This is a genomic window from Flavobacterium algoritolerans (genome assembly GCF_030010385.1).
Taxonomy (GTDB): Bacteria; Bacteroidota; Bacteroidia; order Flavobacteriales; family Flavobacteriaceae; genus Flavobacterium; species Flavobacterium algoritolerans.
In genome coordinates this window covers 115343-173013 of record NZ_JASCRZ010000007.1, presented here as the reverse complement: position 1 = coordinate 173013, position 57671 = coordinate 115343, and the positions used below count along the sequence as shown (strand labels likewise).

General features: G+C 32.0%; 46 protein-coding genes and 1 other RNA gene (1 of these 47 cut by a window edge). 16 read left to right on the top strand and 31 right to left on the bottom strand.

Annotation, left to right across the window (positions count from 1 at the left end; all coding sequences use genetic code 11):
• The 5 genes from QLS65_RS14370 to QLS65_RS14350 all read right to left on the bottom strand — a co-directional run bounded on the left by QLS65_RS14370 (position 1) and on the right by QLS65_RS14350 (position 3414).
• Positions 1–213 carry a YoaK family protein gene (locus QLS65_RS14370; protein ID WP_282712685.1) on the bottom strand — a complete coding sequence of 71 codons (213 nt, stop codon included), beginning with the start codon at positions 211–213 and terminating at the stop codon, positions 1–3.
• 9 nt (positions 214–222) lie between these two features.
• A complete protein-coding gene (locus QLS65_RS14365; protein ID WP_099715637.1) occupies positions 223–555 on the bottom strand; it encodes a ribonuclease Z in 333 nt (110 codons plus the stop codon).
• 70 nt (positions 556–625) lie between these two features.
• Entirely contained in the window at positions 626–1552 is a 927-nt protein-coding gene (locus QLS65_RS14360; protein WP_099715638.1) for an aspartate carbamoyltransferase catalytic subunit, read from the bottom strand.
• Between the two features lie 52 nt (positions 1553–1604).
• Complete coding sequence (gene pyrR, locus QLS65_RS14355) at positions 1605–2144, bottom strand: bifunctional pyr operon transcriptional regulator/uracil phosphoribosyltransferase PyrR (RefSeq protein WP_099715639.1); 540 nt, start codon at positions 2142–2144, stop codon at positions 1605–1607.
• Positions 2145–2229: 85 nt separating this feature from the next.
• Complete coding sequence (locus QLS65_RS14350; protein WP_282718474.1) at positions 2230–3414, bottom strand: DUF418 domain-containing protein; 1185 nt, start codon at positions 3412–3414, stop codon at positions 2230–2232.
• Positions 3415–3618: 204 nt separating this feature from the next.
• Here QLS65_RS14350 and QLS65_RS14345 point away from each other — a divergent pair, with 204 nt between their 5' ends.
• The gene (locus tag QLS65_RS14345; RefSeq protein ID WP_282712687.1) at positions 3619–3792 is read left to right on the top strand and encodes a hypothetical protein; all 174 of its coding nucleotides are present in this window, start codon (positions 3619–3621) and stop codon (positions 3790–3792) included.
• A 93-nt stretch (positions 3793–3885) separates the two neighbouring features.
• Here QLS65_RS14345 and QLS65_RS14340 read toward each other — a convergent pair whose 3' ends face one another.
• From QLS65_RS14340 to nagB, 3 genes are all read right to left on the bottom strand, one after another.
• A complete protein-coding gene (locus QLS65_RS14340) occupies positions 3886–5505 on the bottom strand; it encodes an ABC-F family ATP-binding cassette domain-containing protein (protein ID WP_282712688.1) in 1620 nt (539 codons plus the stop codon).
• Positions 5506–5726: 221 nt separating this feature from the next.
• Positions 5727–7754: a beta-N-acetylhexosaminidase gene (locus QLS65_RS14335; protein ID WP_282718473.1), complete on the bottom strand. Its 2028-nt coding sequence runs from the start codon at positions 7752–7754 to the stop codon at positions 5727–5729.
• A gap of 29 nt (positions 7755–7783) precedes the next feature.
• Complete coding sequence (gene nagB / locus QLS65_RS14330) at positions 7784–9721, bottom strand: glucosamine-6-phosphate deaminase (RefSeq protein WP_282718472.1); 1938 nt, start codon at positions 9719–9721, stop codon at positions 7784–7786.
• 974 nt (positions 9722–10695) lie between these two features.
• Between nagB and QLS65_RS14325 the strand changes: the two genes are divergently transcribed.
• Positions 10696–11397, top strand: a complete 702-nt coding sequence (locus tag QLS65_RS14325) for a LytR/AlgR family response regulator transcription factor (RefSeq protein ID WP_099715645.1) — start codon at positions 10696–10698, stop codon at positions 11395–11397.
• 193 nt (positions 11398–11590) lie between these two features.
• A complete protein-coding gene (locus QLS65_RS14320; protein ID WP_282718471.1) occupies positions 11591–13252 on the top strand; it encodes an MFS transporter in 1662 nt (553 codons plus the stop codon).
• A gap of 148 nt (positions 13253–13400) precedes the next feature.
• Here QLS65_RS14320 and fsa read toward each other — a convergent pair whose 3' ends face one another.
• The 3 genes from fsa to ffs all read right to left on the bottom strand — a co-directional run bounded on the left by fsa (position 13401) and on the right by ffs (position 15225).
• On the bottom strand, positions 13401–14057 hold the full coding sequence (gene fsa, locus QLS65_RS14315) for a fructose-6-phosphate aldolase (RefSeq protein WP_282718470.1): 657 nt from the start codon (positions 14055–14057) through the stop codon (positions 13401–13403).
• Positions 14058–14181: 124 nt separating this feature from the next.
• Complete coding sequence (locus tag QLS65_RS14310; protein WP_282718469.1) at positions 14182–14985, bottom strand: SDR family oxidoreductase; 804 nt, start codon at positions 14983–14985, stop codon at positions 14182–14184.
• Positions 14986–15127: 142 nt separating this feature from the next.
• An RNA gene (gene ffs, locus QLS65_RS14305) (signal recognition particle sRNA small type) lies at positions 15128–15225 on the bottom strand.
• 88 nt (positions 15226–15313) lie between these two features.
• Between ffs and QLS65_RS14300 the strand changes: the two genes are divergently transcribed.
• Together QLS65_RS14300 and hutI are read left to right on the top strand one after the other, a co-directional pair.
• On the top strand, positions 15314–16387 hold the full coding sequence (locus QLS65_RS14300) for a glutaminyl-peptide cyclotransferase (protein ID WP_282718468.1): 1074 nt from the start codon (positions 15314–15316) through the stop codon (positions 16385–16387).
• Between the two features lie 12 nt (positions 16388–16399).
• Positions 16400–17638: an imidazolonepropionase gene (gene hutI, locus QLS65_RS14295; protein ID WP_282718467.1), complete on the top strand. Its 1239-nt coding sequence runs from the start codon at positions 16400–16402 to the stop codon at positions 17636–17638.
• 49 nt (positions 17639–17687) lie between these two features.
• Here the strand turns inward: hutI and QLS65_RS14290 are convergent, their stop codons facing one another.
• Positions 17688–18572 carry a hypothetical protein gene (locus tag QLS65_RS14290; protein ID WP_099715651.1) on the bottom strand — a complete coding sequence of 295 codons (885 nt, stop codon included), beginning with the start codon at positions 18570–18572 and terminating at the stop codon, positions 17688–17690.
• 105 nt (positions 18573–18677) lie between these two features.
• Between QLS65_RS14290 and QLS65_RS14285 the strand changes: the two genes are divergently transcribed.
• From QLS65_RS14285 to QLS65_RS14275, 3 genes are all read left to right on the top strand, one after another.
• Complete coding sequence (locus tag QLS65_RS14285; RefSeq protein WP_282712696.1) at positions 18678–19709, top strand: formimidoylglutamase; 1032 nt, start codon at positions 18678–18680, stop codon at positions 19707–19709.
• Between the two features lie 139 nt (positions 19710–19848).
• Positions 19849–21102 carry a DEAD/DEAH box helicase gene (locus QLS65_RS14280; RefSeq protein ID WP_121341963.1) on the top strand — a complete coding sequence of 418 codons (1254 nt, stop codon included), beginning with the start codon at positions 19849–19851 and terminating at the stop codon, positions 21100–21102.
• 174 nt (positions 21103–21276) lie between these two features.
• On the top strand, positions 21277–21729 hold the full coding sequence (locus QLS65_RS14275) for an Hsp20/alpha crystallin family protein (RefSeq protein WP_099715654.1): 453 nt from the start codon (positions 21277–21279) through the stop codon (positions 21727–21729).
• A gap of 158 nt (positions 21730–21887) precedes the next feature.
• Here the strand turns inward: QLS65_RS14275 and QLS65_RS14270 are convergent, their stop codons facing one another.
• From QLS65_RS14270 to aroC, 3 genes are all read right to left on the bottom strand, one after another.
• Positions 21888–24095 (bottom strand): response regulator, encoded by a 2208-nt coding sequence (locus tag QLS65_RS14270; protein WP_282718466.1) that lies wholly within the window; start codon positions 24093–24095, stop codon positions 21888–21890.
• 223 nt (positions 24096–24318) lie between these two features.
• On the bottom strand, positions 24319–25599 hold the full coding sequence (locus tag QLS65_RS14265) for a dicarboxylate/amino acid:cation symporter (protein ID WP_099715656.1): 1281 nt from the start codon (positions 25597–25599) through the stop codon (positions 24319–24321).
• Between the two features lie 151 nt (positions 25600–25750).
• Complete coding sequence (gene aroC, locus QLS65_RS14260; protein ID WP_099715657.1) at positions 25751–26809, bottom strand: chorismate synthase; 1059 nt, start codon at positions 26807–26809, stop codon at positions 25751–25753.
• Between the two features lie 183 nt (positions 26810–26992).
• Here aroC and QLS65_RS14255 point away from each other — a divergent pair, with 183 nt between their 5' ends.
• Both QLS65_RS14255 and QLS65_RS14250 read left to right on the top strand, forming a co-directional pair.
• A complete protein-coding gene (locus QLS65_RS14255; RefSeq protein ID WP_099715658.1) occupies positions 26993–27832 on the top strand; it encodes a UDP-2,3-diacylglucosamine diphosphatase in 840 nt (279 codons plus the stop codon).
• A gap of 118 nt (positions 27833–27950) precedes the next feature.
• The gene (locus QLS65_RS14250) at positions 27951–28454 is read left to right on the top strand and encodes a hypothetical protein (protein ID WP_099715659.1); all 504 of its coding nucleotides are present in this window, start codon (positions 27951–27953) and stop codon (positions 28452–28454) included.
• Between the two features lie 50 nt (positions 28455–28504).
• Here QLS65_RS14250 and QLS65_RS14245 read toward each other — a convergent pair whose 3' ends face one another.
• The 12 genes from QLS65_RS14245 to QLS65_RS14190 form a co-directional block, all read right to left on the bottom strand.
• On the bottom strand, positions 28505–28933 hold the full coding sequence (locus tag QLS65_RS14245) for a protease complex subunit PrcB family protein (protein WP_282718465.1): 429 nt from the start codon (positions 28931–28933) through the stop codon (positions 28505–28507).
• A 72-nt stretch (positions 28934–29005) separates the two neighbouring features.
• Positions 29006–30139, bottom strand: a complete 1134-nt coding sequence (gene bshA / locus QLS65_RS14240) for an N-acetyl-alpha-D-glucosaminyl L-malate synthase BshA (protein WP_099715661.1) — start codon at positions 30137–30139, stop codon at positions 29006–29008.
• 75 nt (positions 30140–30214) lie between these two features.
• Positions 30215–32227: a heavy metal translocating P-type ATPase gene (locus QLS65_RS14235; protein ID WP_282718464.1), complete on the bottom strand. Its 2013-nt coding sequence runs from the start codon at positions 32225–32227 to the stop codon at positions 30215–30217.
• A 208-nt stretch (positions 32228–32435) separates the two neighbouring features.
• On the bottom strand, positions 32436–33056 hold the full coding sequence (locus QLS65_RS14230; RefSeq protein WP_282712700.1) for a phosphatase PAP2 family protein: 621 nt from the start codon (positions 33054–33056) through the stop codon (positions 32436–32438).
• Between the two features lie 146 nt (positions 33057–33202).
• On the bottom strand, positions 33203–36199 hold the full coding sequence (locus tag QLS65_RS14225; protein ID WP_282718463.1) for a serine hydrolase domain-containing protein: 2997 nt from the start codon (positions 36197–36199) through the stop codon (positions 33203–33205).
• 13 nt (positions 36200–36212) lie between these two features.
• A complete protein-coding gene (locus tag QLS65_RS14220; RefSeq protein WP_099715664.1) occupies positions 36213–36695 on the bottom strand; it encodes an ABC transporter ATPase in 483 nt (160 codons plus the stop codon).
• Positions 36696–36733: 38 nt separating this feature from the next.
• Positions 36734–37342 carry a hypothetical protein gene (locus tag QLS65_RS14215; RefSeq protein ID WP_099715665.1) on the bottom strand — a complete coding sequence of 203 codons (609 nt, stop codon included), beginning with the start codon at positions 37340–37342 and terminating at the stop codon, positions 36734–36736.
• A gap of 2 nt (positions 37343–37344) precedes the next feature.
• Positions 37345–38136, bottom strand: a complete 792-nt coding sequence (locus QLS65_RS14210; protein ID WP_099715666.1) for a (Fe-S)-binding protein — start codon at positions 38134–38136, stop codon at positions 37345–37347.
• A gap of 103 nt (positions 38137–38239) precedes the next feature.
• Complete coding sequence (locus QLS65_RS14205) at positions 38240–39571, bottom strand: 4Fe-4S dicluster domain-containing protein (RefSeq protein ID WP_282712703.1); 1332 nt, start codon at positions 39569–39571, stop codon at positions 38240–38242.
• Between the two features lie 5 nt (positions 39572–39576).
• On the bottom strand, positions 39577–40542 hold the full coding sequence (locus QLS65_RS14200; protein WP_282718462.1) for an MlaD family protein: 966 nt from the start codon (positions 40540–40542) through the stop codon (positions 39577–39579).
• A 50-nt stretch (positions 40543–40592) separates the two neighbouring features.
• Positions 40593–41762, bottom strand: a complete 1170-nt coding sequence (locus QLS65_RS14195) for an N-acetylmuramoyl-L-alanine amidase family protein (protein ID WP_282718461.1) — start codon at positions 41760–41762, stop codon at positions 40593–40595.
• A 49-nt stretch (positions 41763–41811) separates the two neighbouring features.
• Complete coding sequence (locus tag QLS65_RS14190; RefSeq protein WP_282712706.1) at positions 41812–42981, bottom strand: N-acetylmuramoyl-L-alanine amidase family protein; 1170 nt, start codon at positions 42979–42981, stop codon at positions 41812–41814.
• A gap of 83 nt (positions 42982–43064) precedes the next feature.
• Between QLS65_RS14190 and QLS65_RS14185 the strand changes: the two genes are divergently transcribed.
• Both QLS65_RS14185 and QLS65_RS14180 read left to right on the top strand, forming a co-directional pair.
• The gene (locus QLS65_RS14185) at positions 43065–45812 is read left to right on the top strand and encodes a putative LPS assembly protein LptD (RefSeq protein WP_282712707.1); all 2748 of its coding nucleotides are present in this window, start codon (positions 43065–43067) and stop codon (positions 45810–45812) included.
• 41 nt (positions 45813–45853) lie between these two features.
• Positions 45854–46234, top strand: coding sequence for a Rid family detoxifying hydrolase (locus tag QLS65_RS14180; protein WP_099715670.1), 381 nt, complete (start codon positions 45854–45856; stop codon positions 46232–46234).
• Positions 46235–46259: 25 nt separating this feature from the next.
• Here the strand turns inward: QLS65_RS14180 and QLS65_RS14175 are convergent, their stop codons facing one another.
• The 4 genes from QLS65_RS14175 to QLS65_RS14160 form a co-directional block, all read right to left on the bottom strand.
• Positions 46260–47111, bottom strand: a complete 852-nt coding sequence (locus QLS65_RS14175; protein ID WP_099715671.1) for an N-acetylglucosamine kinase — start codon at positions 47109–47111, stop codon at positions 46260–46262.
• Positions 47112–47248: 137 nt separating this feature from the next.
• On the bottom strand, positions 47249–48253 hold the full coding sequence (gap, locus tag QLS65_RS14170) for a type I glyceraldehyde-3-phosphate dehydrogenase (protein ID WP_099715672.1): 1005 nt from the start codon (positions 48251–48253) through the stop codon (positions 47249–47251).
• Positions 48254–48327: 74 nt separating this feature from the next.
• The gene (pfkA, locus tag QLS65_RS14165; protein WP_099715673.1) at positions 48328–49314 is read right to left on the bottom strand and encodes a 6-phosphofructokinase; all 987 of its coding nucleotides are present in this window, start codon (positions 49312–49314) and stop codon (positions 48328–48330) included.
• A gap of 383 nt (positions 49315–49697) precedes the next feature.
• Complete coding sequence (locus tag QLS65_RS14160) at positions 49698–54104, bottom strand: translocation/assembly module TamB domain-containing protein (protein WP_282718460.1); 4407 nt, start codon at positions 54102–54104, stop codon at positions 49698–49700.
• A gap of 225 nt (positions 54105–54329) precedes the next feature.
• On the opposite strand from QLS65_RS14160, the gene tsaD reads away from it, so the two are divergent.
• The 4 genes from tsaD to QLS65_RS14140 all read left to right on the top strand — a co-directional run.
• Positions 54330–55352, top strand: coding sequence for a tRNA (adenosine(37)-N6)-threonylcarbamoyltransferase complex transferase subunit TsaD (gene tsaD / locus QLS65_RS14155; protein WP_121343302.1), 1023 nt, complete (start codon positions 54330–54332; stop codon positions 55350–55352).
• 3 nt (positions 55353–55355) lie between these two features.
• Positions 55356–56066, top strand: coding sequence for a 16S rRNA (uracil(1498)-N(3))-methyltransferase (locus tag QLS65_RS14150; protein WP_282718459.1), 711 nt, complete (start codon positions 55356–55358; stop codon positions 56064–56066).
• Between the two features lie 19 nt (positions 56067–56085).
• Positions 56086–56724, top strand: coding sequence for a DUF4159 domain-containing protein (locus QLS65_RS14145; protein WP_121341938.1), 639 nt, complete (start codon positions 56086–56088; stop codon positions 56722–56724).
• Positions 56725–57169: 445 nt separating this feature from the next.
• On the top strand, positions 57170–57671 hold the 5' portion of the coding sequence (locus tag QLS65_RS14140) for a zinc metalloprotease (RefSeq protein ID WP_282712712.1). The gene runs 446 nt beyond the window's last position; the window shows 502 of its 948 coding nt (coding positions 1–502); the start codon lies at positions 57170–57172; its stop codon lies beyond the right edge, outside the window.

Below are 57671 nucleotides of genomic sequence, written 5' to 3'. Positions count from 1 at the left end.
TTATAAACTATCAATATTCTTTTCCTTATTGTATTTTCTAATTTGCAGCGCCATAGAAATCGCTAATAATAAATTGGCTACTATTCCCCAATAGCTAACTGAATACGTATTGATGAATACATTATATAGATTAACAAACAGTAAAATTACAAAGCATACTAATAAAATAATTCTAAAAATATGTACTCTTTTTTTGTTGTTATAAAAATCCATTTACTATTTTTAAAAGCCTAAATCTCTTTCAATCTCTTCCATTTCAATAATATCATGTGCTTCTAATAAAGAAGGAACAACGGTTAATTTTTCAGGAACCGCGTTATAATCAAAATCAGAAGTAACTATAACAAATGATTTTTTAGCTTTTTTATGAACTTTTGATAAAGGCATAAATAATTTCATATTACCCGCCGGTAAATCTTTGTACAGCAAAAGATCTATGATTAGATTATGCTTTTCAAATGTCTTATATTGATGAGTAACCTTCATTAAAAAAGAGGTAAAATCACCTTGCGTATCTCTAATGCTAATTGTGTGTCCTTTTTGATCTACTTTCATCTTTTTAATTTCTAAGTCTACTCAAGGTAGAGAATTTATAAATAGCTAATTTACAAAGTTTTATATTAAATTACTGAATTTTTGATGCCAAAAGATAAATTACGGCCATTCTAATTGCAACACCATTTTCGACTTGGTTTAAAATTACCGATTGTTGTGAATCAGCCACCTCACTGGTAATTTCTACACCACGATTGATTGGTCCCGGATGCATAATTATGATTTCTTTATTTAGGGAGTCCAAAATCGTTTTATCAACTCCATATTGTTGAGCATACTCTCGTGTAGATGGAAAATAATTTACATCCATTCTTTCGTTTTGCACGCGTAACATATTTGCCACATCGCACCATTCAAGCGCTTTTATCAAATTAGGCTCTACTGTAACACCAAGCGATTCAATGTATCTTGGAATCAACGTTTTTGGTCCGCAAACTTTTACTTCAGCTCCTTGCATTTGCAGCGCATATATATTTGACAAGGCCACTCTGGAGTGCAAAACATCACCTACAATAACTACTTTTTTTCCGGCTACTTCGCCTAGTTTTTCTCTAATCGAATAACTGTCTAATAAAGCTTGTGTAGGATGCTCATGTGCGCCATCTCCTGCGTTTACAATACTAGCTTTTACGTTTTTGGAAAGAAAATAAGCAGCACCTGGATTAGCATGTCGCATTACCACCATGTCTACTTTCATCGAAAGTATATTATTCACGGTATCTATTAATGTTTCCCCTTTCTTGACTGAAGATTGTGCCGCCGAAAAGCTAATAACATCCGCAGATAAACGTTTTTGTGCTAATTCAAAAGAGAGTTTTGTTCTAGTGCTATTTTCGAAAAAAATATTGGCAATTGTAATATCTCGTAAGGAAGGTACTTTCTTAATTGGTCGATTGATAACTTCTTTAAAATGATCGGCTGTTTCAAAAATTAGGTCAATATCATTCTTGTTGATGTATTTTATTCCTAATAAATGATTTACGCTTAATTCTTTCATTTCTTTTTACGATTATTAGTTTTTAATGTTAGCCTTTTAAACAAATCAGTATCTAACTTGTAATTAAATATACACCATCTTCACCTTCATTTTCTGCCCAGCTCACTTTTACTTTTTCGTTATTTATGGCATCTACTTGTCTCCCTCTATAATCCGGTTGAATCGGTAAATTGCGGCTAAAACGTCTGTCAATCAAAACTAGAAGTTCAATTTCTGATGGTCTTCCAAAAGATTGAATGGCTGTCAAAGCGGAACGAATACTTCGTCCTGTAAATAAAACATCATCAATGAAAATAACTTTTTTGTTTTCAACGATAAAATTAATCTTGGTTTTATTTGCTTCTAATGGCTTATCTGTTCTTCGAAAATCATCTCTGAAAAAGGTAATATCCAAATAACCCAATTGAATTTCAGGTGTTTGGTATTCTTTTTCTAATATTTCTTTCAAACGTTCTGCTAAAAAAACGCCTCTTGGTTGAATACCTACTAAAATAGTGTCTGAAAAATCTAAGTGTTTTTCAATTAATTGACAGGCCAAACGATGTAATATGATAGTAACTTCTTTTGCAGTAAGTAATACTTTTTGACTCATTGTAAAGTGTGTTGTTTGGTTTTGCAAATATACGAATTCCGATTTATGATTTTATAATTATAAAGAGAGAAAATAGAGTCATTTTTTATTTACCCCATGATATCCAGGTAGCTTTGTGCCAAATAGTTTCTAAAGGTCCTTGTTTATGGGTTTTAAGCCACCAGGTGCAAAATAACAATTGGATAATAAATAATACAATACCTATCAATAAACAATATGTTGCTCCCGTATATTCAAAAAGTCCTAATCCGTATCGGTAATAAATAAAGGAACCAATCATAGATTGCATGATGTAATTAGTCAAACTCATTTTTCCAAAAGGAATAAGCTTAGACAATACTTTATTAACAGAATCCTTTTGATACAATAAAACAAATCCTGAAACGAGAACTAACATAAATGCTACGTTTGACCAAGAAGCAAATATAATTGTGAGTTTATTAGATAACATTACTCTGGCTATAACATCTAACGTATGCGTCTTTAATACAAATAATGGTATAAATAAAATACTTGAGTATAATAATACTTTTTTCCAAAACTGCTGGTTTGCATCGGTTGCATTAAAAAGTTGTTTTCGACCCAGTAACATTCCAAACATAAATAGAGCTGGAGCCTGAAAAAACCTTCCATTTTCCCAAGACCATAATAGAGAAGCGATTTTTCCTAATGTCAAGTTTCCAACTACATAATCTACGAAAGAACCATTTTTCATATAAAGTGCAATACTTTCATAATATCCCGTTGATACGTTAGGCGGCGCTATATAATCCGGATTCAGTATATAATAAATACACCTTCCCCATTCTAAAGGTTGCAACATCAAGATAACAGCCGTAATAAAGATAGCTTTGTTACTCCAGTTAACAACCGGTATCAATAAAAGCCCTAGAAAAGCATATAAAGTCAGAATGTCTCCTTGATAAAATGCTGTATTTATAAGTCCAAAAACTAATAATAGCATCATGCGCCAAAAAAATCGACCACGGAAATAATTCCCTTTTTTAGCTTGATTATCATTTTGAATGTAAAAACTAAATCCAAAAAGAAGCGCAAAAATGGCATAAGACTTTCCTCCAAAAAGAAAAAATAAAGTATCCCAAATTATTTTATCCAAAGCTACAAGCCAAGCTGGAAAATTTTCGGGCAAATGAAAGTATTCAAAATGTTCAACATTATGAAGTAACATAATAGACATAATGGCAAAACCACGTAAGGCATCTACCACTTCTATTCTGGGAGATTTTAAATTTAAAGTAATGCTGGTCATATCAATAGCTTGGTTTAAATAGTTATAGTAAAATTCAAAAATATATTTTTTTACATAAATAGTCGTTTAAAAAATATTTTTAAAGGTGCATTTTGTGATTTTTTTTAAAACTATTAAAAAATTTTACAATAAACAGTAGAAATTATATAACAAATTAGCCTCTTGAATTAGTATTTTTATATCTCTAATTAAAGAAAAAAAATCATGCAAAAGAAACTAACCAGAATATTAATGCTTTTAGTAGTATTAGTGTCATTTACAAGTTGTTCAATAATAGAAGGTATATTTAAAGCGGGAGTTGGCGTAGGTGTTTTTATTGTCGTTGCAGTGCTAGCTATTATCGCATTTATTGTGAGTAAAATTTTCAATAGAAAATAGACAGAAATAATTTAATTATTTTAGTGAATATCCATTTAACAAAAAAATCTCCCAAATTGAGGGAGATTTTTTGTAATAAAAACTGTATTACTTTTATATTGTATACATCTTAGCTCTCAATTCCTGAACTTTTTCATCATCAAGATAATCATCAAACGTCATGTAACGGTCAATAGCTCCGTTTGGAGTCAATTCGATAACTCTATTAGCTACAGTTTGAGAAAATTCATGATCATGAGTAGTAAAAATTACTGATCCTTTGAAGTTTTTCAAGGAATTATTAAAAGCTGTAATCGACTCTAAATCCAAGTGATTCGTAGGCTCATCAAGCATTAAAACATTCGCTCTTTCCATCATCATTCGAGACAACATACAACGTACTTTTTCTCCTCCTGATAATACTCTACAGGTTTTTAAAGCTTCCTCTCCTGAAAAAATCATTTTTCCAAGGAAACTACGAATATTAACCTCATCACGCTCTTCTTCGGTTTTTACCCATTGACGCAACCAATCCACAAGAGAATAGTCACTCTCAAAAAACGAATGATTTTCTACTGGTAGATACGCTTGGTTTGTAGTAACTCCCCAATCGTAGGTTCCTGAGTCGGCTTTTTGATTTCCATTTAAAATTTCATAGAAAGCAGTAGTTGCACGAGAATCTTTTGAGAAAAGAACGATTTTATCGCCTTTGGCCATATTTAAATCAACCCCTTTAAACAAAACATCTCCATCTATTGAAGCACTTAGATTTTGTACATTCAAAATTTGATCTCCAGCTTCACGTTCCTGGTCAAAAATAATCGCTGGGTAACGACGACTTGATGGTTTTATCTCCGAAATATTCAACTTACTGATCATTTTTTTACGAGAAGTAGCTTGTTTTGATTTGGCCACATTCGCACTAAAACGACGAATAAATTCTTCTAATTCCTGTTTCTTTTCTTCGGCTTTCTTATTCTGTTGTGCACGTTGTTTTGCTGCTAATTGACTTGATTCATACCAGAAAGTATAATTTCCTGAATAATGATTTATTTTATTGAAATCAATATCTGAAATATGCGTACATACAGAGTCTAAAAAGTGTCTGTCGTGAGAAACTACAATTACTGTATTTTCATAATTTGCCAAGAAATTCTCTAACCAAGCAATAGTCTCAAAATCCAAATCATTGGTAGGCTCATCCATAATAAGCAAATCAGGGTTTCCAAAAAGTGCTTGTGCCAAAAGCACTCGAACTTTTATTTTCCCTTCCAAATCTCCCATTAAAGTATAATGATGATCTTCGCTAATGCCAAGATTTGATAACATTGATGCGGCATCAGAATCAGCATTCCAACCATTCATTTCTTCAAATTGCACTTGCAACTCGCCTATTCTGTCTGCATTTGAATCATTGTAATCTAAATACAAAGCATCCATTTCTTTTTTGATGGCATATAGTGTTTTATTACCCATCATTACGGTCTCAAGAACGGTACTCTCATCAAACATATTATGGTTTTGGTTTAAAACCGACATACGTTTTCCTGGTTCCAAATGAATATGTCCTGATGTAGGATCCATTTCACCGGCAATTATTTTAAGAAAAGTAGATTTTCCAGCGCCGTTGGCTCCAATAACTCCGTATATATTACCGTGTGTGAAGGTAGTATTTACTTCGTCAAACAAAATTCGTTTGCCAAACTGAACTGATAAATTATTTACTGTTAACATGAATATTATTTTTATAAAATTTTTGCAAAAATACGAAAAAAATACTGATTTTTTTTTATTCGGAAAATACATTTTTATGAATTGTAATTTGCTTAACATTAAAGTGCTAATCAAAAAAAATCCTGACAGAATCAGACCTGTCAGGATTGCAATATTAATTTTCTTAAAACAAACCATTAACCAAATAGAAAAGAAACTAATATTTTATATCGATTTAAAACTTAAAGTAACTTTTTTAAACTATTGTAAACTGCTAATTCTACATCAGCATTCTTTTTAGAATTACATTGTTCTAATAAATCATTCAAAATAGTTGGGTTTACCGTTTGTTTATTCTCTATTATGAGTAACAATTGTTGTGATAAATCATTTAAACTTTTTGACAATGGTAAAAGCGGTTGCACCAGCGGAGCATTAGCACTTAAACTAATTAAGTCAGCATTCATAGCAATCCATTTTCTAAAAAAATTGGTCACCAAAATTTGATTTTCTTGACTTTTATTTTCTAAATAGTTTTTCACTGCAGTATCAAAATCAAAAACATCTAATGCATCTGCAGTACATGCATCTGCAAATAAAGTCAACGGAGAATGCATTCGATATTTTTTTCCTCCACCATTACGGGTATAATTTTTCAACGGTTCACAAACATTCGAAAAATCATTCAGTGCCTCAATTTTTTGATTATTACTAATATTTCTCAAAATCACTTCTTTATTTCTTAAATGTGTAATTCCAAGTTCTTCTAATCTAAATGAAATTGTTTTCAATCTTTTGCGTAAGCTAATCATGTCGGTAACATTTTCATTAGACCACAATCGTTCCGCAATAGCGGCTGTTCGAGGCCAAATCCTTGAATCTATGTTTGACGGTGTTGCGAGCTCACTCCACATGGCTGCTTCTCCTCCTAAAATTCTGGCTTTTTCATCCGGAGTCAAAATACTGTTTTTTGGTATTGGGTCATTCAAATAATGTTTCTCTACACCAAGCATTAAATCAATATAATAGCCGTTAGATAAAACGGTATTAAAGCCACTTTTTGCTGCTTTTATTAATGAGCCTCCAGAAGCAAGACCTTCATTCGTTCCTCTCCAGGCATGAATTATGGCATCTTTAGACATATTTTCGGTCATTATTTCTTCCCAGCCCATCATTTTTTTATTGTGCTTTTTCAACATTGGAATCAACTGCATGTTAAAATAGGTTTGCAAATCATGATTATTAGCCAAGTTGTATTTCTTCTTGAATTCCTGTATTTTAGGGTTTGCATTCCACTCTTTACCATTATTTTCATCACCGCCAATATGAAAATATTCTCCCGGAAATAACGGACAAACCTCATCAAAAATTTCGCTTAGCAATTGATAGGTTTTTGGGTTTGAAGGATCCAATGTTGCATTAAAAATTCCTGAATTTCTTTGTACTTCATAAGTAACTTTTCCATCACTCACTTTACTTCCTACTTCTGGATAAGCGGTAAGCAATGCCGAAGCGTGACCTGGTATATCTATTTCAGGAATAACTAAAATCCCTCTTTCATCAGCATATTTTACAATATTTTTAATTTCTTCCTGAGTATAGTAACTCCCATCTGAAGCCAATTCAGTCAATTTCGAATGTTTTTTCATTTCAATTCTCCAACCTTGATCATCTACTAAATGCCAATGAAAAACATTCATTTTCATCGAAGCCATTGCATCAAGATTTCTTTTGATTACATCCACCGGTTGAAAATGTCTTGCTCCATCAATCATCAATCCTCTCCAGGTAAATCTTGGTGAATCTGTAATCTCAACTGCCGGAAAATAATACGAGCTACTGTTATTTTGCAGTAATTGTAATAAAGTCTCCAAACCATGCAAAGCACCTAAATCAGAGGTAGCATTGATTGTTATTTTATCGGAAGCAATAATTAGTTTATAACTTTCATCTTCATTTATTGCTATTTTTCCGTTGCGAACACAATTAATTTGCAATTCTGCTTCTGGACTTTCATTGACTTTTGTCAAAAAACTTTGCTCCAAAAACAATCCTGTTCTGCCATCCAATCTTCGTAAAAAGCGGGTTGCTCCAATAAAAATTCTAGGATTTGGATTACCGGTAATATTCACTTTAAAATTTTTGCTTAAAGCAAAAGTACCAGCAGTCAAATTTATATTTTGAGGCCACGGCATAAGATTCAATTGTTCTTTTTGTATCTGGGCATTTGACACAAAAGCAGCAAATAGTAATATTAGGATGTATTTCATATTTTTTTGTCCGGTTTTAAAGATAATTTTTAATAACTAAAACGCTTAAAAGCTTCAATAGCTTCATATTCGGCAAGACCTAAATTATCATACAATTTTGCAGTATTTTTATTACGATCTTCAGCTCTTACCCAAAATTCTCTGGAGTCGTTTCCTTGAAACATCACCCTGTCTTTTTGAGATTGATGGTATAAAATAGCATGTCTTTTTAATAAAACTTCGTCAGGACTTAAAGGAACTGCCATATCTATTTCGTGAATATCCCATTCATGCCAAGCACCTCTGTACAGCCACAGCCAACAATCATCCATGTATTTCTCTGTCTTCAATTGCTTCATAGCCACAAAAATAGCATTCAGACAAACTTCGTGGGTACCATGTGGATCTGCCAAATCTCCTGCTGCAAAAACTTGATGTGGTTTTATTTTGGCAATAATAGCCGCCACTAAAGCTACATCTTTTTCGCCTATTGGATTTTTCTTTATTTGTCCGGTTTCATAAAAAGGCATATCCAAAAAATGAATATTTTCATCTTTCAATCCTATGTATCTTGTGGCTGCGTAGGATTCACGGCGTCTAATAAGTCCTTTTAATTTTCTAACTTCAAGAGAGTCAATTTGGTTTTCTTTTTTATTATTTAAAAAATCGATAACTTCCTTAAAATTAATTTTAGTTTCATCTGTACCAATAAAATCGTTACAAACTTCGGCAAATTTTAAAGCTTCGTCATCAGTAACAGCTATGTTCCCAGAAGTTTGATATACTACATGAACATCATGTCCTTGTTTGATCAATTTTGAAAAAGTTCCTCCCATAGAAATTACATCATCATCTGGATGCGGACTAAAAAGGATTACTCTTTTCTTAGCAGGATTAGCGCGTTCCGGTCTGTATGTATCATCCGTATTGGGTTTTCCACCTGGCCATCCAGTTATCGTATGTTGCAATACATTAAACATATTGATATTTAAATCGTAAGCGGAGCCTTCTAAAGCCAAAAGATCAGACATACCATTATTATTGTAATCCCTGTCGGTTAGTTTTAAAATTGATTGATCTGTTTTTTGGCACAGCCAAACAATCGCTTTACTTTTTAACTCTTGTGTCCAAATGCATTCTCCAACTAACCATGGCGTTTTGAATCGCGTTAATTCAGAAGCTGCCGATTGGTCTAAAACAAAAGTTGTATTGGTATGATTTTGCAAAAAAGTAGCCGGAATTTCAGAACTGATGTCTCCTTGAACTGTTCTTTTTATAATATCGGCTTTATTTTGGCCCCAAGCCATTAACACAATCCTTTTAGATCTTAGAATAGTTGAAACTCCCATGGTAATAGCTCTTTTAGGAACATTGTCAATCCCATTAAAATCTGATGAAGCATCTACTTTGGTGATATGATCCAAAGTAATTATTCGAGTTCCTGAATTGATGTGAGACCCCGGTTCATTGAAGCCTACGTGACCTGTACGACCAATTCCTAATAGCTGAAAATCGAGTCCTCCAGAATCTTTAATATTCATTTCATAATCAATGCAATATTGATTCAGCTCTTCAATGGCTACTGTTCCGTCTGGAATATGAATATTTTCAGGCTTAATATCTATATGATTAAAAAGATGCTGATACATGAAATAATGATAGCTCTGATTATTCTCTTTTGTCATTGGATAATATTCATCTAAATTAAAAGTGATTACATTACTAAAACTAAGTCCTTCTTCGTTATACATTCTAACTAGTTCTTCGTACACTTTTATAGGTGAGGATCCAGTAGCTAAACCCAGAACACAAGGTTTATTTTCTTCTTGTTTGGATCTAATTAGCCGTGCAATTTCCTGAGCGACAATTATAGATGCTTCTACTGAGTTTTTAAAAATTTCATTGTGGATTTTTTCAAATCTCGTTTCTTCATATTTACCGGCACTTTTATAGCTAATGTCAGGTTTAATTTCTAAAGCATTTTTCATTTTATTTTTATTTATTCGATTTAATTACTTCGTTGATATTAATTGTTATAATCTAAGTATAAAATTAAATAAAACGTTTTTCCTGAGAAAATAATTTATACCAACGGTAGCTTATTTTAAACCAACGACACAATTTTATCAACAACGCGTTTTTCAACTGCAAAAATTTTGAGTTTTTCTTACCAATTTGCATATTTTTGATATTTTTATTTAAAAAGATTTTTAGTGTCTAATGATTTAAGTTCCATAAAAATCACTTTCTTTAAAAATGGTTACTCCAAAAGATGATTCCAACAAAAAATGAAGCATCCCAACGAGGAAAAACTCGATAGCAAACTTTAAAATCATTTTTGGTTTTGGGGATTGTTTTTTTTTAATGAACTTTATTCGATGAGGAGCGTATTTCAATTTATTTTTCTAATTCCACGCTATATAGTAACATCAAAATATTAGAAGTATATTTTTGCTTCACTTTTAAGTTTAATGGTTGTTTATTAAAAACAGGATTAACCTATTATACTATTTCAGAAGATATTTGACTCGAAGCAGATAGAGAATACAAAATATTTTAAATTAATCATATTGTTGTCGTATTCATTTGTGAATTGATATATTGTTGCAATCTCTACAGCTTTTTACCTTACCCAAATCCGACTCAAAGAAAGAGAACGAATCAGAGCCATCATTGAAAACCTCTCTAAGATGAAATTGAAGTATATTAAAGTCCCAAATTAAACCTCATTTTCTTTTACACCCTGAACAACCAGTAATCATAATCACTGGAATCTTCGAATAAAGTTCCCGATATAATTATTGAGTTACTAAAATTGATGGAATATGTATTATATGATCTAGAAGATACTAAATTTGTATTATTAACAAAAGAAATAGATTATATTTAAATTATATTGAAATTAAAAACTCCGTTTTGAAGACGTAGAGGAAGTATAAACATATAATAATACCGCTATCTAATGAAGATTAAATGTGTTTTGATTGACGACGAACCATTAGCCATGAAAGTATTGCAGAATTATTTTAATAATTTTGCCGACTTTGAAATTACTGGTACATTCAATAATGCACTGGAGGCTCTAGAATTTATAAACAGCAACTCTGTCGATGCTGTTTTTTTAGATATTAATATGCCTATGATGACCGGTTTTGAATTGATTCGATTGATAGAATACAAGACCAAAATTATTATCACGACCGCCTTTAGAGAATTTGCTGCCGAAAGTTACGATTTAGATGTTTTAGACTATTTAGTAAAACCAATACCCTTACCAAGATTTATAAAATGCATTCATAAAATTGAAGCCGATTTCAATTTAAAAAACAATATTAAAATTGAACCGCATAAAATTGAGCCACATATTTTTATCAAAGTAGATAAGAAAATGGTCAAAATAACCATCGATGAAATCCTGTTTATTGAAGGAATGAAGGAATACATAAAAGTAGTTACAACGGATAAAACTTATATTACCCACAAATCATTGACCTCTTTATCCGAAGAATTACCTGCTGATAGGTTCATGCGCATCCATAAATCGTACACTATAGCCATTGATAAAGTAAAATCAATCGAAGGCAACAGGATACAAATCCTTTCTTACACGCTACCAATTGGTAGAAATTACACCAAAGATGTAAAAAGTAAAATTTTAGAGTAAATTCCGTTTCAATATTTTTATTTGAAAAAGCAAAAACTTCGAAAAAAAAGCATCGTTTTTTAACAAAAAGTGATTATTCTATAATTCTAACAATATTTATTCTAAATAATTTTTTTTTAATTTACTTAACAAATATATTTACGGTCTTGCAGCTATAAAAGTAATTAACTTAATCATTAACCAATTTAAAATTATGAATTCAGAACAAACAAAGTCTAACAATTCCGCACTTTATACGCTCATTACCGTATTTTTCTTTTGGGGATTTATTGGAGCATCAAACGGTATTTTTATCCCTTTTTGTAAAGCCAAGTTTGGCTTAGATCAATTTCAAAGTCAACTTATAGATTTTGCTTTTTACGGAGCATATTATATTGGAGCATTACTCTTATTTATTTTTAGCAGCATCGCAAAAAAGGACATTTTAAATGCTTGGGGATTCAAGAAAGGAATTATTTACGGACTATTGATTAGTACATTTGGAGCTGTATTAATGATCTTAGCTGTAACACAGGGAAGTTATTTATTTATTTTAGGAGCTTTATTTATAGTTGCATTAGGCTTTTCACTACAACAAACTTCTGCACAACCATTTGCTGCTTCTTTAGGAGAAGCACATACTGCTTCAAGCAGATTGAATCTTGCTGGAGGAATCAATTCATTAGGAACTACAATAGGACCAATAGTTGTTTCTATTGCCTTGTTTGGTGTTGTTGCCGGAGTAAATATTGAAGAATTTGCTCAAAAAGAAAACTCATTGGATTCAATGAGAATATTATATGTATTTGTTGGAGGTTTATTTTTATTAGCTGCAGCATTATTCCATTTTTCTAAAAAATTGCCAGCGGGTAAAAGTGACTCTACTTTTGAAACAGCCAGCAAAGCAATGAAAACGCTTATTGCTATCACAGTAATTCTAGTAGCTATTTTTGCTTATATATTTTCTCGTTATGAAGATTCTGAATTTATCACTCGTTTCATCGAGAATAAAGAAAAGGATTATTTAGGTTTAGCCTTAACTGTGTCTACATTGCTAGTTGTAGTTATCGGTTTGTTTTTTGCCAATACTACGGCACAAAAAAATCCTGAAGGTTGGGGTGCTATGAAATATCCACAATTAGTTTTGGGAATGTTAGCGCTTTTCGCTTACGTTGGTGTCGAAGTAACTATTGGAAGTAATCTTGGAGAATTATTGGTAACTGCTGATTTTGGTTCTATTTCTGGACCAGCATTAGCACCTTATATGTCTATGTATTGGGGAAGTTTAATGATTGGTCGTTGGGCTGGAGCTATCACCGTTTTTAATCCATCATCTCAATTAAGAAAAATTTTACTTATCGTTGTTCCTTATGTAGCATTTGGAGTGGTATTGACTGCTAATGCAATTTCTGGACAAGATGTTACACCTTTATATGCTTACGCATTTGTAATTTTATTCCAAATTGCAGGTTTCTTTTTAGGGAAAGATCAACCATCAAGAACCTTAATGATTTTTGGTTTAATGGGTATGGCTGCCATGATTATTGGTTTATTCACTACTGGTACAATTGCTATTTTTGCTTTTATGAGTGGTGGTTTATTTTTAAGTATCATGTGGCCTTGTATTTTCTCATTGGCAATTGCCGGATTAGGAAAATATACATCACAAGGATCTGCATTCTTGGTAATGATGATTTTAGGTGGTGGAATTATCCCACCGTTACAAGGAAAACTTGCTGATATCATTGGAATTCATCCTTCTTATTTCATTCCAGTTTTGTGTTTTGCATTCATAGCATTCTATGGTTGGAAAGTAATTGGAATTTTAGAAAAACAAGGAATAGGAAAAGAAATAGAAGTTGGTGGAGGACACTAATTTCAACACAAACTAACCAAAACCAAACCAATAAAAAAACTCCCATTTTGCTAAGCATAATGGGAGTTTTTATTTACCGAAATCTCAAATCAAAAATCGTTACCCGAGCCTGAAAGGCGAACAGGCGAAGCAATCTGCAATCTCAAATCTATTTATTTCCTTTCTCGAAATCAGCAACAAACTGTGCCAATCCAATATCAGTCAAAGGGTGTTTCAATAAACCGTAAATGGCAGATAATGGTCCAGTCATAACATCAGCACCAATTTTTGCACAGTTTACAATATGCATCGTGTGACGAACTGAAGCAGCAAGAATTTGAGTTTCATAACCGTAGTTATCATAAATTAATCTAATTTCTTCAATCAAAGCCAAACCGTCTGTAGATACATCATCTAAACGACCAATAAACGGAGAAACATAAGTAGCTCCAGCTTTTGCAGCCAATAAAGCTTGACCAGCAGAGAATACTAAAGTTACATTCGTTTTAACTCCTTTATCCGAAAAGTATTTAGCAGCCATAACTCCTTCTTTAGTCATAGGTAATTTTACCACGATTTGCTCATGTAAATCAGCTAATTCCTCTCCTTCTTTAACCATTCCTTCAAAATCCAAAGCATTTACTTCGGCACTAACATCTCCATCAACTAGGTTACAAATGTCAACGTAATGTTTCAAAATGCTGTTTTTCCCTGTTATTCCTTCTTTTGCCATCAATGATGGATTAGTTGTAACACCATCCAAAACGCCTAATGCTTGTGCTTCCTTAATTTGAGCTAAATTAGCCGTGTCAATAAAAAACTTCATAATATATCTATTTAATTGTGTGTTTTATAATTTGGGCGTGACCAAAAGGGTCAGGCTTTTCGCTATATCCTCGCAAAAAAGCGAGGGATGCCGCTAATATCCTTCACGCGAATTCTGTGCAAAATTACAACTTATAATGATTCATAAGCATTTTTTCATATACTTTATCGGGTAAAACTCTCTTCAAGACAATCGAGAACTTTTGCATAAAAACACCTACTTTATAATGAATTTTAGGATTTGGAGTTTGAATAATTTTATACACCGCTTCTGCCATTTCATTAGGATTATTGCCACTATCGACATGTTCATCCATAGTTTTTAGTGAATCCCCATATGGAATTTCGTAAGCAGAACCTTTTATAACCTGAGCATGATAACGTCCCGAAGCAATATTTGTAGCAAAATCACCCGGAGCCACATTCGTAATATGAACACCAAAGGATTTTACTTCCATACGTAACGCTTCAGTGATGAGTTCAAGGGCACCTTTGGAAGCTGAATAAACACTTCGGTATGGCAAACCCATATACGCGGCAATTGAAGTAATATTGATAATCAATCCTGATTTTTGCGAACGCATTTGTGGTAAAACGGCTTTCATCACTTCAATTGGACCAAAAAAATTAGTCTCAAAATTGTTCTTGATTTCATGCATTGGAATTTCTTCCAATGGTCCTGTAATTCCCACACCGGCATTGTTAATTACAACATCCAGTCTTCCTGAAATAGCAATTACTTTGGCTACAGCCGTATGAATAGAATCTGCATCCCGAACATCTAAAGCTACCAATGGAAAAACAGAATTTAAAACTTGTTCCGGATTTCTGCTGGTTCCATAAACAACAAAACCTTTTTGATGTAAAAACTCGCCAATAGATTTCCCTATTCCCGAAGAACCTCCTGTAATTAGAACTACTTTATTCATTTATTTTGTTTAAGGTTTAAAGTCTAAAGTCTAAAGTTTTTGACATCTTGTACAACTACAAAAAGCTAATCCCAACTTCAGTTAGAATAGTCCAAAAATAAAAAAATCCTCCCGAAGGAAGACTACTTTTGTAAGAAATAAAAAATGGCAAGCGACCTACATCGCACCGCTCAACCACGTACCCTTGCTATGTTCCCATCCTGGGGGAGTCTGCAGGAGCTGGTCGTGTAGGACTTGCCGGTGCAAATATACAACCTTTTTATATTTTTGCAAGTGCTTTGCACCTATTAAAATAACGTTGTATATTGGGGTATTCAAATTTTACATTATGAAAAATTATAACATACTATCTATCATTTTATTAGGAACCTTATTCGTTAGCTGTGGTGATACAAAAAAAGGTGAAAATTCTTTATTTACCTTTGATAATTTAAAATTTAAGGAACAATACCAACCTCAAGAAGCACTTTCTTTGGAAATTTTGAACTCTAATTCAAAAACTATTGACAGTATTATTTACTATGTGAATGAAAAAAAAATTGGTTCAAAAAAAGGAGTTGACAAATTAACTTTTGAATTAAAAGATCAAAAACTAGGCTATCAAAACCTAAAGGCTTTAGTTTATTATGAGGGACAAAATTCAGAAGCGACCGCAAGAGTGGAATTAGTGTCTAATATTGCGCCAAAATTATTGAAGTATACCATCGTAAATACGTATCCGCACGATATTCAAGCGTACACTCAAGGATTAGAATTTTACCGTGATACGCTTTATGAAGGTACAGGAAACGGATCAGGTCCATCTGGAAAAAGAGGAATTTCCAGCTTAAGAAAAACAAATTATAAAACTGGGGAAGTTTACAAGAAAGTAGAACTAGATGCTCAATATTTTGGCGAAGGAATTACAATTCTAAACAACAAAGTTTACCAATTGACATGGAAAAATAATGAAGCGTATGTTTATAATGCAGATACTTTCAAAAAAGAAAAAACAGTTCCGTATTACAAAAATATGGAGGGCTGGGGTTTAGTGAGTAATGGTACAAACTTATATATGACTGATAGTTCTGAAACGATACATGTATTAAATCCTGAAACTTTTAATGCGATTGACCATATCAATGTTTACTCTTTAAAATCTAAAGTAAAGGGAGTGAACGAACTGGAATGGATTAACGGAAAAATATATGGGAATGTGTACCAAAAAGATGCAATTGCTGTCATTAATCCTAAAAATGGAGCGGTCGAGGGAATAATCAATCTTGCAGATTTGACTACAAAAATTGCTAAATTAGAAGATACTGACGTTTTAAACGGAATCGCTTACAACCCAAAAACAAAAACCATTTTTGTTACCGGTAAAAACTGGAATAAAATGTTTGAAATCAAAATTTCAGAGTAATTATCATATAAAATGACAACTTTAATTATCAATATAAAAGAGTTACTGCAGGTTCGGGAAACGGCTATAGCTAAAGTTTCCGGTGCTGAAATGGCAATTCTTCCAACTATCAAAAATGCCTTTTTAGTAATTAAAGACCATTTAATTGCTGATTTTGGCTCTATGGATAATCTACCTCAAATACCTGCTGACAAAACAATTGATGCCAGCGGAAAAATGGTTTTGCCTTCTTGGTGCGACAGTCATACCCATATTGTTTATGCCGGCAATAGAGAACAAGAATTTGTCGATCGAATCAATGGTATGACCTATGAAGAAATTGCCAATCGTGGCGGTGGAATTTTAAATTCAGCTAAAAAATTGAATGAAACGACCGAAGAAGAAATCTATAATCAATCCAAAGCACGGCTTGAAGAAGTCATGCGTTTAGGAACTGGCGCTGTAGAGATCAAATCAGGATACGGATTGACGGTTAATGGAGAATTAAAAATGCTTCGCGTGATTAAACGTTTAGCGCAAAACTACCCAATAACAATTAAAGCAACTTTTTTGGGCGCTCATGCTTTCCCATTAGAATTTAAAGGAAATCATCAAGGATATATAAATTTAATCATTAACGAAATACTGCCTGAAATTGCCAAAAATAAACTGGCAGAATTCATAGATGTATTTTGTGAAACTGGTTATTTTACTGTTGATGAAACCCAACAAATAATGGAAGCAGGAATTAAATTTGGCTTAAAGCCAAAAATACATGTCAATCAATTCAATTCTATTGGCGGAATTCAGGCTGGAATTAAATACAATGCACTTTCGGTTGACCATCTAGAAGTTATGACAACAGAAGATATTGAAGCTTTAAAAAATACAAAAACAATGCCTGTAGCGTTACCATCCTGTTCTTATTTTTTGAGTATTCCATATACGCCGGCACGAGAAATGATAACTGCCGGACTTCCTCTAGCTCTTGCAACCGATTATAATCCAGGTTCTACTCCATCAGGAAATATGAACTTAGTTGTTGCTACTGCGTGTATCAAAATGAAAATGACTCCCGAAGAAGCCATAAATGCGGCTACAATAAACGGAGCTTATGCCATGGGAATTTCAGCAACCCACGGAAGCATAACCATTGGTAAAAAAGCAAATCTTATAATTACAAAACCTATTCCCTCCTATTATCAATTGCCGTACGCTTTTGGCAGTAATCTAATTGATACTGTATTGATAGAAGGTGAAATTTTCGCATAAAAAAAGAGGAACATAACGTTCCTCTTTTTTATTATGTAAACTATTGTTGTTATCTTAAAACAAAACTTGTTTTAGAAACTAATATATCTCTATCGAAAATATTGATGTAGTAAGTCCCTTTAGCAAAATCTTTACCTCTTAAATCTTCAGTAACATTGATTGTTTTGTTTTCATATTTTACATTAGTTAAAAAACTATATGTTAAAGTATTGTCTCCAAAAGTCTCTGTTTTTTTATCGCCTAAAACATTGTTTTTACTGTCAATTACTTGAACATAATATGTTTTATCACCAGATTTAGCAATTTGGTTTTCAGCTATTGTAAAATTAACTCTAAGAACATCAGCTCTGCTTGCTTTATCAGTTTCAATTTGTTTTCCTGAACTTCTTAATTTAAAAGCAGAACCTCTAGTGTTTAAAACTGTCAATTTTGAACCGATTTCAACTGCTTTAGCCAATTCTTCATTTTGACCTGTCAATGCTTCAACATTCTTTTTAGTTTCTCCTAATACTACAACTGTACTATCACGTTGTGTAGTAAGTGTTGTATTTGCCTTTTTTAAGTTGTCATTTTCAGCAATTAAAACTTTCATATTTCCTTGCAAAGCATTGAATTGAGTTCTGTATTTCGATAATGAAGCTACATCCCCTTTCGATTTACTTAAATCAGACATTAAGTTTACCACTTTATCTCTTTCTTGAATTAACTCTTCAGACATAGATGTGTTTTCTGCAATTGCAGCATCATAGGTTGATTTTAATTCTTGTAAATCTTTCATAACTGATTCTTTCTCAGTCAATGTCGTTTTCAATTCTGTTTTAACGATTTCGGTATCTGAAGTCATTTTAAAAATATAAACTAAACTTCCCACTAATAAAATAGCTAATACTGCTATAACCGCTTTAAGACTTGAACTGCTTTTTTGATTTTCCATCTTTTAATTTAATTTAATTTATTTTACAAATTTAACAATATATAACCACGTAATAACGTAAGTTAACGTAATTATATTATTTTTGGAAAAAAAATATTTTTTTTAATGGAAAAAATTATCCCGTTTACTATCAAAGATCTTGCTAAAATTACGAACCATAGAAGTGGTGAAATAAAATTTGGAGAGAAAATGATAACTGTTCCAAAAGAGACCAATGCTCTTGAGTTCTTAAAGACTTGTGAAGCAAAATATGTATTGTTTGGAATTCCGGAAGATATAGGTATAAGAGCTAATTATGGCAGGCCTGGTGCAGCATCAGCATGGGATAGCGCCATTAAAAGTATCGCTAATATTCAGCACAATCGATTTTGTAAAGGAAGTCAACTTTTTGTATTAGGCCAATTGAATGTTAGTGCAGAAATGAAAGAAGTAGAGCATTTGGATTTTAATGATATTGATGATCGATCTAAATTAAGCCAACTAGTAGAAAAAATTGATAAAGATGTTTCTCATATAATTTTCAATATTATAAAACTGGGCAAAATTCCTATAATTATAGGTGGCGGACATAATAATTCATATGGAAATATAAAAGGAACTGCACTCGCTAAAGGAAAACCTATCAATGCTATAAACTTTGACGCTCATTCTGATTTTAGAATTTTAGAAGGACGTCACAGCGGTAATGGTTTTTCATATGCTTTTGAAGAAGGGTTTTTAAAGAAATATTTTATTTTTGGTTTACACGAAAATTACACTTCCAAAAGTGTATTGGACATCATTAAAAAAATAGAAGACCGCGTACGCTACAATACTTATGATAGCGTAAACATTAGAAAAGAAAAAGATTTTAATCAAGAAATGGCTCTAGCCTTAGAGTTTATAAATGACGACTTTTTTGGAATTGAGATCGATTTAGATTCGATTCCTAATATTGCATGTAGCGCAATGACTTTGAGTGGTTTCTCAGTGGAGCAACTGCGTCAATTTATTTCCTTTTTTGCAAAAAATAAAAATGCAACCTATTTACACATTTGCGAAGGCGCACCAGATTTAGGCGAAGAAAAAAACAATCATTTAATAGGTAAACTTATAGGATATTTAGTAACAGATTTTATTAAATCTAATACTATTTAGTCTGTTTTATTGATGAATTTCTGGATTTAAATTCCAGAAGTTGTAACCCTAAATACCTTGTAATCCACCATCAAAAATAATAATACTATCTTTGTCGCACTATCTATGTACATAATACAGGATATTAAATACCAAAAATATGTTATTCGAAGATTTATCACTTTCAAAAAGTATACAAAAAGCCGTATTTGAACAAGGCTACCTTAACCCAACACCTATTCAAGAACAATCTATCCCAATTGTATTATCAGGAAGAGATTTAATAGGTTGCGCACAAACTGGAACTGGAAAAACAGCCGCATTTGCTATTCCGATAATACATCAATTGCATCGAATTGTAGGTTCTTCAAAAAAAGCCAAACAAATTCGTGCTTTAGTAGTTACTCCAACCCGTGAATTAGCTGTTCAAATAGGACAAAGCTTTGATACTTACGGAAAATATACAAACCTGACACAGCTTACCATTTTTGGTGGAGTTTCACAAAATCCACAAGTAGACACTTTAAAGAATGGTGTCGATATTTTGATTGCAACACCAGGAAGACTGCTAGATCTTCACAAACAGGGTTTTATTGATTTAGACCATTTACACACTTTAGTTCTTGACGAAGCGGATCAAATGCTGGATATGGGCTTTGTGAATGATGTGAAAAAAATTGTAAAGCTTACGCCAAAAAACAGACAAACATTGTTTTTCTCTGCTACAATGCCAATTGCAATACGAGAATTAGCTGAAATGTTTTTGACTGATCCTGCAACAGTAACCGTTTCTCCTGTATCTTCAACTGCTGAAAATGTAGAACAACGTGTTTATTTTGTTGACAAAACAGAAAAAAGGAACTTACTATATCATTTAATTAAAAATGAAAATCTATCCGATGTTTTGGTTTTTTCAAGAACTAAGCATGGTGCTGATAATGTTGTAAAAGCATTACGAAAAAACAATATTGCCGCAGAAGCCATTCACGGCGACAAATCACAAAATGCTAGACAACGCGTTTTGGATGCTTTCAAAAATAAGGAAGTTGGCGTTTTGGTCGCTACTGATATTGCAGCCAGAGGAATTGATATTGACCAATTGCCTTTTGTAATCAATTTTGACTTACCAAACATTCCAGAAACGTATGTTCACCGCATTGGTAGAACAGGTCGTGCCGGAAATGGCGGTATTGCAATCTCTTTTTGTAGTAAGGACGAGCATACTTATTGGAAAGACATCCAAAAACTAATAAAAGTGGATGTAAAAACCGTAAATGATCATCCTTATCCTTGGCATTCAGGAAGTCCTGAAACTGCTCCTGGATCCCAACAAAAAAATTCAAACCGTAGCGGTGGAGCTCACAAATCGAGAAAATCAGAAGTTTCTAAGCAAAACAAAAAACGCTGGTATTAAAAATATTTAATACTTGTTTTCATCCGTAAGAAATACCTTTTTAAGTTTAAATTAAAAAGGTATTTTATCGTTAATTATCTTGTTTTCAACGTTTTATAAGTTAAATAATATTTGTAAATAAATAATATCATTAAATTTGATTCAACTTATTTCAAACAATTAAAACATAAAACTATGGAAACTTTAGTAAAAAGAAACGGTTTATTTCCCACTGTGAATACATTTTTCGATGATTTTATTTCAAGAGATCTTTTTGATTGGAATGATAAAAATTTTACTGCTATTGGCAGTAATTTACCTTCAGTGAATTTAAAAGAAACTGATGATAAATTGCAAGTGGAATTAGCTGCTCCGGGAATGAAAAAAGAAGATTTCAAAGTTGAAATTGACAACAATATGCTTATGATTTCATCCGAAAAAAAGGAAGAGAAAGAAGAAACAAGAAAAAAAGATAATTACGTCCGAAAAGAATTTAATTATCAATCATTCTGCAGAACTTTTACTTTACCTGAATATATTGATGAAAGTAAAGTTGAAGCCAGTTATAAAGATGGAATTTTGCATGTGGACATTGCCAAAAAAGAAATTGGCAAGAAAAAAGCAAATAAAACTATAGCTATCAAATAAATAGTATTCAATAGTAGTTATTAGATAATGCCTTAAAAATCGTTAAATCCTTGGAATCAGTAATTGGTTTTGAAGATTTAACGATTTTAATTTTTATACAAAATCTATTAAAATTCCTCATCAAACAATTTTTAAAAACAGGATTATATAAAAATAAATTAAGCGATACTTTTAGGTTTTGATATTAGAATACTGATGATTTCAAATAATTTAATCGAATCAAAAGGTTTTATGATGATATCATTGATTCCTGCTGAAAGAGCTTCTTCCGTTATTTCTGTTTTATCAAATGCCGTCAATGCTACAATGGGTATGCCAATACCTTTAAGACGGATCTTTCTTGTGGTTTCAAAACCATTTATTAAAGGCATATTAATATCCATTAATATCACATCAAAATTCTCTTTTTCTAATATTTCTAATGCGGCATAACCATTGTCAACAACACTACATTTATAGTTGTTCTTCTCAATCGTTTTTCTGGTAATAACTTGATTTATTCGGTTATCCTCTACAACCAATACATTAACGGTTTGGGTTGAACTCATATCGACTTGAATATTATTGATAATTTCAGTTGTTCGCTCTGGATTAAATTCAAATGCAATAATAAATTTAAATGAAGTACCCTTTCCTATGGCACTTTCGAGTGAAATATCGCTATCAAACAATCCTAACATTTGCTTTACGATAGAAAGACCTAAACCAGTTCCTTGGTAATCAGTTTCTTTCCTGCTAACCTGAACAAATTTATCAAAAATCTTTTCCTGATCTGTAGCATGAATTCCAATTCCGTTATCTTGAATTTTAAATTCTAAAAAATGGGTTTTACCTTCTACTTTAACCAAGTTAACATTTATGCTTACTTCTCCTTTTTTTGTAAACTTCAATGCGTTACTGACTAAATTCATAATGATTTGAGAAAGTCTTAACTTATCGCCAATTAAAAATTCCGGAATACTAGGATCAACATTCACGTGGAGTACATTATCATTAGTTTTAGCTATAAATGATAAAGAACTTTTGATCATATCAATTTCATCAGAAATATTAAAAGTTAAATTCTCAAGAACAATTCTGTTATCTTCAATTTTATTAATTTGAAGAATATCATTCACTAATGATAATAAATATCGGGCTGAAAATTTAAGAGAACTCAGATGTGGACTATGAGCTAACTCTTTATGCTCATCAAGCAGCATGTTTGTAATTCCTACTACACCGTATAGAGGAGTCCTTAATTCATGACTGATTGTAGAGACAAATTGTGATTTTAAAATAGACGCTTCTTCTGCTTTCTCTTTGGCAGCCAGCAATTCTATATTTGTTTGAGAAAGCTTCTCATTGGCTTTTTTCTTAAAATTATTATTCTTGAATAAAGTATAGAGTAATAATAACAGAAAGCAAAAAACTACTCCAAATAGCAATACAATGATTTTTGATTTTCTTAAACTTTGGAGCTGAGCCACTTTCTCTGTTTCAATTTTATCTATCTCTCTTTTATATTCATCCAATTCTAAATTTATTCCGGCTAAATTAGCTTTCTTAATTTTTTCCTCGTTATATAGTTCGTCAGTAATTATATTGTACTGTGTGAGATTTTCATAAGCGTTTTTGTAATCACCATTCTTCAATAAATATTTTGAATATTCAAGATATGAAAAGGACAAATCTGATTTTTCATTTCCTTCATTTCCAAATTTTATAGCATTGATAAAAGATGATGTTGCTTTATCAGGGACTCCTTTGTAACCATAATACATCCCGTTTAGCATGTTTACAGCTACAGCGTTTGTTACATCACCATATTTTTTATTGTATTTGTTGATGAATTCTAAACTTGGGAAACCTTTTTCAAACAGACCAATATCAAAATAAGCCCAGGCAATATTAAGTTTAGTCATAAAAACCTGGTTGGTATCTGCTAATTTCTGACTGTATTTAAGAGAGTTTTCATAAAAATTTATCCCCTTTTCATATTGCTTTTTCTCAAAACAATAGATATTGCCTAAATTATTATTTATCCTTTTTCTTAATGTGTCATTACTCGTCTTATCAGCATAGGATAAACTCTTGTTATAGAAGAATATTGCTTTATCAAATTCAGCCATCTCAGCATAATTTGCCGCAATTGTAATATAGGAAATAGCTGTTGAATATAAATCATTAGCATTAATGGAGGAACGAAGTGCCAATTTAGAAATATCCAGAGATTTCTCAAAATTAGACTCCTTTAAGTATCGGGAAGCTTCGTCAGTAAGGTTAGTGATTTCTTGCTTAGAATATGTTTTTGTTTGGGCAATTGAATTATCACTAAAACAATTTAATACAAACAATAGCGATAAAACAATACGTAAATGATACATAAACAATTAGAGTTTATCAAATATACATTTTATTAATAAAAAAAAGAGGAATAAGTGCATATTATCTATTAAAATAAAATTGAATAAGCACATTTTTTAAAAACAGCAATATTATCTTTAAAATAAGAAACAATTAAAATTCTGAGTTTTAAATCCAAAAAAAAACCTGCTCAACTAATTGAGCAGGTTAAAGATGTTATTTATTGGAAAATGTACTTAATAACTATTCTGAAGCTACAGTTTCATTTTCATCATTCCCTTCCCATTGTCCTACAACTGATGTAGCAAGGGCATTTCCTAAAACATTTGTTGCACTACGAAACATATCACAAAAATGATCTATGGGTAAAATTAATGCGATTCCTTCAATTGGAATATCAAACATACCGCAAGTAGCTGCAACTACAACTAAACTTGCTCTTGGAACACCTGCAATTCCTTTGCTGGTAAGCATCAAAACTAAAAGCATGGTCATTTGTGTTCCTAGATCTAAATCAATACCATAAGCTTGAGCAATAAAAATACTGGCAAAAGTCATGTACATCATACTCCCATCTAGATTAAATGAATAACCTAATGGCAACATGAAAGATACAATTCTATCTTTTACTCCAAAACGCTCTAATTCCTCTGTCAATTTTGGAAAAACCGCTTCACTGCTGGTTGTCCCAAAAGCAATAATCAAAGGACTTACAATTCTTTTAAGTAAAACAGTCATTCTGCTTTTTAGAAAAATATAACCAACCACTATTAATACCAACCAAAGTGATGAAATTCCAACTAAGAATGAACCAAAAAATTTGAAATAGGTAATCGCTAATTCTTGAAAATCTCTTACTGCGAAAACTCCTGCAATGGCTCCAAAAACTCCTATTGGAGCAAATTTCATTACATAATTCACCATTTTAAGAACAATGTGAGATGTTTTATCTAAAGCATTTGTAACTGGCTTAACATAATCTCCCAATGATGCTGCGGCTAAACCAAAGAAAATAGAAAAAATCACAATTTGTAAAATTTCATTGGTTGCCATTGCTTCAAAAATACTTTTAGGCACAATATGCTCAATAAAATTTTCAAAAGATATATTTTGAGTTTTTGCAGTAACTTCAGAAACAGAAGCCAAATCAACATTTGATAAATTAAGACCAACTCCCGGTTCAAGTATGTTTACAAAAAACATTCCCAATAATAAAGAGATGAATGAAGCTGTAAAAAACCAACCCATTGCTTTTCCTCCAATTCTTCCAACAGCTTTAATATCTCCCAGTTTTGCAATTCCAACAACAAGTGTTGTAAAAACTAAAGGCGAAATAATCATCTGAACTAATCGAATGAAAATTGTTGCCAAGATTTTAATTTTTGCACTGAAGCCTTGAGCTGCTTCTGGCGAAATGGAATTATGAATTACAATGCCTAAAATAGCACCTAAAACCATCGCAATTAATATTTGTCCCGTTAATCCTGAAAAAAAAGATGGTTTTTTAGTTGTTTTGGTGTTCATTAAATTGATTGTTAGGTTTTAGTCTTAACCTGTTACTTCACTCAACTTTATAGGTCTTCAGTGAATTTTCTTTACAATACTATCTTTTTCTTGTTTGCTGCCAAGCAAGGAAAAATAAAGTGTAAAGCAGGAAAAGCTTCAAAAATTAATATTAATAAGTTTTGTTTATCAAATAAAAATCAGCTAATACAATGGCTGCCATTGCTTCAACTATGGGCACTGCACGCGGCACAACACAAGGATCATGTCGTCCTTTTCCAGTCATTTCAGTAATATTCCCTTTGTTATCCAATGATTCTTGTTTTTGCATAATGGTTGCCACTGGTTTGAAAGCCACACGGAAATAAATATCCATTCCGTTACTGATTCCACCTTGAATCCCACCTGAAAGGTTGGTTTTAGTAGTGCCGTCAGTATTGTACAAATCATTATGTTCACTTCCTTTCATTCTAGCTCCATCAAAACCGCTTCCAAACTCAAATCCTTTTACGGCATTGATTGAAAGCATGGCTTTTCCCAATTCAGCATGAAGCTTATCAAATACAGGTTCTCCTAAACCAATAGGCACATTTTGAATCACACAAGTTACAGTTCCACCCACAGTATCACCTTGTTTGCGTATATCACGGATATATTCCTCCATAATTACTGCTGAAGCTTCATCAGGGCAACGCACAGGATTGTTTTCAGTTTTTGAAAAATCTAATTCTTGGTATGGTTTTTCTAAAAAAATTGGACCTACAGAAGAAACGTAAGCATTGATTTTTATTTCTGACAGCATTTGTTTTGCTACCGCTCCAGCCACTACTCTACTGGCAGTTTCACGGGCAGAACTTCGTCCGCCACCGCGGTAATCACGAACACCATATTTTTTTTCATACACATAATCAGCATGGCTGGGTCTGTAATTATCTTTTATATGAGAGTAATCGTCTGATTTTTGATTGGTATTAGGAATAATAAAACCTATTGGTGTTCCAGTGGTTTTACCTTCAAATATTCCGGATAAAAATTGTACATCATCCGGCTCTTTACGTTGGGTAACTATAGCCGATTGTCCCGGCTTTCTTCTTGACATTTCAAATTGAATTGCATCTAAATCTATAGTTATTCCAGGAGGGCAACCATCTATTATACCACCTAATGCTTCACCATGTGATTCTCCAAAAGTTGTTATTCTAAATAGTGTTCCGTAGCTATTTCCTGCCATTATAATTAGTTTTGAACAAAAGTACCATTTTAGTTGAAAGTTCAAAAGTTTAAAGTTTAAAGTTTTAAGAAACATTTGACATTTATTGATATTAATTTAATCTTGTCTTAGATTTCTTAACCTTTAATTCCATTTCTATTGCTAATAATTCTATTAATTTGGTAAACTTCAAATTCAAATACATTGAAAAAAAGAAAAGTCGAGTTAGTGGTGATTTCTGATGTACACCTTGGAACTTTTGGTAGTCATGCTAAAGAACTTTATAATTATTTATCTTCTATAAAACCTAAAACGCTAGTATTAAATGGTGATATTATAGATGTATGGCAGTTTCGAAAATCCTATTTTCCAAAAGCACATTTAAAAGTCATACAAAAAATTATAAGTTTTGCATCCAAAGGGACAAAGGTTTACTACATCACAGGAAATCATGACGAAATGCTCCGAAAATTTAGCGATATGAATATGGGTAATTTCGCACTAGTGGACAAGTTAGTTTTAAATCTCGATGACAAAAAGGCCTGGATATTTCACGGTGATGTTTTTGATGCCTCAGTGCAACATTCAAAATGGATTGCCAAACTTGGTGGTTTAGGTTATGATTATTTAATACTTTCAAACCGATTTGTCAATTGGTGTTTATCAAAAATAGGAAGAGAGCCGTATTCTTTTTCTAAAAAAATAAAGGCAAGTGTAAAAAAAGCGGTAAAACACATTTCTGATTTTGAGAAAACGGCAACTGAATTAGCCATCGAAAAAAAATACGATTATGTTATATGCGGACATATTCATGAACCAAAAATGATTCATCAAGAAACTAAAAACGGGTCAACTTTATATTTGAATTCTGGAGATTGGGTTGAAAACTTAACAGCATTGGAATACAACAAAAAACGTTGGAAATTATATAATTATTCCGAAGCAAATTATATTGAAGAAGAGAACCTTTTTGAGATGGAAGATATTTTAAGCAATCAAATCGTGGCTTCAGCACTTTTCTCCAAACAAAACATCCTAATGTAGTACCAACATAAAAAAACATCAAAATCCTGAAAAACGTAAATTATATAACTTTTCTATAAAATTTTATAAACTTCATACCCTACTTAATTATACATTTGTATCTATAAAAAACTTACTTATGAAAAAAATTATTTTATCGGCAATAATGTTAATCGGATTAGCATTTACCGCACAAGCACAAGACATTTCGAAAAACGCATTGGGATTACGTTTAGGTGGTAATAATGGTTTTGGTGGAGAACTTTCTTACCAAAGAGCATTAGGAAGCAACAACAGACTTGAACTTGATTTAGGTTGGAGAAACAGAAGTAACTATAACAACAATGGTTATGATGACAATGCAGTAAAATTAGCAGCTTTGTACCAATGGGTATGGAACATTGATGGTGGTTTCAACTGGTATGCAGGTGTTGGTGGTGGTGTAGGAAGCTACAGTTATGATAATAATAACGAATCATTTAATGATACGTTTGTATTTGCTGCTGGAGATATCGGTATTGAATACAACTTTGATATTCCATTGTTAATCTCTTTAGATTTCAGACCTGAGTTTGGAGGAAATGGATATTACGAAAACAATTATGGTTCTGATATTGCATTAGGTCTTAGATACCAATTCTAATATTTTAGAAAACATATTAAAAAACGCCACTAGCAATAGTGGCGTTTTTTTTATTTAAAAATAATCTCTTTCTTGGAATTTATCTTGACTACACAAAAAGGATTTGTAAAAGCTTGTGTAACCATACTCCCCGGTTTAGGATTAGTTTCTTTTATGGTGATAACAATATTTTTATCGGTTTCGATAACACTATCAATCCCTATACTATACCCTCCAGATGTTTTTTCTCCCATATTCAAAACTATAAAATTCGCAGTCTGAACATCATTTGAACTGATTTTATTTTTTAAATTTTCATCGTTCTGCAACATTGCAATTTCATTTGGCTCCGAAAGAATCTCAAAAAAACGAATACTTGCACCACCGTTTGTCTGTTGCGTCAAGACTTCATATAAAGAACTTTTATCGGAACTTTTTGTAACTGTTGTACCGCAGGAAACTAAAGCGACAGCCACTAGTGATACTATTATTTTTTTCATTGCAACATTTTATTGGTTAATGGATTAATTTCAAAAAGTTTTACTACTTTTTATTTTAGAAGAATGTAAAATCTATGCGTATTTTTTTATCGCTTTTTTATATAAAGCTTCATAAAGCGGCAAGATGTTTTTGATGTCAAATTGTTTTGCAACTGACAGCGCATTTTCTTTAAATTTATGAAGAGTAGCGTCATCTTTTAAAATTTTCAAAGCGTTTTGTGCCATTTCATCTGTATTCCCAACATTGCTTAAATATCCGGAAATACCGTCAAAATTCACTTCTGGCAAACCTCCGGAATTACTTGAAATTACGGGAACACTCCAAGCCATAGCTTCGAGAGCGGCAAGACCAAAACTTTCTGTTTCAGATGGCAACAAAAATAAATCAGTATAACTCAAAATTTTATCAATCTCATTACTGTTTCCAAAAAAGATGACTTTATCCTGAATTCCTAATTCCTGACATAAATATTCTGCTTTTTCTTTTTCAGGACCATCCCCTACCATCATCAATTTAGCGGGAATTTCTTTTTGAATATTATAGAAAATTTTAATTATATCCGGAATTCTTTTTACTTTTCTGAAATTACTGATATGCGTAATGATTCTCTCATTTTTATTAGCCATTACAGAACGATGACAAGCTGTACTTGGATCATTATGGTTTTTATCTAATTCTATAAAATTAGGAATTACCTCAATTTCATTTTTTATATTAAATAATTTATGGGTATCATCTTTCAAACTTTGGGAAACCGAAGTAACAAAATCAGATTTGTTAATGCTAAAAGTTACGGCTGGTTTATAAAATGGATGGTTCCCAACTAATGTAATATCAGTTCCGTGAAGTGTAGTCACCATTGGAATATTAATTCCCTCATCTTTCAGCATTTGTTTAGCCATATAACCTGCATAAGCATGAGGAATTGCATAATGCACATGCAACAACTCGATTTTATAGAGCTTTACCATATCTACTAATTTGCTTGACAAAGCCAATTCGTATGGTTGATAATGAAATAACGGATATTCAGGAACATTCACTTCGTGGTAATGCACATTTGGATTTAAAAGTGCCAAACGTACAGGTTGACTATACGTTATAAAATGGATTTCGTGACCACGTCTTGCCAATTCAAGACCTAATTCTGTAGCGACAACACCACTTCCTCCAAAGGTAGGATAACAAACTATTGCAATTTTCATCTATGTATTTTAATGAAACGAAATTAATAAAAATAGGAATGTGTTTTATGGAAATTTAAGTTAAATCTTTAAAGTCTAAAACTTAATACGTTGGATTCTTACCGCATTTAAAATCGCTAATAAAGCGACGCCAACATCAGCAAAAACAGCTTCCCACATCGTAGCTAATCCTCCTGCTCCCATTACCAAAACTATCAACTTAACGGTAAAAGCTAAAAAAATGTTTTGCCAAACAATTTGTTTTGTCTTTTTTCCAATATTAATTGCAGTATAAATCTTAGTGGGTTGATCATTTTGAATAACAACATCAGCAGTTTCAATAGTGGCGTCACTTCCTAAACCACCCATCGCGATTCCTACATTTGCCAAAGCAATTACCGGAGCATCATTTACCCCATCACCAACAAATGCAACGCTTAAATTTTGCTTCAATAAATCCTCTAGTTTTTCAACTTTGTTTTCAGGCAATAAATTTCCAAAAGCCTGCTCCATATTCAACTCTTTGGCAACAACAGAAACTATTGATTGATTATCGCCAGAAAGCATAATGGTTTCGACATTTAATTTGTGTAAGCTCCTAATTGCCTCTTTTGCATCTTCTTTAACTTCATCAGCAATAATAAAATAACCAGCATATTTTTGGTTGACAGCAACAAGTATAATTGTAAATGGAATCGTATCAATTTCAGCATCATAAGTGATATTGTAATTTTTCATCAACTTAGCATTTCCAACTAAAATCTCTTTTCCATCCACAAAACCTTTTAATCCCAATCCTGGAATTTCCTTTACTTCAGTTACACTAGTAGCTTTTGTATGGTCTTTGGCAAACTCTATAATTGCAGAACCCACGGGATGTGTGGATTTAGTTTCAATTGCGGCTGTATATCGTATCAAATCGGCTTCTGTAATTCCTACAGCTACTACTTTTTGAACTTTGAAAACCCCTTTAGTCAATGTTCCTGTTTTATCAAAAACGACTACTTTGACTGATGCTATTATATCCAGAAACGTAGATCCTTTGAATAAAATTCCGTTTTTACTTGCTGCGCCAATTCCCCCAAAATACCCTAACGGAATAGAAATCACCAATGCGCAAGGACAAGAAATCACTAAGAAAACCAATGCTCTGTACAACCAATCCTTAAAAATATAATTGTCTATAAATACCATTGGAAGTACACAAATTGCTATTGCCAGATAGACCACAATTGGTGTGTAAATTTTAGCAAATTTTCGAATAAACAATTCGGTAGGTGCTTTTTTTACAGTAGCTTCCTGAACCATTTCCAGAATTTTCGATAATTTACTATCGGAGAAAGCTGTAGTTACTTCTACTTGAGAAACCGTATTGAGATTAATCATTCCTGCCAGGATTGTTTCTCCTTTAGATTTGGTATCAGGTTTACTTTCTCCTGTTAATGCTGCAGTATTGAAAGTGGCATGATCAGAAAGTAATTTTCCGTCTAAAGCTAATTTTTCGCCTGGTTTCAATTCTATGATTTCTCCAATGGTTACTTCCGAAGCTTTTTTGGAAACAATATTCACTCCGTCAATTACATTTGCAACATCAGGTCTTTGGTCTAATAATGATTTTATATTCGATTTTGCTCTTCTTACGGCTAACATCTGGAATAATTCACCAATGGTATAGAATAACATTACAGCCACACCTTCGGCATATTGACCAATTCCAAATGCGCCTAACGTAGCAATTCCCATCAAGAAAAATTCAGAAAAAACAGCTCCGTTACGGATGCTTTCATACGCTTCTTTCAAAACTGGAAAACCTACCGGAATATAAGCTATAACATACCAAACGATTCGAATCCAACCATTAAACCAAGATTGTGGAACGTAATTATCAAACAATAATGCAATCAGCAATCCTATAAAACTAATTATGGAAGGTAAAAACATTCTGAAAGTGCTTTCGCTTCCATTAAAATGATCGTGATCTTCCTCATCATGATGTTCAGACTCACTGTGAGAAGAACAACATCCTGCATCTTGCTCTGCTTTATTGACTTTTTTTTCTTCTAAAGCACAGCAAACTTGTTTATCATCCATATCCTGTTTGTGTGTCATTTTAGCTAATTTATTTTTAGTAAAAGAAAAATGCTAATACTAACCAAAGTGCTACTATTACTGTAAAGTTAGTTGAATTTAATGTTTTATCTTTTGATACAGCACATAAAATTAATGCTAATAATTACCCAACAATTATTTATTTACAATAAAATGTTTCAGACTTGAATTCTTTTCGCTTTCAAACAATAATCATAGTGTTTCAAGTCTATTTGTCCTTTTTAGCACTTTTTTTATTAATCCATTTATTAACTTTATAACTAAGATAAGCCGAGCCAGTGCCGATAATTGCTCCTGCAAATACATCACTTGGATAATGAACCCCTAAATGCATTCGAGAATATCCCACTGCCCCTGCCCAAACAAATGATGGGGCAATAACATACCATTTAGGATAAGCCAAACTCAGTGATGTTGCTGTTGCAAAAACTAAAGAAGTATGCCCCGAAGGAAAAGAATTACCAACAGATGATGTTGCTTGATCGATATCCGGATAGGTTTCAAATGGTCTCTCTCTTTTTATAGTATGTTTCAATGCAGTGGTAATAAATGCATTTACTAAGAATGCTTCACCTATAAAAATCGCCTGTTTCTTGATGGTACTGTCTTTCTTAATTAAAGCAACCGAATATAGAATAATGGGAGTTGCTACACTGATTGGAACCGCACTATTTGTTACTAATTTAAAAGTAGGATCTAAATTCTTATTTCTATGAACATTGATATCCCGTAAAATATTTATATCACTATTTTGAGCATTTACAAAAGTCATGCAAAAAAGCAATACAATTAGATAGACTTTTGTAAAAACGGTATTCCTATTTTTCATCAAACAGTTTTTATCTCAAATATACTATAATACAGGCAAAATTTGTAATGAAATACTGCTAATAAAATCATTTTAACAAAAAAATAGTCCAAATGAAATTGTCTATAATTTCATTTGAACTATTTTATTATTCCGTCAAAGTAAGCTTAATTTATAATCGCTTCATAAATCACCTTTTGGATATCTTCCCGAATGTTTTCTTTGGATAATCTATTTTCACCTGCTATTGGAAAAGTTCTATTCGATAAAAACACATAAACAATTTGCGTTTCGGGATCAGCCCAAGCCATTGTTCCTGTGTAACCGGTATGACCAAAACTAGTCATCGAAGCGCAACCGCACGTAGGGCCTTCAGCACCTAATTGTGGTTTATCAAAACCTACACCTCTCCTATTTCCTGCCGCACAAAAATAACACGTATTGAAATCTTCAAATGTCTTTTCAGAAAAATACTGCTGATTTCCATAATTTCCTTTTTGCAAGTAAAGCTCCATTATTTTAGCCACATCCATAGCGTTCGAAAAAACACCGGCATGCCCGGAAACTCCGCCTTCTAAAGCCGCAGATAAATCGTTGACATATCCTTGTAAAAGCTGATGACGGAAATACGTATCTGTTTCTGTTGGTGGAATTCTGTTTTTATCAAATTTCCCTAACGGATTGAAACTGGAATTATTCATTCCGAGTGAGCGATAGAAATTCTCCTGAATCAAAATATCTAATGTTTTACCCGTTGTTTTTTCTAAATAATCTTTCAAAATCATAAAAGTAAGATCGCTGTACTTGTATTCTTTTTTCAAGGAAAGCTTGCTCTTAACAATCATTTTCATAATGGTGTCGCTAAAATCATTTCTTATAAAAAGACTGTCTGTCATTCGTTTAGAAAACTGCTCTTCGGATGTTTTTCTAAAATAAACTTCCGAAGGAAATTTAGATTTATCCATTGTCGCTTTATAAAATGGAATTCCAGCGGCAAGTCCGGCGTAATGAGACAATAAATCTTTAAAATTAATATTGGCTTTATTGGAATCTTTAAAAATAGGAGACATGGTTCCTAATGTAGTTTCCAGATTTATTTTTTGCTGATCGTATTGCAACATAACATTCGGCAACGTAGCCAGAATTTTTGTCAATGAAGCAACATCATAAATATCTGAATCTTGAACTTTAATCGTTTTATCATAAGTATGGTGCCCGAATGATTTTTGATAAATAACTTTACCTTTTCTAGCTACCAAAACTTGAATTCCAGGCGTCATTTTGCCATTAATCGCTTTATTGGCAATGGCATCAATTTTGGATAAAATTTCAGCATTCATTGCCACATTTTCAGGAGTTGTGAATCCTAAACGATTTAATTTTTCAGTTGCTAAGCCATCATTTACTTTGAAGCTTGTATTGATAGAAACCGGTAATTTTCCTTTGGCTTCAATCGCTCCAAAAATTAGTTCTGCAGAAACTATTTGTGCAATCGTACTGTTTTGATAGGAAACAACCAATCCTTCGAAATCATCAAAATTTGTAATGGATAATAACGAATACGGTTTTGCAAAAACATCCAGAATTACATTATTGTTTTTAGCTAAAAAATTGATTTTAAACAATTCATTAGATTTTAAATCATCGTTTCTAAAAGCAACATCTGATTTATGATATCCAATGATTACAGTTGTAAACCCTTGCAATTTTACTTGCAAACTATCTAAATTAGTATCTGCAACTACAGTTACGTCAGCGTATTTTTTTAAAGTCGAAACAAAAGCATCATTACTGTCATCTCCTATTTTTACATAGGCTATTTTTTGTTTGTCCAAATTTTTTATTGGTAAAACAGCAGCCGTATTTTTTAGAACAGTAACTGCGTTTTCATACAACTCATATTGTAAAGCATCATTTTCAGATGAGTTTAAATCGTTATATAAATTTTCTGTTGCAATAGGTTTATAAGAGTTTAAACCTGCTTTGTATTTAAATTTCAAAATTTTCTTTACCGAAAAAGCCAATCTTTCTTCAGAAAATAAATTAGCTGAATACGCCAGCTTAAATTTTTCAATTGCTGAAGGAACATCTTCAGGAAATAACAACACATCATTTCCAGCCATAAAAGCTTCAAAATTAATTTCGCTTGGTAATTTAAAGTTACTTACACTTTTCATATTCAAAGCATCGGTAAAAATAAGTCCTTTGAATCCTAATTCTTTTTGAAGAATATCAGTAACCACATTATAGGAAATCGATGAAGGATAATTAGGTCTTGACTCTAAACTGGGAACGTTTAAATGCGCCACCATAACAGACGAAAGTCCTTCATGAAACATTTTTTTATACGGATAAAACTCTACATCCATTAATCTTTCTTTCGAAAAATTAATTGTTGGTAATCCTTTATGTGAATCCGTTTCAGTATCTCCATGACCAGGAAAATGCTTTCCTGTAGAAAAGATTCCTTGACTCTGAACCCCTTTCATTAAAGCAATGGCGCGTTCTGTAACTTTGAATTTATCTTCGCCAAAAGAGCGAAAACCTATTATAGGATTTCTGGGATTTGTATTGATATCCAGAACTGGAGCAAAGTTAAATTGCAAACCCAATCGCTTGCTTTGTTTTCCCATCTGAAGGCCAACTTTCTCCAACAATTTCATGTCCTGGATGGCTCCGAGTGTCATATTCCAAGGATAACGATAGGTAGAATCCAATCGCATGCTCAATCCCCACTCAGCATCACAACCAATAAACAAAGGGATTTTTGACTTCGATTGAAAACGATTGGATAATTTAACTTGACGAACAGGACCACCTTGAAAGAAAATCAATCCTCCAATTTTGCTTTCCTGAATCAGTTTATCAATGCCCTTGAAGTGTACAGTATCTTTATTAGAATAAGCGGCAACCATAAATAATTGCCCAAATTTCTCCTCTAAAGTCATAGCATTGTAAACACTATCAACCCATTTATTTCCTTCAGGAGATAATTCAAAAAGTGTGGGTGTATTACTCGATTTGATACTGTCCAAATTTTCAATTTTGGACGGAATGTTGGCTACAATTACTTTATTCTTATTAATTTTTGTCCCAACACAACTTGAAGCAACAAAGAAAATTAAGACATAAAATAAAACAATTTTGATGCCTATTTTTCTCATTGAACTGTTTTGTTTAAAAAAAGCGACTATGCCAGCTATCGATGGCAGGAACTTCCCAAGATTCATTGTATTCTTCTATATTATTAACTAAATTATTGAAAACTATAGTGTTTTCAGTAACCGCTTTATCTTTTACCATTTTCTTGAAATCAATCAAAGGCTTGTGGGCTATATGCTCTCCAAGTTTGAAAGTAACATTCATTTTATCCAATAAATCAACCGTGTATTTTTGTTCTAAACTTTGAATAAATTCCACAGATGAATCTATAGAACAACCTGTAGCTGCTTGTACATCCTGATTTACGGCAATAATGATAAATCGGTTGTATTTTAATTGATACGATGATTCTAAACTGGTACCGTGTGCAGCCCAACCTTCAAGAAAGGATTGCAAAGCAGTTTCTATTTCAGAAAACTCGGCATCCGAAAATTTTCTGTTTGATTGATAAATCCAGATTCTGGATTCTTCGGGTAAATTTTCAAATGGAACGTACATAATATTATTTTTTTCTAGATTTTCAGAAAATTAAAAATTTACTTTTTTGCTAAATCAGTTATAACTTTAAAATATCTAAATTCTTTATTTTTTGGATCAAAGAGTTCAATTTCAGTATAACTCACTTTTATACTATCTTTTTTATTAATCTCATTATTAGTTAATAAAGAGGCTGTTTCAAAGTAATCTAATAACAGAAAACTAAAATTTCTTCCATTTTTATCTTTTACCTGAAGTGTGATAAATTGTTCGGTTTTTATTTCGGTTACTTCACCTTCAATAAAAGCAATCTCTTTTACTTCCTCTATAGAATCATCTTCATCAATAGATCTTTTGCCCATTTCCATAATAATTTCGGGACAACTAACCATCATTTTCATTGCTACTTTTTCTCCTAAGTTTTGCATTCCTTTTTCATCATCAAAACTTATTTTATCTTCCGGTTTAAATTCTGAAAGATGAGAAGAATAACTTTGTATCATACACACTCCAACTTGGGTCTGCATCTCCTTTTTATTCATCTTAAAATAATCTATCTTTTTTGCATTTAAACATTCACAAGTTTCTTTTCCAATAACATCAAAAATATCCTGAGAATATGACACTGAATTGCAAAGTACAATTAGAATAAAAAATATTTTTTTCATAATTACAAATCTTGTGCATTAGCAATTAATTCAGCAATATCCATAACTTTTACTTCGCCTTCCTTTTCTTTGTTTTTAATACCGTCAGTCATCATGGTATTACAAAAAGGACAACCCGCAGCAATAATTTCTGGTTTTGTTTCTAATGCATCTTCGGTTCTTTCAATGTTGACTTCCTTGTTTCCAGGTTCAGCATCTTTAAACATTTGGGCACCACCGGCACCACAACATAAACCGTTAGCTTTAGAACGCTTCATTTCTACTAATTCAGCATCCAATTTAAGAATCAAATCTCTTGGTGCTTCATACACATTATTGGCTCTTCCTAAATAGCAAGGGTCATGAAAAGTAATTCGTTTTCCTTTAAATTGTCCTCCTTCAATGGTTAATCTTCCGTCGTCTAACAACGATTTTAAAAACTCAGTATGATGAACAACTTCATATTTTCCGCCTAATTCTGGGTATTCATTTTTTAAAGTATTGAAACAATGCGGACAAGCAGTAACAATTTTTTTTGCTTCGTATGCATTCAAAACCTCGATATTCATCATGGCTTGCATTTGAAACAAAAACTCATTTCCAGCTCTTTTTGCAGGATCACCGGTACAACTTTCTTCAGTACCCAAAACGGCAAAAGGAACATTGGCACGATTTAAAATTCGAACAAATGCCTTCGTTATTTTCTTTGCTCTATCGTCAAAACTTCCAGCACAACCTACCCAAAATAAAACTTCTGGTTGTTTCCCTTGAGCTAACATTTCGGCCATAGTTGGCACTATTAAATTCTCTGACATACTATTTTGTTGATTCGGTTATTTGCTTATTTGATTAATCACAAATTCTTAATTTATAAATCGGTTATTCGTTAAACAAATAACCAATTAAACGGTTTAACGACTATTCGTTTTTCCAATTCAATCGATCTTGCTGATTGTATTGCCATGGCGCACCATTATTCTCTATATTAGTCATCATCGCATTAATTGGCATTGGTGCAGCACTCTGCTCCATTACTAAATAGCGTCTCATATCCATGATAATTGAAAGCGGACTAATATTTACAGGACATTCCTCTACACACGCATTACATGATGTACATGCCCAAAGTTCTTCAGGAGTGATATAATCGTTCAATAATGTTTTATTATCCGGAATAAAAATACCTTTATTAGCATCAATATTTCTTCCTACTTCTTCCAATCGATCTCTTGTATCCATCATGATTTTACGTGGAGACAATTTTTTCCCGGTTATATTCGCAGGACAAGATGAAGTACAACGACCACATTCGGTACAGGTATAAGCATTCAATAACTGAACCCAATTTAAATCCTGAACGTCACTGGCTCCAAATTTACTTGGAACTGCATTTTCATCTACTGGTGCTGCTGCAAAAGGATCAGCATTTGGATCCATCATTAGTTTTACTTCCTTGGTAACGGATTCTAAATTGTCAAATTGTCCTTGAGGATTTAGATTCGCAAAATACGTATTTGGAAACGCTAACAGTATATGTAAATGTTTAGAAAAATAAAGATAGTTCATGAAAATCAAAATCCCGGTAATATGCAACCACCAAAATATTTCAGAAAGAAGCATTACTAATTCATTTGACATTCCATTAAATAATGGTTCAATAAATTGGCTTATTGGAAATGAACCTGCTTTTATAAAATGAGAGAATCCTCCAGGGACATTCTGCAAATGCAAATCAGAAGCATTCATCAATAAAAATAATGTCATTAAAACTACCTCAAAATACAAAATATAGTTTGCATCATTTTTAGGCCAGTCTTTTAAATCAGAGCTTACAAATCTTTTCAATTTGATAGCATTTCTTCTAATCCAAAAAATGGAAACGGCAACTAAAACTAAAAGAGCCAAAATTTCGAAAGAAGCAATCAGTACATCATACGTAGTTCCTAAAAAAGCAAAAACACGATGCGTCCCAAAAAGTCCGTCAATAATAATTTCTAATAATTCGATGTTTATAATTATAAAACCAACATAAACAACGATATGCAATATTCCTGCAATAGGTCTTTTCACCATTTTAGATTGACCAAGAGCAATCATGGCCATATTAGTCCATCGTGCTTTGGGATTATCTGAACGATTTACATCGGTTCCAAGATTGATATTCCTTCTAATTTTTTTAACACTGTTGAAAAAATATCCAAAACCAATTACCAATAGAATGGCAAATAAAATATTGTCTAAATAGCTCATAATTGCTAATTTTTTACATTAGGTATAGAATCGTTTACAGGAGCAACATAAGGCTTGTTTTTCTTTCCAAACAAAGAAATATTTACATATCTAGTTGGGTAAAGTCGAACATCTTGCAATAATAATTCTAATTCTTTTGTGGAACTTTTAATATTTTGGTAGAAAGCTTCATCGTTCAATAATTTCCCCATAGAACCTTTACCAGATTCTAAACCAGTCATAATACCATCGACTCTGGCTAAAGTTGCATTTAGATTTTTAACCGTTTTACCCAAATCAGCTTTATTCAGCGAATCAGATATTTTAGAAAAATTTCCGGATATTTTATTAAAATTAGTAACAACTCCATTGATTTGAGTTTTGTTAGCATCTAATAATGTATTAACGCTTAAAGAAGCTTTATGAAATTGCTCAATAGTCTTGCTCAATTCCGCTAAAGTAAGTTTTAAATCCTGCTGACCTTTTTCGTCTAAAACATTATTCAATCCTGAAATTAATTTTTCAGTACTTCCCAATAACTTTTCTAATTTTTCTTGAAGTGGTGCTAATTGATCTCCAACTTTATCTGTTAGTCCTAATTTTACTCCGCCTTGTAATTTTTGACCATCAACAGCTAATGTTTTATCATCAAAATTAGGAATAATTGCAATTTGTTTTCCTCCAATAAATCCTGGCTCATAAATAGAAGCTGTACTCGATTTAGAAATTGGAAAATCAGTTTTTAATTGTAATTCAACTAATAATACACCTGTGTTTTCATCAATTGTGATACTGCTAACTTTACCAATAACTAATCCGTTTAGTGTAACCGGCGCAGATGTGGCTAAACCTTCTACACTTTTATATTCGACATAAAATGTTTTGTAATTGGTAAAAAGGTCTCTTCCTTTCAAAAAACTGTAGCCCCAGATAAATAATAAAATAGATGCAATTACTAAAATAGCAGTTTTAATTTCTCGTGTTATTTTCAAAATTTAAGTATTTTTTACAAATTTAATATAAAATATTTGACTTGTTGTAATTATTTAAGTGCTTCTTGAATACTAATATTCTTTCCATCTTTAATTGCAATTATATACGCTGAAGTATATCCTTTGGATTTCACAACTTTCAAATCCTCTTTTGCAGTGTTATAGTCTGATGTTAAGCCATATGCATACTTATACAAAGATCCATTGCTTGTTGTCATCGAAACATTTTTTAATCCTTTAAAATTTGAAGGATTTAATTTAATATTTTTATTTCCGGCGGCAAATTGAACTTTAAAAACTACATCAGAATTTTGTGTTTTCGACTCTTGCTTTTGCGAAACTTGTTTTTCTATAATTCGTTTTGATTTAGTACTCTTTGAAGTATCTTTTATCTCATCTTCGGCTACTTTTTTAGATGGCAGCTCTTCATAATCATCATTGGATGGCGTTCCAAAATATTCTTTCTTGTAAGCAATAATCGCTGATGCAATAGCTTCTGCCATATTATTTTGTCCTTCCTCTGAATTTAAATAAAGACCTTCTTCGCTATTGGATAAAAAACCCAATTCAATCAATACACTTGGCATATAAGCCGCATCCAAAACCCATAGCGGAGTCTGTTTTATACCTCTTGATTTTCGATGTAATTTATTTTTAAAATTACTCTCAATTTTTGAAGCCAGATTTATGCTTCGATCTAAATAATCTTCTTGCAGAATTTTTAATCCAATCAAGGTTTCAGGATTCTTAGGATCAAAACCTTTGTAGGTTTGCTTGTAATCTTTCTCCAGTAATATCACCGAATTTTCTTGTTTAGCAATTTCTAAATTACCTTTACTTCTTGCCAAACCCATTACAAAAGTCTCTGTCCCAAAGGGAATTGGGTTATCAACAGAATTACAATGGATAGAAACAAATAAATTAGCATCGATACTATTTGCTTTTTTTGGTCTATCCTTTAATTCTATAAAAACATCTGATTTTCTGGTATAAACAACTTGAATATTATTATCTTTTTTGAGGTATTTTTCTAATTTCAAAGTCGTTTTAAGAGCAATTTCTTTTTCAACAAAGCCATGATAAGAATTCCCCGGATCTTTACCTCCGTGACCCGCATCTAAAATAACCGTAAACTTTTGATTGGATTGAGAAAAAGTATTTGAGCAGAAAAATAGAAATAGCGCTAAAATTGTGGTTTTGAATCCTCTGTTTATTTTCAAAATATAAGTATTTTTTTTACAAATTTAATATAAAAAAGATAAGCTATTACTATTTAATTACGTCTTGGATATTAACTTTCTCTCCATTTTTAAATGCAATCAAAAACGCAGAATTATATCCTTTTTCTTTCGCCTCGCTTAGTTGCTTTTTTGCTTCATCATAATCTGAGGTTTCACCATACATATATTTGTAAACCCTGTTTTCATAGGCTACAGAAATATTTTTAAGTCCATTAAAATTTCTTGGAACTAAATCTAATCTTTTACTACTGGCTGAAAGTTGCACTTTGAATAAAGGCTTAGCATTATCAACCGTTTTTTTTACTTGTGATGATTCTGCTGCGGCTTGTGGAATCATTTTAGGTTTAGCAGGAGAAACTGTATCTCTTATAGGTTTTTCGTTGATTTTTTGCGAAGGCAACTCTTCAAAAATTTCAGTTTCACCATTGCCAAAATATTCTTTTTTATAACTGATAATTGCATCAGCGATAGCTTTGGCAATTTCATTTTGACCGTCTTCAGAATTTAATATATTTCCTTCAATAGAATTCGAGATAAATCCCATTTCGATTAATACTCTAGGCATGTAAGCCTTATGAAGTACCATAAAAGGTGCTTGTTTAACGCCTCCTCCTCTTATTTTTTTTCCTAAATCTGCAAAAGAGTCCTCTACTTTACTTGCCAATGAAATACTATTATCTAAATATTCTTCCTGCATCAAAGTCATTCCTATCATAGTCTCCGGAGAGTTTGGATCAAATCCTTCGTATTTTTGTTTGTAATCTTTCTCTAATGTGATTACAGAGTTCTCTTTTTTAGCAGCCTCAAGATTTGATGCAACTTTACTCAAACCCATTACATAAGTCTCAGTACCATCAGCAGCGGTATTTCTATTGGCATTACAATGAATCGAAACAAAGATATTAGCGTTAAATCTATTGGCAATATTGGCTCTTTCAATCAAATCAATAAACACATCTGTTTTTCGGGTGTAATTGACATCCATTTGTTTTGTAGACTCTAATATTTTTCCAACTTTCAAAACTACTGCCAAGGCAATATTTTTTTCCACACGTCCTTCATAAACGGCCCCAAAATCGTGTGCTCCATGACCCGCATCTAATGTCACCTTGAAAATATTGGATTGACTAAAACTCGATAAAGAAATTATCGTCAAAATAAAAGTTAATATTATTTTTATTTTATATGTAATACGCATAAATCCAAAAGTTAATTTAATTAAAACACCACCCTCATAAAATTTTTTATTTGGCTATTTTTGACAAAAAATTATATGTAAGTTTGACATGTCAAAAAACAGGCCATAATTTTACAAAAATAGCATTTAAACCTTTGCATACAAACTTATTTAATATCGTTTTATTATCATTTTTCCTATCGTTAGGATGTGGTAAATTATATTCTCAAGATATAACAAAAAAAAAGACGGCTATATCCGCAATAAAACAAGCAGACACCACCAATTTAGATACTAGTAAAAAAAATACTGCTTCCTTAACTGTTAAAAAAGAAACTGACTCCATAAAAAAAGACAGTGTAAAGCCTCAAAAAGCGTTTCTTGATGGAAAGGTTAAATACAAAGCAGATCAATATGCTAAAATTGACCAAAAGAAAAAGCTCATCACATTGTATGATAAAGCAGAACTGTATTATCAAGATGTCGAATTGAAATCTGGTATAATCGTAATGGATTATGAGAAAAACGAAGTCTATGCGGGCCGTATTAAAGACTCCACTGGTGCTTATACTCAATACCCAAATTTCAAGCAAGGCGCAAATGTAGTAGAACCAGATTCTATTCGTTTTAATTTTAAAACAAAAAAAGCTTTAATATGGAATTCAAGATCAGATCAAGGAGAATTTAAAATTAAAGCTTCTATAACAAAAAAAGAAAATGACTCTGTTTATTTTTTAAAAGGAGCTCGTTTTACCACTTCAAAAGATGTTGACAACCCTGAATATTATTTCCAAACCAACAAAGTAAAATTTATTCCGGGCAAAAAAGTAGTTACCGGATTGACTAATATGGTCATTGCAAATGTTCCTACTCCTATAGCTTTACCGTTTGCTTTTTTTCCAATGAGTAAAGAAACCAGCATTTCAGGATTGATTTTACCCAGCTATAACGACTCCAACAACCGTGGATTTTCTCTTCAAAATTTAGGATATTATTTTGCGTTGAGCGACAATTATGATTTAACCGTTTTGGGAGATTATTATACTAATGGAAGTTATGGTTTGCGTTTTGAATCCAGTTATGCCAAAAGATATAATTATAGAGGAAACTTAAACATTCGATTCGAAAATTTAATCACCAGTGAAAGAGGATATCCTGATTATTTGAAACAAAATATTTATAACATTCAATGGTCTCATTCCAAAGATTCTAAATCAAATCCTAATTCCAGTTTTTCAGCTTCTGTGAATCTTGGAAGCAGTAAATACTTCAAGCAATCCATCAATCAGGTTAATATTGGTTCGAATCTTAATAATACATTAAGTTCCTCTATATCGTATTCAAAAACATTTACTTCGGTTCCACAAGTCAGAATGTCTTTGACCGCAACACACTCTCAAAATACACAAACAGAAGAAATCAATATGACTTTGCCAACACTACAATTGAGTGTTGACAGGATTTATCCTTTTGTAAGTAAAGATGGAGTGAAGAAAGGTTTTTTCAAAAACATCAATTTACAATACAATTTAAACGGTAGAAATAGTATCGTAACTACTGACTCCTTATTCTTTAAACCACAAATGTTTAGAGATGCAAAAGTTGGTTTTCAACACAGCATTCCATTAAGCACCAATTTTAAATTATTTAAATATTTCAGTGCCTCTACTTCCATGAACTACGAGGAAATTTGGTATACCAAAACAATTGAAAGAAGTTATGATGTTGACCAAAGTAAAGTTGTTGATAAAACCATAAATGGATTTGACGCTTTTAGAACGTACTCCTTTTCATCCAGTGTAGGAACAACTATATATGGAACTTTTAATTTTGGTAATGACAAAAAAATCAAATCGATAAGACACGTCATGAGACCATCTGTATCGTATGGTTATACACCTAGTTTTGAAAAATACTACGACACCTATGCTTCAGACGCTAGCGGAACAATGAAACAATATTCCAGATTTGAAAGTGGAATTTTTGGTGCTCCGGGATTAAATAATTCCAATACGTTAGGTTTTGATTTGAGTAATACTTTTGAAGCAAAAGTTACAGACAAAGACAGCACCAAAGTGGAACCTAAAAAAATAATGCTGCTTAATAACTTGAACCTTTCCACTAGTTATAATCTTGATGCAGATGGCGTAACTACACTTGCTTTTGCTCCAATAAGAGTTAGCGGTGGTACAACATTATTAGACAATAAAATGAATGTCAATTTTGGAGCTACATTAGACCCTTATGCTATTGACAATTCAGGAAACCGAATAAATGTATTCAACATTGATAATGGCGGAAGTCTTTTTAGAATGACAAGCTCAAATATGACTTTAAATTACTCTATTTCGAGCCAGGGCAAAGACAAAACCGATAAGGACAAGAATACCCAAAGTCAACGAAATGGTGGTCGTGAAGATGATTTATTTGGGACAAATACTGATTTAGGTGACAGCCGAAGAAGTCAATTTGATGAAGAGGATGAAGACGAAGGCGAAGATAAAATCTCAGAATTTTTCAATTCAAAGTTGCCTTGGGACATGACATTTGCTTATTCCCTGACATACGGAAATAACAATCGAGAAAATAAAATTATTGGTAATTCCATAATGATTTCAGCAAATGCTGATATAACTCCAAAATGGAAAGCCGGTGTATCTACAGGTTATGATTTTGTACAAAAAGGAGTTACTTTCACACAGCTTCGTTTTGAGAGGGATTTATTGAGTTGGAGAATGGATTTCAACTGGTCTCCATTTGGAACAAATGCAAATTGGGGTTTCTTTATCGGAATAAAATCTGGTGTTCTTAGTGATATCAAATGGGATAAGCGAAGTACCATAAACCGATAATTGATTCTTAAACTTTTTACTATATAAAAAACAATTGTTTTATGAAAAAGATAATTTTTACAGAAAATGCTCCGGCACCAATCGGGCCATATAACCAAGCTGTTCTTAAAGGAAATACGCTATATACCTCTGGTCAGATTGCAATTAATCCTGCAACTGGAGAATTGACTACGGAAACTATTGAAGCGGAAACCGAGCAAGTAATGCAAAACATGAAAGCCGTACTTGAAGCAGCAGGAATGTCATTTGAAAATGTTGTAAAAACAACCATATTCATCATGGATATGAATGATTTTGGAAAAATAAATACCGTTTATGGTTCTTATTTTAACGAAAAAACCGCTCCAGCTCGTGAAACGGTTCAAGTGGCTTGTTTGCCAAAAAATGTAAATGTTGAAATTTCAATGATTGCAATACTTTAGTTAAGTATTGCAATCATTGAAATTTTTATTTGTTTGCAATATGATACGCAATAAGTCCATCAATTGGTCTTCTAAGTACATTACCTAATTGTAATTCATATTTATCGAAAGTCTCTTGCAATTCATCTTTCAAATAAAACGCAATAGATCCCACAAAGTGAACAGGTACTTCCTTGCAATTATCAAATTGTTTAATATAATTTTTTACAAAAGATTTCATTCCTTTTAAAATTATTTTTCTACAGAACTCAGTGTCTTTATGTTGAATTAAGAACTTTGCAAATGTTGCTAAGTAAGCATTAGGATTTGCTTCTTTGTATAATTTACTTTTAATAGCATCAGGATCTAAATCGTATTCTTTCTCAAATTCTACTGCCAATTCTTTTGGCATTTTATTGAAATAATACTTTCTGATTAATTCTTTTCCAAAAACATTACCGCTACAATCATCCATAACGATATATCCTAATGATTGTACTTTTTGGTGCAATTCTTTTCCATCAAAATAACTACAGTTAGATCCGGTTCCTAATATGCTGACAATAGCTTTTTCGCCTTTAGGTGTAGTAGCGTAAACTGCAGCATAAGTATCCTCTTCAACTACAATAATTGCGTTAGGAAAATAGTTTTGAAAAATTTGTGAAAGTGAAATTTTCATTCTATCAGTTCCACAGCCTGCGCCATAGAAAAATAAATGAGTGGCCTCTTTTTTATTTTGCAATATATCAAAACGATCATTTAGACGTTCAATAATTTCATCTCCATCTAGAATTTCTGGATTTAATCCTAATGTTTGTGTGGTGAACAATACTTTTCCGGCATCATCTATCGCAATCCAATCGGCTTTAGTAGAACCACTATCAACTAATAATCTCATTTTTTTTGGTTTTTTTGGTTTTTGTGTTTCGTTTTTCTAGTTTAAAATGTGTGCAGTATAAAATTTACATTCAAAAAAGTAAACAAAAAATAAAATCCCGTTAAATATAATATAACGGGATTTGTAAATATAAAGAATTATTTTAAACCTGCAATATGTACAGATAAATCAATTAATTTGCTAGAATAACCATATTCATTATCATACCAAGAGATGATTTTGAAAAAAGTAGAGTTCAATCCAATTCCTGCATTAGCATCAATGATAGATGTTCTTGAATCAGAAACGAAATCTTGAGAAACAACTAAATCTTCAGTATATCCTAAAATACCTTTCATTGTAGTTTCAGAAGCATTTTTCAATACAGCCATAATTTCTTCGTAAGTAGTTTCTTTTTCAACTTTAACAGTTAAATCAACTACAGAAACATCAGTTGTAGGAACACGCATTGACATACCTGTTAATTTCCCGTTCAATGAAGGAATAACTTTTCCTACTGCTTTAGCAGCACCTGTAGAAGATGGGATGATGTTGCATGAAGCAGCACGTCCACCTCTCCAGTCTTTTCTAGAAGGACCATCAGTAGTCATTTGAGTTGAAGTTGTTGCGTGAACAGTAGTCATCAACGCTTCAACAATTCCAAAATTATCATTGATAACTTTAGCTAATGGAGCTAAACAGTTAGTAGTACAAGATGCATTAGAAACAACCATATCAGTTGCTAAAGCTTCTTCATGGTTTACTCCCATTACAAACATTGGAGCATCAGCAGAAGGAGCTGAAATAATTACTTTTTTTGCACCACCTTTGATGTGCTCGTTTGCAGTTTCAATAGTTGTAAAGAAACCAGTACATTCAGCAACTACATCAACATCAACTTCATTCCATTTTAAATCTGCAGGATTTCTTTCAGCAGTAATACGAATGTTTTTTCCGTTTACAAAAAGTTTTCCATCAGTAACTTCAACAGTTCCATTGAAACGACCGTGAACTGAATCATATTTTAATAAGTAAGCTAAGTGATCTACATCTAATAAATCATTGATTGCTACAACTTCTACATTATCTCTGTTGAAAGATTCTCTGAAAACAATTCTTCCAATTCTTCCAAATCCGTTTATTCCTAATTTTACTTTTGACATTTTACTTTAATTTTTTTGTTTATTTTTATTAACTCAACCTAAAGTCTAATTTCCTCACAATAAACTTTAACCACTTATGTAGACATAATGTCTGAAACTCTCAATAATTCTCTATCAATCATTGTTTTTCCTTTAATTGCTTGTTCTAAAGGCGTTAACGCTACTTTATCATTTTGCAATCCAACCATATAATTTGACTTGCCTTCCAATAAAGATTCAACGGCTTTTACACCTAATCTACTGGCTAAGACTCTGTCAAAACAAGATGGGGAGCCACCTCGCTGCATGTGACCTAAAACTGAAACTCTAACATCATATTCAGGCAAATTGGCTTCAACATAATCTTTTAATTCGAATACATTTTTCCCAATTTTATCTCCTTCAGCAATAACAACTATACTAGAGGATTTTCCTGAAGCTTTACTTTTTTGCAGTGACTCTAATAATCGGTCTAAACCTAAATCTTCTTCAGGAATTAAAATTTCTTCGGCTCCTGCACCAATACCTGCATTCAAAGCGATATGCCCAGCGTCTCTTCCCATTACTTCTACAAAGAATAATCGGTTGTGAGAACTTGCAGTATCTCTAATTTTATCAATTACATCAACTACAGTATTTAAAGCAGTATCGTACCCTAAAGTATGACTCGTCCCAAAAATATCATTATCAATAGTTCCTGGGATTCCCATTACTGGAAAATTAAATTCGGTATTGAATAATAAACCTCCGGTAAAAGTTCCGTCACCTCCTATTACCACTAAAGCATCAATTCCTGCTTTAGTAAGATTTTCGTGTGCTTTTTTTCTTCCTTCTGGAGTTTTAAATTCTAAAGATCGAGCCGATTTAAGAATCGTCCCTCCTTTATTTACAATGTTGTTTACACTTCGAGGTCCCATTTCTTTGAAGTCTCCTTCAATCATTCCTTGATATCCTCTATAAATCCCTATGCATTCTATATTATGATAAGCACATGTTCGAACAACTGATCGAATAGCTGCATTCATTCCTGGTGAGTCTCCTCCCGAAGTTAGAACGCCAACTTTTTTTATTGTTTTTGGCATTATTTAAGTATTAAAGTGTAAAATTAGCAAACATTCAGCACTTTTAAAGCTGTGTTTTTAATAAATTAGTAAACCATTCCAAATTCAAACGTTTTCGTTGATAAGTTTTTGGAAAAACAAAATAAAAAGGATTTTATTTAACAAAATTGAAAAATAATCGATTTTTATTTGATAATTAACAATTCGCTTGTTTTTTGATTAAAAATCAAGACAATACATTAACTATTTGTTACTAAGATACAAAAAGAGAGTTTTCTTCTGTAAACTTTAAAAAATAATTATGATTTTATGCAGCGATGACTGTTCGAAATATTAATCGCCAGCATCATTAAAATGCATTTTTATTCAGAATTCGTAGTTTTTGTATTCAAAAAGACCAACTATTAGTTTTCCTCAGGAAGCAAGCCTTCTTGATTTTTCTTGATCTTTTTGGGAACGGATTTTTTTGATTTAGAAAAATTAATATAATCCGGAGACATATCAGAATCTTGATCTTCGGCAACAGGAACAGTAGCTCGGTCTATTTTTAGATTTTTAAAAATTTTATTGACTAGCTCTTTAAAAGTATCAAAATCGACCTCATAAGAAACCCCTAAACCTTGTGTATATCCAATTCCTTGACCTATATAATTAATATCATTCTCTTTATTAAAAAGACGTAAATTAAGTGTTCCGTCTTCATTTACTCTATACAAAACTTCAACATCACCTACGATTGCTGATTCATTAATCCCTCCAAAAGGAACTCCTAGTTTTCCATTGATAGTAATTCTTTCATTAATTTTTGATGAAATTGTAGCTACAAATCGTCCGTCAGTCTCTTTTCCTATTCTTCTGTCGGCGCCAATAAAATTAAGACCTACTTTAAATTTCTCATCATCCGATTGTATGATTCCACCAAGTATACTAGAAGCTGTCTCGAATAAACTTCCTGAAAAATCAGATTGACTTACTCCTTCCGGACTTAAAAAACCACCAGATGATAATAAATACAAAGCTTGAGTTTGTCTTACATCCTTATCGTTTAATTTATATTGAATTTCTGATTTCAAAACATTACTTACTGTTGGGAATTCAATATTAAAATCAGGTTCTGGACTCGTCAAATCGCCTCGAATACCAATCACTACTTCAACAGGAACTTTAGTGTTAAACGATGAATTATCTAGCAATACAGCAGGATTTGCTGTAGTTTTATATACCGCTTCAAGGTTTAATTGTGCTCTCATCGGATTTCCTTCCCAAGAAATAGAACCACCTTTTCTAACAGCAAATTTCTTATCAATAAGTCCTCCATATTTAAAATTATAGGTTCCCTCATACGCTTGGAAATCCCCCCACATATTGAATTTTCCTAAAGTATTTATTTTAAACAATAAAGATCCAAAACCTTTCCCTTTCATTCCATGACCAGTATTTCGATCCAAAATTACTTCTACTTCAGCATCTGGTGTAATATCTAAATCAAACTCTAATTCCAGTCCGTTGTAGTTTCTGGAATTATCCGTAATTCCATTTTCTAGATTGTATTTTTCTTGAGCGGTCACAAAATGTAGAAAAACATTATCACTTACGCTTTCGGCATTATTAATAGGGATTTTTACAGCTGTTCCTTTTTCAGATTTTGCATCAACTTTTATAAACAAAGAATTTGTTGGACCTTTTATAGTGGCTATACCGTCAATAAAAGCAGTTCCATAATAAGCAGCATCTTCACTATCTTGAGTGTCTAACGCTAAAAGCCTCTTGGAATTAATGGCTAAATCCAGCTTCCAATCTGCAAAATTATTATGTTCAATACTTCCGTTCAATTTCCCTATCGTTCCGTATTTTGTATCCGTAAGGGTATTATTTCTAAACAGAAATTTCTCATCGGTAAGGTCAATAATAGTATTGTTGCTCAATGCATAATCAACATTCAAATACGGAATCGTTATACCAGCATCGTCCAAAAATAAACGCCCATTAATATTCGGTTTTTTAAGATTTCCTTCAATCGTGGCATTACCGGAAATAGAACCTCTAATATTTGATAAAACCTCCCCGCCAAGCGAGTTAAGAGTTGCAATGTTAAACTTTTCGAATTTTAGTTTTAAATCCAGAATGGTTTCTTTGTTAACTATTTCAAAGCTTCCATTGGCATTAAAAGATTCGAAATTTTTATTTTCTAAATTAGAATTTATGGTAAACTTTCTAAGGCTTTCATCCCCTTCAATTTCAAAATTCAAAGTACCTAAATCTGTTTTATTGACATTCAAATTATCGATTACTATGGAAGATGTAGGCTGATAAACATTATTATTTTGCTTAAAATTCACCTCGCCATTTATATTACCATGTGCAACAAATTTATTATTGAAGGGCGTAATTTGGTTTAAATCTACATCTTTAAAGCTCAATTTCAAATCCTTGACATTAGAGCCTTTAAAAGCACCCATTAACGAAATAGATTGATTTTCATGCGACAATATTATATTGTCAATGTCAAAATTCTTAAATGATTTATCAAAGACAATCTGATTATTTGGCGTTTCATTTTCATTCAAAAACCAAAGATAGTCCTTGAATTTAACTTCTGATTTGCTGATTCCAACAACGTTATTATTGTCTTTATTGATGGTATGATATAAATTCAGATTATAATAATCTTCCCCTTTTGAACCGCCTTTAAATTCTGAACGAAAGAACAAAGTATCTTTCATGGTCACATTTATCACACTAAAATCACGAATTTTATAATATTTCGTTTTTATGCTATCCAATTCAATGTAAGCATTATAAAGTGGATTTTTATTATCTACCGTAACTCGGATATTATCAAATGTATTATCGGAAGCTACTATTTGAGGCGAATTAAAATTAAGTTTAAATTCTTGATTATCAGAGTTTATATTTCCTTTAACTATAGTATTAGAACCGATTGAAATATCAGGATAAAATATTTCGATGATTTTATTATAAATTGAGAAATTGAATTTAAGAAACTGCCCTTTTTTTACCTTACTAGGTTTGAAATTTGTGTAAAGACTTCCCAAAGAATTTTTTACTAAATTCTCCAACTGATTGAATTCATATTTACCTACAATTTCACCTTCAACAATATCCGGAGAATTTACTGTTATGGTTCGGATTCTGTTCTGGTCAAAACTGGAAATTATTGTAAAATCATCAAAGTTGTAAATTCCCTTAGTATTTTGATAAGACGTTTTATTAATGTAAACATTTCCTTGAAAATTCTCTATATTATTTCCCGAAGCTTCCACCACAACGTCCCCTTTGAAAATAGAAACAGAATCTTTTACTAATTTCAATTTAGTTAAATCGGCGTTTTCAACATTAATATGAAAATCATATCGGCTGTCTTTTTTACTTAAATCCAATAAACCATCAAAAGTCATACTCAAATTAGGGTCATTTACAGATATTTGACCTTTATAATTAGGACTTTTAAGCGTTCCATTGACAACAATATTGGTATAATTATAGTTTTTATAATCGATTTGACTAATATCTCCTTTTATTGCGGTGTTAAGATATTCCCGTTTAAAACCTTTTCCGTCGACATCAATATTCAAACTTACACTACCTAGCTCTTTTTGATCAAATAATGTCCCAATATCAAAATTTTCTAAAATAACATTCCCTAAATAGGAAGCCTTATCGATTACATCAATATTTTGTATTGCTAAATTAGAAGTCACTTTTCCCAATGCGGTAATCATAGAAAAATCAGCTTCAACTGCAGTAGTTGAAACATTAGAAGTTCCTACAGCGGTAAATCTTCCTAATTTTTTTAAAGAAGTAGGTAATTTATTTCCTAGAATATTGGGAAGTATAACAATTAAATCATCATAGCTGGAAGTAAGCTTATCAAATTTGGCATACATCGAAAATTTTTGTCCTTTTTTGGCAAACAAATTTTTAAAATTGATATCACCATTGATTCGCGTTTTACGGTCATCAACTAATTTTAAATTTTTAAATCTTAAATCATTTAAAGTCCCTTTTATACTTGCTTTGGTATAAAAATGTTGGTTTTTGCCTAATTCTTTATAAAAATAACGAATGTCATTTGAAGCAATTGATGCTGCATCTAATTTTATATCAAACTGAACTTTATCGGTAAAATTAGAAAAATCTTCAATTTTATATTTTAATAAAACAGTTCCTTTCAGCGTTGATTCTTTGGTCAACAAATCAAGATTTTCCAGTTTTATATTCTTTTTCGAATAACTGAATTTGGAACTTAAATTTTTAACATACAAACCACGGAAATCCAAAAACGACATTCTATTAATCATTGTGGTAACATCCGGACCGTATATTTTGAAATCAGTTACTGAAGCATTCAGTTTAGTAAAATCTAAATCCTTAGGATTCTCACGATTGTCATCAGTCAAAATAAAATGACCATCATAAATTTTTAAAGTATTTACTTTTAATAAAAATTTCTTGGTTGATGGCTTTCCAGTTTCAAAAGCTGCAATAAACTTATCGAGATTGGATTGTTTTTCGTTTTTGTACGTTCTCAAATTAAAAAGTAGCCCATGTAAATCTAAATCATCAAAGATTAAATCTCCATCGAGCATTTTTTTACCTTCTAAAATAGTGGTTGAAATTCTATTGGCATAAATTAAAGTATCTTTATGATGATCACGAATCAATACTTTTTTAAACTTTACACCTCCAAAAACTGAAATGGCAACTTCATCAATATTAATATTAGTGCCAAAATCTTTATTAATGCTATTTGTAAAATATTGAGCAATTTTTGTTTGAACAAATGGCATGGTGAGAGTAATACCGAGTACCAACAAAAGTAGGATTAGTCCAAGCAGAGAACGAAATACTATTTTTTTAATTTTTTTGATACCTATATATAATTTAAATTTTCTAATATTTCATTTTGCCTTTGGAAACGGAAGCACCTTAAATAAAAATTCTTTAATTTTGGCTGCTACAAAACGATTTTTACAATCGACTTGTCAAATGTAATTCAAAATCTGTGCCTTTTTATGCAAAATTCCGAGGTTTTTATTCTTGCCATCGAAAGTTCCTGTGACGATACCGCTGCTGCTATTTTACAAAACGATAAAGTGTTGTCAAATGTTGTTGCAAATCAGCTTATACACAATCAATATGGCGGCGTGGTTCCTGAACTGGCCTCTCGCGCGCACCAACAAAACATAGTTCCGGTAATCGATGCCGCGCTTCGTAATGCAAATATACAAAAAGAACAGCTATCGGCAATTGCCTTTACACAAGGTCCTGGACTGATGGGGTCGCTTTTAGTAGGAAGCTCATTTGCAAAATCAATTGCTTTGGCCTTGAAAGTTCCATTGATTGCTGTAAACCACATGCAGGCGCACGTTTTAGCTCATTTTATAGATGAAGAAGGATATGAAAAACCTACTTTCCCTTTTTTGGCGTTGACCATAAGCGGAGGACACACTCAAATTATAAAAGTGGACAACTATTTTGAAATGACCGTAATTGGAGAAACCACTGATGATGCGGTTGGCGAAGCTTTTGATAAAAGTGCAAAAATACTGGGTCTTCCCTATCCTGGCGGTCCTTTAATTGACAAATATGCACAATTAGGAAATCCAAAAGCTTTTGCATTTACTAAACCAAAAGTCCCAGGATTGGATTTCAGCTTTTCGGGTTTAAAAACAGCTATTCTGTATTTTATTCAAAAGAAAAAATTAGAAAACCCCAATTTTGTTGACGAAAACCTCAATGATATTTGCGCATCCATTCAACATACGATTATTGAAATTTTAATGGACAAAATAAAATTGGCAGTAAAGGAAACTGGAATAAAACAAATCGCTATCGGCGGAGGAGTTTCTGCAAATTCTGGAATTCGAAACACATTAAAAGAAACAGAGAATAAATACGGTTGGAAAACCTTTATTCCTAAATTTGAATACACTACCGATAATGCTGCAATGATTGGAATTGTAGGTTATCAAAAGTTTTTATCGCAAAAATTTGAAACTTCTTCTGTTGTTTCTAAAGCAAGAATACAATTATAAATTATGCAATTATTTTACAATCCAAATATTACAGAATCTACCAAAACTTTTTCTTTTGATAAAGAAGAAAGCAAACATATTATTAAAGTATTACGAAAGAAAGATACTGATATATTATTTGTAACCAATGGCTTGGGTTTTTTATTTAAAACAGAAATCACATTAGCTTCGGATAGCAAATGCACGGTTAAAATCCTTTCTTTCGAAAAAGCACCAGCCACAAAATTTCATTTGCATTTAGCCGTAGCGCCTACTAAAATGAATGATCGTTACGAATGGTTTCTTGAAAAAGCAACCGAAATAGGCATACATGAAATCACGCCTATCATTTGTGATCATTCTGAGCGAAAAGTCATCAATAATGAACGATTTGATAAAATTTTGTTGGCTGCCATGAAGCAATCTAATGAATTGTATTTACCAAAATTAAATAATGCCATAACCTTCAAAGAATTCATTAAACTTGAAAGAGAAGGTTTAAAACTGATTGCACATTGCGAAGAAACGGATAAAAGAACACTGAAATCAGTTTTGAAACCCAATGAAAATATAACGCTACTCATAGGTCCGGAAGGTGATTTTTCCGAAAAAGAAATTACTTTAGCTCTTGAAAATAACTTTATCCCAGTTTCATTAGGAAATACCAGATTAAGGACTGAAACCGCTGCAATTGTTGCCTGCCATAGCGTAGTTTTTGTCAATGAAGAAGAATAATAACTGATTTTATGCAATTATGAAACAACTATTTTATCTACTGTTATTGTTTTCAATACCAACATTTTCACAAGAAATTGCTCTGGTAAAATATAGCGGCGGCGGTGATTGGTATGCAAATCCTACCTCTTTGCCCAACTTGATAAAATATTGTAATGCCAATATCAATACCCGAATAAAAACAAAACCATCAACTGTTGAACCCAGCAGTCCTGATTTATTCTCCTATCCCTATGTTCACATGACTGGACATGGAAATGTTGTTTTTAGTGATGCTGACAGTAGTAATCTTAAAAATTATTTACTCGCCGGAGGATTTCTCCATATTGATGATAATTACGGTATGGATCAATACATAAGAAAAGAAATAAAAAAAATATTTCCAAATAATAACCTGATTGAAATCCCATCCAATCATGCCATTTTTCAAAAACCGTATTCATTCCCAAACGGATTGCCAAAAATACATGAGCATGATGGAAAACGACCGCAAGCCTTCGGGATATTTGTTGAAAACAAATTAGTATTGCTTTACACCTACGAATGTGATTTAGGAGACGGTTGGGAAGATCCAGAAGTGAATAACGACCCAATTGATGTTCGTGAAAAAGCATTAAAAATGGGCGCAAATATTCTTAATTATATTTTTAATAATTAAGAAATCTGTTTTTAAGTTTCATTTAAAAACGACCTATTCAATATTTAGATTTGAATAGGAGTTTTCATTTAAAATCGTTTCAAACAAAAATATATCACACACACAGGTATTGAAAAATAAAGGAAAAGAACCTCCAAAAGGCTATTTACAGCAAAAAATAAAAACATCAATTTCATATACATTTATTAAATTATTTTATTTAATGACAAAATATCTCTTAAATGAATCCATTATCACTACAATTTTGGAATGTTGAAATCTGGTAGAAAAAAATTTGTATGAAAGTACTTGTAAATTGTAAATCTTTAAAATTAACTCAAAGCAGTAAAATCAATAGAATGATTTATTTTTTAATTTTTTTTTTCAATAAAATTTTTTTTGTGAAAAAATTGTTATAAAATTGTGAAATAATTAACCAAATCTATTAATTTATAACAAATTTTTTATGAAAAAAATTCTTTTATCTGCCGTAGCATTATTGATGCTTTTCTCTTGTCAAAATGAAACAACAGAAGTTGCACCAGAAGCCAGTGTATTGGCACGACGCGGTTGTGCGTCTCAAGAAGTTCTTGAAGCGCAATTGAAAGCTGACCCAACTTTAGCTTTAAGAATGAACGAAATTGAAGCATTTACTCAAAAAGCAATGTTATCTGGTCGTTTAGTAAATGGTAAAGTTGAAATTCCTGTTGTAGTAAACGTATTGTACAGAACTGCTGCAGAAAATATTTCTGATGCTCAAATTCAATCACAGATTGATGTATTAAATGACGATTTTAATGCAACTAATTCTGATTTCAGCAGTACACCTGCTTTATTCTCTGGAGTTGCTGCAAATGTTGGAATTACTTTTGTTTTAGAAACAGTAAATAGAAAATCTACTACTAAATCATCTTGGGGAACTAGAGATGCAATGAAAAAAACAAAACAAGGTGGTTTAGACCCTACTT

Coding starts and splice junctions, on each gene's coding strand:
- QLS65_RS14370 (WP_282712685.1), bottom strand. CDS start 213: ATGGATTTTTATAACAACAAAAAAAGAGTACATATTTTTAGAATTATT.
- QLS65_RS14365 (WP_099715637.1), bottom strand. CDS start 555: ATGAAAGTAGATCAAAAAGGACACACAATTAGCATTAGAGATACGCAA.
- QLS65_RS14360 (WP_099715638.1), bottom strand. CDS start 1,552: ATGAAAGAATTAAGCGTAAATCATTTATTAGGAATAAAATACATCAAC.
- pyrR (WP_099715639.1), bottom strand. CDS start 2,144: ATGAGTCAAAAAGTATTACTTACTGCAAAAGAAGTTACTATCATATTA.
- QLS65_RS14350 (WP_282718474.1), bottom strand. CDS start 3,414: ATGACCAGCATTACTTTAAATTTAAAATCTCCCAGAATAGAAGTGGTA.
- QLS65_RS14345 (WP_282712687.1), top strand. CDS start 3,619: ATGCAAAAGAAACTAACCAGAATATTAATGCTTTTAGTAGTATTAGTG.
- QLS65_RS14340 (WP_282712688.1), bottom strand. CDS start 5,505: ATGTTAACAGTAAATAATTTATCAGTTCAGTTTGGCAAACGAATTTTG.
- QLS65_RS14335 (WP_282718473.1), bottom strand. CDS start 7,754: ATGAAATACATCCTAATATTACTATTTGCTGCTTTTGTGTCAAATGCC.
- nagB (WP_282718472.1), bottom strand. CDS start 9,721: ATGAAAAATGCTTTAGAAATTAAACCTGACATTAGCTATAAAAGTGCC.
- QLS65_RS14325 (WP_099715645.1), top strand. CDS start 10,696: ATGAAGATTAAATGTGTTTTGATTGACGACGAACCATTAGCCATGAAA.
- QLS65_RS14320 (WP_282718471.1), top strand. CDS start 11,591: ATGAATTCAGAACAAACAAAGTCTAACAATTCCGCACTTTATACGCTC.
- fsa (WP_282718470.1), bottom strand. CDS start 14,057: ATGAAGTTTTTTATTGACACGGCTAATTTAGCTCAAATTAAGGAAGCA.
- QLS65_RS14310 (WP_282718469.1), bottom strand. CDS start 14,985: ATGAATAAAGTAGTTCTAATTACAGGAGGTTCTTCGGGAATAGGGAAA.
- QLS65_RS14300 (WP_282718468.1), top strand. CDS start 15,314: ATGAAAAATTATAACATACTATCTATCATTTTATTAGGAACCTTATTC.
- hutI (WP_282718467.1), top strand. CDS start 16,400: ATGACAACTTTAATTATCAATATAAAAGAGTTACTGCAGGTTCGGGAA.
- QLS65_RS14290 (WP_099715651.1), bottom strand. CDS start 18,572: ATGGAAAATCAAAAAAGCAGTTCAAGTCTTAAAGCGGTTATAGCAGTA.
- QLS65_RS14285 (WP_282712696.1), top strand. CDS start 18,678: ATGGAAAAAATTATCCCGTTTACTATCAAAGATCTTGCTAAAATTACG.
- QLS65_RS14280 (WP_121341963.1), top strand. CDS start 19,849: ATGTTATTCGAAGATTTATCACTTTCAAAAAGTATACAAAAAGCCGTA.
- QLS65_RS14275 (WP_099715654.1), top strand. CDS start 21,277: ATGGAAACTTTAGTAAAAAGAAACGGTTTATTTCCCACTGTGAATACA.
- QLS65_RS14270 (WP_282718466.1), bottom strand. CDS start 24,095: ATGTATCATTTACGTATTGTTTTATCGCTATTGTTTGTATTAAATTGT.
- QLS65_RS14265 (WP_099715656.1), bottom strand. CDS start 25,599: ATGAACACCAAAACAACTAAAAAACCATCTTTTTTTTCAGGATTAACG.
- aroC (WP_099715657.1), bottom strand. CDS start 26,809: ATGGCAGGAAATAGCTACGGAACACTATTTAGAATAACAACTTTTGGA.
- QLS65_RS14250 (WP_099715659.1), top strand. CDS start 27,951: ATGAAAAAAATTATTTTATCGGCAATAATGTTAATCGGATTAGCATTT.
- QLS65_RS14245 (WP_282718465.1), bottom strand. CDS start 28,933: ATGAAAAAAATAATAGTATCACTAGTGGCTGTCGCTTTAGTTTCCTGC.
- bshA (WP_099715661.1), bottom strand. CDS start 30,139: ATGAAAATTGCAATAGTTTGTTATCCTACCTTTGGAGGAAGTGGTGTT.
- QLS65_RS14235 (WP_282718464.1), bottom strand. CDS start 32,227: ATGACACACAAACAGGATATGGATGATAAACAAGTTTGCTGTGCTTTA.
- QLS65_RS14230 (WP_282712700.1), bottom strand. CDS start 33,056: ATGAAAAATAGGAATACCGTTTTTACAAAAGTCTATCTAATTGTATTG.
- QLS65_RS14225 (WP_282718463.1), bottom strand. CDS start 36,199: ATGAGAAAAATAGGCATCAAAATTGTTTTATTTTATGTCTTAATTTTC.
- QLS65_RS14220 (WP_099715664.1), bottom strand. CDS start 36,695: ATGTACGTTCCATTTGAAAATTTACCCGAAGAATCCAGAATCTGGATT.
- QLS65_RS14215 (WP_099715665.1), bottom strand. CDS start 37,342: ATGAAAAAAATATTTTTTATTCTAATTGTACTTTGCAATTCAGTGTCA.
- QLS65_RS14210 (WP_099715666.1), bottom strand. CDS start 38,136: ATGTCAGAGAATTTAATAGTGCCAACTATGGCCGAAATGTTAGCTCAA.
- QLS65_RS14205 (WP_282712703.1), bottom strand. CDS start 39,571: ATGAGCTATTTAGACAATATTTTATTTGCCATTCTATTGGTAATTGGT.
- QLS65_RS14190 (WP_282712706.1), bottom strand. CDS start 42,981: ATGCGTATTACATATAAAATAAAAATAATATTAACTTTTATTTTGACG.
- QLS65_RS14180 (WP_099715670.1), top strand. CDS start 45,854: ATGAAAAAGATAATTTTTACAGAAAATGCTCCGGCACCAATCGGGCCA.
- QLS65_RS14175 (WP_099715671.1), bottom strand. CDS start 47,111: ATGAGATTATTAGTTGATAGTGGTTCTACTAAAGCCGATTGGATTGCG.
- gap (WP_099715672.1), bottom strand. CDS start 48,253: ATGTCAAAAGTAAAATTAGGAATAAACGGATTTGGAAGAATTGGAAGA.
- pfkA (WP_099715673.1), bottom strand. CDS start 49,314: ATGCCAAAAACAATAAAAAAAGTTGGCGTTCTAACTTCGGGAGGAGAC.
- QLS65_RS14160 (WP_282718460.1), bottom strand. CDS start 54,104: ATGCCATTTGTTCAAACAAAAATTGCTCAATATTTTACAAATAGCATT.
- tsaD (WP_121343302.1), top strand. CDS start 54,330: ATGCAAAATTCCGAGGTTTTTATTCTTGCCATCGAAAGTTCCTGTGAC.
- QLS65_RS14150 (WP_282718459.1), top strand. CDS start 55,356: ATGCAATTATTTTACAATCCAAATATTACAGAATCTACCAAAACTTTT.
- QLS65_RS14145 (WP_121341938.1), top strand. CDS start 56,086: ATGAAACAACTATTTTATCTACTGTTATTGTTTTCAATACCAACATTT.